Origin of the sequence: Massilia sp. IC2-278, assembly GCF_020708045.1 — a bacterium.
GTDB lineage: Bacteria > Pseudomonadota > Gammaproteobacteria > Burkholderiales > Burkholderiaceae_D > Telluria.
Genome location: NZ_JAJFES010000002.1, coordinates 453,595 through 510,809 on the forward strand (window position 1 = coordinate 453,595; position 57,215 = coordinate 510,809).

The following is a 57,215-nucleotide window of genomic DNA, read 5'->3' on the forward strand; positions in this document are numbered from 1 at the left end:
GATACGAACGCTCAACCAGGACATGCACAAATGAAACTACGCTCCGCCCTGCCCGCGCTGCTGTTCGCATCCGGCGTCTTTGCTTTCCCCGCTGCGGCCCAGGCCCCAACGGCGCCATCAAGCGCAGCCCCGGACAAAGTCCTGCGCATGTTCCTCTCCACCAGCGAAACCGGCCTCGACCCCGCCGCCGCCTCCGACATCGCCACGCTATCCCTGCTGGAAAACATCTTCGACCCCCTGCTGCGCTACGACTACCTCGCGCGCCCGGTGAAACTGCGCCCGAACACCACCACGCAGATGCCCGAAGTGAGCCCGGATGGCCGCACCTACACCTTCCACCTGCGCCCCGGCATCCATTTCACCGACGACCCCGCCTTCAAAGGCAACAAGCGCGAAATGACTGCGCAAGACTACGTCTACAGCATCAAGCGCCTGTACGACCCGACCCTGAAATCCCCGTGGTCCTATATGTTCGACGGCAAGATCGAAGGCGACGAAGCGCTCAAGAAAAATTTTGATATCGACACGCCGGTCAGCGGCCTGCAAGCTCCCGACCGCCACACCCTGCGTATCCGCCTGAAGGAACCCGACAACAACTTCCTGTTCTACATGGCCACGCCGGCCTCCGGCGTGGTGGCACGCGAAGTGATCGAAGCCTATCCCGGCCAGGCCGGCAACCACCCAATCGGCACCGGCCCCTTCCTGGTCAAGGAATGGAAACGCAGCGACCGCATCGTCCTGCAAGCCAACCCCTATTCGACCGCCGTCTTCCACGCCACCCCCGGCGCTGACCCCGAAGCACAGGCCATCGCAAAGAGCCTGGAAGGCAAGCGCCTGCCGCGCGTCGACCGCGTGGAGGTGAAAATCGCCGAGGAATTCCAGGGCCGCATGCTCGGCTTCCTGAACGGGGAATACGATTACCTCGAGCAGGTGCCCGAATCCATGACCGACATGGTGATCCGCGACGGCGCGCTGAAGCCGGAACTGCAGGCGCGCGGCATGCAGCTGTCGCGCTTCCCGGTACTGCAGACCTATTACATGTGGATGAACATGAACGATCCGGTGCTGGGCGGCTACACGAAAGACCGGATCGCCCTGCGCCGCGCCATTTCTCTGGCCTACAACAGCGCCGAAGACATCGCCCTGCTGAAAAAGGGTTTCGCGATCAAGGCCGAATCCCCGCTGCCGCCGAACGTGCTCGGCTACGACCCGGACTACCGCAGCCCCGTGCCCTACGACCCGGCGCTGGCCAATGCCCTGCTCGACCGCCACGGCTACGGCAAGCGCGACGCCGAGGGGTTCAGGACAGCGCCGGACGGCAAGCCGCTGACGCTCGCCATGCACAGCGAAGCCACGGTCGGCGGGCGCCTGCGCGACGAGTTGTGGCGCAAGTGCCTGAACGCCATCGGCCTGCGCGTGGTGTTCAAGTCGGACAAAAAAACCGAGATCATCAAGGCCTCGCGCCTGGGCAAGGTGACCATGTTCGAAAGTAACTGGATCGCCGACTTCCCCGATGGCGACAACTTCTACCAGCTGCTCTACGGCCCGAACGCCGGCCGCGCCAACTACGCGCGCTTCAATTTGCCGGCCTACAACGAACGCTACGAACAGGCGCGCGCACTGGCCGACGGTCCGGCGCGCCAGAAGCTCTACTTCGAGATGAACCAGCTGATCCACGCCTACAACCCCTGGGTGCCGTTGACCCATGTGCTGTCGGCGGATATCCGCCAGCCGTGGCTAAAAAACTACAAGCGCCACCCCGTCGAATTCACCAACTGGCGTTACCTGGACGTCGATGTTGCGCAAAGGGCACGCTCGTCAAGACAGCGCCCCTAGCACATAGTTGTTTTCCAACTATAAACATTCCTGGAAGTTATACTTCCCGGTGCTTATTTCATTGGCTCGTGCCAAATCATCAGGCTTACCCTCAAATCAAACATAACGTCTTGCCAAGTTGCTGCCGACCCGCAGTGCCTGGACAGGACGACGGAAAACAGCGATCGGCCGCTCGGCCCGTATCGTCCACACCCCTCAGGAGAGACGCGTGAAATTAAAAAAACTGGCCCATCTGATTGCCTTGATCGGCGTCGTCAGCCCGGCGGTCGCACAGCAGGTGCAGGCACCACCGATGGCACGCGTCGAGATCACCGGTTCCAGCATCAAGCGCATTGCCAAGGAAGGCGCGCTGCCGGTGCAGGTGATTACCTTCGACGACATCGAAAAGCAGGGCATCAACACGACCGAAGAGCTGGTGCGCACCATTTCCGCCAACGGTACCGGCGCCGACAACATGACCTCGGGTAACAACGTGTTCGGCGCCGATGCCGACCGGGTCAGCGGCGGCGCCTCGTTCGCCTCGCTGCGTGGCCTGGGCCCGAACAGCACCCTGGTGCTGCTCAACGGCCGCCGCATCGCCACCCACGGCGGCAGCGGCAAGGCGGTCGACCTGAACTCGATCCCGCTGGCGGCCATCGCACGCGTCGAGATCCTGAAGGACGGCGCCTCGGCCATCTACGGTACCGACGCCGTCGGCGGCGTGGTCAACTTCATCCTGAAGACGGATTACCAGGGCCTCGAGGCCAGCGCCAACGTGAACGCCACCGAAGCCGGCGGCGGCCTGACCCGCCGCGCCTCGCTCCTGGCCGGCACGGGCGATCTGGACAGCGACCGCTACAACATCATGGCCTCGCTGACGGTCGACAAGAACAACATGCTGCACTCGCACCAGCGCGACTTCGCGAACGGCTTCCAGCCCGCGCGCGGCCTGTCGCCGGACACCACCGGCACCCCGTTCGCAAACCAGCTGACCGGCGCCGGCACCGCCCTGGGCGCCAACTTCCAGATGCCGGGCGACGCCACGCGCTACCTGCAGGCCAGCCTGCTGAGCCTGCAAGGCAAGTGCGATTCGATCCCCTGGATGTCGCAATACCAGAGCCAGCTCTGGCCGGACGTCACCCCGGTGACCCGCAGCCGCTATTCCTGCGCCTACGACTACGGCGCCGACTACGTCATGTCGCCGCCGGTCGAGCGCGCGAATGCCCTGCTGCGCGGCGCCTTCCAGATCGCGCCGGGCCACCGCCTGTTCGTCGAAGGCCTGGCCTCGCGCTCGAAGGTGACCTCGATCCTGACGCCGATGCAGATCTCGACCTCGCTGGCCACGGCGAGCGCCTACCCGGTCGGCGGCGCCTATTACCAGGACCTGTCGCCCTACATCTCGAGCTTTAACAAGAATCTGCCGATCATCTACAAGTGGCGCGCCACCGACTTCGGCAACCGCGAGATGGACAACACCACCGACGGCGCGCGCCTGCTGGTGGGCCTGGAAGGCGCCTTCGGCAAGTACGACTACAAGCTGGGCCTGTCGCGTGCGATCAGCAAGACCCAGACCACGCTGACCGACGGCTATGCCTACACCACGCCGATGTACCAGGCACTGGGCACCGGCCTGATCAACCCGTGGCTGCAGCCTGGCCAGAGCCAGACGCCGGAAGCGATGGCGCTGATCGAGTCGACCAAGTTCCGCGGCGATTTGCAGCATGGCCGCACCACGCTGACCCAGCTCGACGGCTCGGTATCGGGCGAGATCTGGGACCTGCCGGCCGGCCCGCTGGCCGCCGCGGTCGGCTTCGACCTGCGCCGCGAGGGCTATGCCTACGGCCAGGACGCCGACGCCACCATCGTCTGGCAGGCGCCGGGCAATGCCGCCCTGAAAAAGGCCGAGCGCGACATCAAGGCCGTGTACGCCGAGCTGATCGTGCCGGTCGTCAAGGACCTGGAAGTGCAGCTGGCCCTGCGCCGCGACCACTACAGCGTGATCGGTTCCACCACCAATCCGAAGGTCGCCTTCCGCTACCAGCCGGCCAGCTGGCTGCTGTTCCGCGGTTCGGCGAATAAAGGCTTCCTGGCGCCGAGCTTCACCCAGCTGTATTCGGCTTCGCTCGACGGCGAACTGCCGAACGGCGTCATCGATCCGATCGGCTGCCCGCTGAACCCGGGCGACCCGGCCTACTGCGCGATCGCCCGCCTCGATTTCAAGGCCGGCGGCAATTCCTCGCTGAAGCCGGAAACCTCGAAGCAGGGCACGCTGGGCGTGGTGGTCGAGCCGTTCAAGGGCTTCTCGGCCTCGGTGGATTACTGGCTGATCAACACCAAGGACAAGATCCTGAACCGCACGCCGCAGATCATCCTGGCGAACCAGCCCGGCCTGGCCGCCAACGTGATCCGCAACAACGACGGCAACCCCGGCACCATCGACTACGTGCGCTCGGGCTGGATCAACGCCGGCGGCGTGAAGACCCGCGGCGCCGACCTCGGCCTGCGCGGCGACGGCAGGTTCGGCGACTTCAAGTGGAGCGCGGGCCTGGACGGCACCTGGACCCAGCACTTCCAGTTCGCCGAACTGGCTGGCCAGGCCTACAAGGAATACGTGGGCAACTTCTACACGCGTGACCTGTACCTGCGCTGGAAGCACAACGCCACCTTCACCGTCGCCCGTGGCGACTGGAGCGGCACGCTGAGCAACAACTTCGCCAGCGGCTACAACGACCAGGTGCCGAACAAGGGCATCGGCGCGCCGCCGCCGGGCTTCGACCCGACCGTGTCGAGCTACACGACCTGGGGCCTGTCGGCCAAGTACACCGGCATCCAGAACGCCTCGCTTACCTTCGGCATCCAGAATCTGTTCGACCGCGACCCGCCGTTCACCGCGCACAACGTCGACGAAGTCGTGGGCGCCGGCTGGGACCCGCGCGTGGCCAATCCGCGTGGCCGTTCGTTCTCGCTGTCGATGAAGTACAAGTTCTTCTGATTTGTCGCTTCGTTTGCGGCCCGCGCCTCCACGGCGCGGGCCGTTTTTCATTGAAACCGAACGCATGTCCAGCTTGAAGATCAGCCGGCGCGCCTTTGCCGCCTGGCTCGCCGCCGCAGCGACCCTCCCTCTCCACAGCGAAGCGGCGGCCCGGCCGCGCGCACGCAAGCCACCTTCCCGTATGAAACCCCTGATCAAACCGCCGCGCCTGCGCCGTGGCGACACCGTCGGCCTGATCGCGCCGGGCGGCTACACCAGCGAAAAATCGATCGCCAAGGCGCGCGCGAATATCGAGAGCCTGGGCCTGAAGGTGCGCGAGGGACAGTACCTGCGCGAAGTGAACGGGAATTACGCCGGCACCGTGGGGCAGCGCCTGTCGGACCTGCACGCCATGTTCGCCGACCCGGAAGTGACGATGCTGTGGCCGATCCGCGGCGGCTCGGGCTGCATCTCGCTGCTGAAGGAACTCGACTACGGCCTGATCCGCAGGCACCCGAAGATCCTGCTCGGCTACTCCGACATCACCGCCCTGCACCTGGCGATCCTGAAGGAAACCGGGCTGGTGACCTTCCACGGTCCGGTGGCCTCGTCGACGCTGTCGGACTATGCGCGCGAGCACATGCTGGCCGTGCTGGGCAATCCGCAGCCGACCTACACGATTCCGATGGCGCTGGAAAACAGCCGCCGCGCCGTATTGCAACCGCACTTCGGCATGCGCACCGTGCATGGCGGTAGTGCTACCGGCCCGCTGATCGGCGGGAACTTGAGCCTGGTGGCGGCGCTGGCCGGCACGCCGTATGCGGCCGACTTCCGCGATGCCATCCTGTTCCTGGAAGAAGTGAACGAAGCGCCCTACCGTATCGACCGCTGGATGACCCAGCTCGATCTGGCGGTTGGGTTCAGGAAAGCGGCGGCGCTGATGATCGGCATTTGCGAGGATTGCGGGCCCGAGCACGAAGACGTGTCGCTGACGCTGGACCAGACCTTCGATATCCACCTGCAGCCGCTGGCGATTCCGGCAGTGACCGGCTACTCGATCGGCCACATCCGCAACCAGTTCACGATCCCGATGGGCATCCAGGCCACCCTCGACGCCGAACGGCAGACGGTGACCTTGCTGGAGCCGGCGGTCGCCTGGCGGTGACCGGCAGCGAGCGCAGTCAGTCGTCGACGGTAAACATGAAGTTGACCGCGTAGACCATCTCGCACGGTTCGCCCCGGCAACGCGCCGGCTTGTATTGCTCAAGCATGTAGACGGTCGATAGCGCACGCACGATGGTCGCGGTGGGCGCGCCATAGGCTGTTACGCTGAGCGGCTTGCCATCCTTGCCGACCAATACGTAGACACCGAGGCTGCCCTTGACCACTCCAAAGGTGTGGTTCATGCGGGAAACCTTGTCGAACAGGCCGGCTTCGCCCTTGAGCGGGAACGGCGGCTCGTCTCCGGCTTCCAATGCCGGGTAGTTCCTGAGGAAGGCGTTTTTCTGCGCTGGCGTCAGATCGTTCCAGCTTGCTTGCATTGGCAGATAAGCAACGACCCCGCTGTCGCGATTCGGCCCCTCGCCTACTTCGCCATCGACGCCGTACCGACCCACGACGGCAGCCGCCTTGGGCAGACCGGCGATGCGGCCGTCCTGGAATAGGCCTTGGAACTTGTGGCCGGCGCCGGCGTAGACTACAGCGCCCTGTCCGTCGAAAACATCATCCTTCCAGCTACCGGTATAGCTACCGCCGGTGGCAAATGTCGCTGTTCCCTGGCCATGACGCTTGCCTTGTACCCAATCGCCCGTATAGCGCGAGCGGTCGATGTTCAGAAAGGTACCTTTGCCATGCGGCAGGCCATTGGCAACCTCGCCTTCGTACCAGCCGCGTCCCTCGAACTGGAAATACCCCTCGCCGTTCGGCACGCCATTCCTCATCGTACCGGCGTAAGTAAAGCGGGATGTCTTGAGTACCACTTCGCCGCTGGCTTCACCACGCACAAGCGTCGCTTCGAGCGTGACCTTGCTAACCGTCGGCACATTCCATGTAAGCATGCCCTTGCCACTGGCGTAGCCGTCGGCACAGCCGCCTGTCCAGCTGATTTCGCCCTTGTCGGGCGCGGGTTCGAGGGGGGCGATCCGGCAGTCCGCCTTGCCCAGGTAGGCCAGTCCTCGAGCCTGCACCGTGTCGGCAGCCGCGAGCGGCGTGCAAGCATACAGCGCCGTCATCAGCGCCAGGGATAGCGGGAGAGAAGAATCGATATGCATGAAGAAAGCTCATAATAATGCTTGGATGCATCATTATGAGCTTCTTTCATATTGCAAGTAAAGCAATGAAAGCCCGCATGGGCGTGCCGTACTCAGACCTTGGCTTCGGCGCCTGGCGTTTCCGAACGCACCAGGAAGGCTTGCGTAACTTGCGGCAGGTGTTCCAGCAGCCAGGCGGCCATTGCCTTTTCCTGGGCCAGGATCTGTTCGCAGGCAGCAGCGGTGGCGGTGTCGCCGACGGCCTTGGCGGCGCCGATCAGGGAGACGTAGCTGGCGATTTCCAGGTTCTCGAAAACGTAGCCGGCCATGGCACCCTTCACCACTTCGTCGCTGGTGGTCATGCCGCCGACTGCCTGGCCAAAGGCGGCCAGCTTGCCGCCCAGGTCCTTCAGCACCGAGTTGCTGATGCCGCGGCGGGTCATGATTTCGTCGAGCTGGCTTTGCTGCCAGCGGGTTTCCTCGATGTGCTGGACGATGCGCGCGCGCAGTTCCGGATAGTGTTCCAGGCGTTCCGCTTGCGCGTTCAGCATCTTGTCCGCTTGCTGTTCCATCGCGTGCGCATCGCGCAGCCAGTCGTTCAGGTGTTCGTTTGCCGTCGTCGTCATACGTCTCTCCATTCGGTAAAGTGTGTGAACTTGCAATGCAGGCGCCAGGATTGGCGGGCTGTGCAGCTTCAGCTACCTTCGCAGAGTTGACGCGCGATGTTTGTTAGGTAAGGCACACTTCCCGCACACTTGGGACGCACTTAAGCGTCGTTAAAGGAAAAAGCGGGAAAAAAGCTGCCTTATCGCTTCCCAACGGCAAGGCTCATACAGACGTCGCCATGTTGTTCGCAGTTCGTAGGGTGGACTCCCGAGTCCACGCGGTCGAACCTGCGTAAACCGTTACGTGTGCAACCAGCCTGTAGCGCATGCAAACCGTACTATGCATGACATATCGACATGCGCATGTCGTACAGCGTGGAGTAATGGAGGCCAGTGGCCTCCATTACGAGTCCACCCTACGAACATCAAAGGCTGTGGCTCATGAACACATAGCCGTGCTGCTCGCCGTCGATGCGGAACAGGTCGGGAATCTCGCCGGTCTGGATGAAGCCGCTGCGTGCGTACAGGCGGCGTGCGGGGAGGTTATTGGACAGCACTTCAAGGTCGACCCAGGCCAGGCCCTGCGCATCGGCCCAGGCCAGCGCGGTGTCGAGCAGGCGCGCGCCCAGCCCTTGGCCACGATAATCGCGGTGCACCCCCATGCCGAGCAGGCAGCGGTGCGCTGCCGTGCGTTCGGGCCGCGCGCGCAAGTCGATGTGGCCGCAGATGGCGCCATCGGCATCGATGGCGAGCCAGCCGCGTCGCCAGCCGGGCGCATCCAGCGCGGTGCCCAGGCCGAGCACGAAGCCGGCGCGCTTCTCGACCGGGAAAAAGGAGGCGGCGCGCGGCATCGGCTGGAACAGCGGCGTGCCGTTGCGGCCGTTGTCGCCCAGGTGGTCATCGAGGTAGACGAACAGCGCCGGCAAGTCCTGCTGGGTGAGCGGGATGATTGCCGGCGCCACCATCACAGCGCGCGCGCGATCAGGATTTTCTGGATGTCGCTCGTGCCTTCGTAGATCTGGCAGACGCGCACGTCGCGGTAGATGCGCTCGATCGGGAAGTCGGCCACGTAGCCGTAGCCGCCGAAGACTTGCATCGCATCCGATACCACGCGCTCGGCCATTTCGGAGGCAAACAGCTTGGCCATCGCCGCTTCCTTCAGGCAGGGCAAGCCGGCATCCTTCATCGAGGCCGCGTGCAGGATCAGCTGGCGCGCCGCCTCGATCTTCATCGCCATTTCCGACAGCTTGAACTGCACCGACTGGTGCTCGAAGATCGCCTTGCCGAAGCTGGTGCGTTCCTTGGCATACGCCAGCGCCGCTTCGAAAGCGGCGCGCGCCATGCCCACCGATTGCGAGGCGATGCCGATGCGCCCGCCCTCCAGGCCCGACAGGGCGATCTTGTAGCCCATGCCTTCTTCGCCGATCAGATTCGCGGCCGGGACGCGGCAGTTCTCGAACACGATCTGCGCCGTGTCCGAGGAGTGCTGGCCCATCTTGTGTTCCAGGCCGGCGACGATGTAGCCCGGGGTATTCGTCGGCACCCAGAAGGCGCTAATGCCCTTCTTGCCGGCGGCTTTATCGGTGACGGCCATGACGATGGCCACGTCGCCGTGCTTGCCGCTGGTGATGAACTGCTTGGTGCCGTTGATGACGTATTCGTCGCCGTCGCGCATGGCCGTGGTGCGCAGGGCGGCGGCGTCGCTGCCGGTGTGCGGCTCGGTCAGGGCGAATGCACCCAGCATCTCGCCTTGCGCCAGCGGCACCAGCCACTGCTGCTTCTGCTCTTCGCTGGCGTACATCATGGCGATCGAGCACACCGGGCAGTTGTTGACCGAGATGATGGTCGAGGTGCCGCCGTCGCCGGCCGCGATCTCTTCCAGCACCAGCGCCAGCGACACGTAGTCCAGGCCCGCGCCGCCGTACTGCTCGGGCACGGCCACGCCAAATGCGCCCAGTTGCGCCAGTTCCTTCAGTTCGGCTTTCGGAAAGTAGTGTTCCTTGTCCCAGCGGGCGGCCTGCGGGGCCAGGCGCTCCTGCGCATAGCTGCGTAGGGCGTCGCGGATCATCTGGTGTTCTTCGGTCAGGATCATGATGTCTCGTGTGTGTTTTTATCGTGGCGGCTTACCAGGGGATGGGGTCGCCGTCGTGGTTCAGGAAGCTGCCGTTGTCGGCGTTCGTCGCCTTGGCCAGGGTGGCGCGCAGATCGCGCACGCTGTGCTCGACGCTGATCGCCGCGCCCTCGCCGCCCATGTCGGTCTGGACCCAGCCGGGGTGGAAGGCGATGCAGGTGGCGCCTTGCGGGCCGTAGGTCAAGGCGGTGTCGGTCAGGACGGAATTCAGTGCAGCCTTGCTGGCGCGGTAGAGCGAGCCGCCGGGGCTTGTCCTCGAGCCGATCGAACCCATGCGCGAGGACAGTACGCCGAGCTTGCCGCGCGTGTTGGCCACCAGCGGGGCGACGATGGGCAGCAGGCGCATCGCGGCCAGCACGTTGGTGTGCATCACGGCGTCGAAGTCCTGTTGCGTCGGGAAGCCGTCGTGGCGCGGGCCGTAGAGGCCGGCGACCAGCCAGGCGGTGTCGATTTTTTCGTCGTCGAGTTTCCAGCCCAGGCCGGCGATGGCTTCGGGATCGGTAACGTCGAGCAGGTGCGGCTCGGCGCCGAGGCTGGCCAGTTCGTCGAGGTCCTGCTGCTTGCGGGCGGTGGCGATCACGCGCCAACCCTCAGCGCGGTATTGGCGTGCGAGTTCGTGGCCGATGCCGCGCGAGGCGCCGAGGATCAGAGCGGTTGGCATGGTGTGGTTCCTCCGGTGGGTTTTGCGGTTTGCGTAGGTACGACCGCGTGGACTCGGGAGTCCACCCTACAAAAGCGGGTTTCGTAGGGTGGACACCTGTGTCCACGCGGTACAACGTATCCAAACAACCATCGTAACCGAAGACCCGAATCGTCACCGATCCGGGTCATCGGTCACCAACATCACACCATCTCGATCGCCATCGCGGTGGCTTCACCACCACCAATGCACAGCGACGCCACGCCGCGCTTGCCGCCGGTCTTCTTCAGCGCGCCCAGCAGGGTGACGATGATGCGCGCGCCCGAGGCGCCGATCGGGTGGCCCAGGGCGCAGGCGCCGCCGTGGATGTTGACCTTCTCGTGCGGGATGTCGAGGTCGCGCATGGCGGCCATTGGCACGGCGGCAAAGGCTTCGTTGATCTCGAACAGGTCGACGTCGCCCGGCATCCAGCCGGTCTTCTTGAACAGCTTGTTCATCGCGCCGATCGGGGCGGTGGTGAACAGGTTCGGTTCCTGGGCGTGGGTGGCGTGGCCGATCACGCGTGCGATCGGGGTCAGGCCCAGTTCTTTGGCCTTCGATTCGCGCATCATCACCAGCGCGGCGGCGCCGTCGTTGATCGACGAGGACGAGGCGGCGGTGACGGTGCCTTCCTTCTTGAACGCAGGCTTCAGCGACGGGATCTTGTCGATCTTGGCCTTCATCGGGCCTTCGTCCTTTTCCACGATCAGTTCACCGGTGCGGGTGGCCAGCGTGACCGGGGCGATTTCCCAGGCAAACGAACCGTCGTTGTTGGCCGCTTGCGCGCGCTTCACGGACTCGATGGCGAAGTTGTCCTGGTCTTCGCGGGTGAACTGGTACGTGGCGACGCATTCCTCGGCAAAGGTGCCCATCGAGCGGCCTTCGCCGGTTTTTTCGTTGCGCGAGTAGGCATCTTCCAGGCCGTCGAGCATCATGTGGTCGAACATCGGCGCGTGGCCGATGCGGTAGCCGCCGCGTGCCTTCGGAATCAGGTAAGGGGCGTTGGTCATCGACTCCATGCCGCCGGCCACCACGATGTCGGCACTGCCGGCCACCAGCTGGTCGTGGGCGAAGATCGCGGCCTGCATGGCCGAGCCGCACATTTTCGACAGGGTCACGGCGCCGGTCGACAGCGGCAGGCCGGCCTTGATCAGGGCCTGGCGTGCAGGGGCCTGGCCCTGGCCCGCCATCAAGCAGTTGCCGAAGTAGACGTGTTCGACGGTTTGCGGATCGACGCCGGCGCGTTCGACTGCCGCCTGGATCGCCACCGCGCCGAGGTCGCTCGCCGACTTCGAGGAAAAATCGCCCTGGAAGCCACCCATCGGGGTACGGGCGGCGCCAACGATAACGACTGGATCATTCATTTTCTAAGGTCTCCAAAGAGGATGGCGCTGGGTGAGGTATTGGTTGCGCCAAAGGGGTGATGGTCTGGTGGAAGCGGATGTGCTGCGGGTAAGGAAAGACGTCTTCCACTTCGCCTTCCAGGATGCGGTCCTTGTGCGCCTGCCACCAGGCGCGCGTCAACAGGTCCGCGTGATACTGCATGAAATGGTGGCGGATCGTCGCGTTTCCAAGCAGGAAACGGCCGAATTGTTCGGGAAACACGTCGTGCTTGCCGATCGGGTACCAGGGCTCGGCCGACAGCTCGTCTTCCTCGTTGCGCGCCTGCGGGATGTCGCGGAACTGGCAATCGGTGAGGTATTCGATTTCGTCGTAGTCGTAGAACACGACCCGGCCCTGGCGCGTGACGCCGAAGTTCTTGTAGAGCATATCGCCGGGGAAGATGTTCGCCGCAACCAGGTCGCGGATGGCATTTCCGTATTCGACGATGCCGTGTTCGATCCGGCCGTCGTCGCCTGCCACTTGCGCATCGGCCAGGTACATATTCAGCGGCACCATGCGCCGCTCGATGTACAGGTGCTTGACGATCAGGCGCTCGCCCTCGATCTCGACCAGCGAGGGGCAGTGCTGTTGCAGCTCGGCCAGCAACTCCTCGCCGAAGCGGTTCAGTGGAAAAGCGACGTCCGAGTATTCGAGCGTGTCGGCCATGCGCCCGACGCGGTCGTGGTGCTTCACCAGCAGGTATTTTTCCTTTACCTGGGCGCGCGTGATCTCCTTTGGCGGCGGATACCAGTCCTTGATCACCTTGAACACGTAGGGAAAGGACGGCAGCTCGAACACCAGCATCACCAGGCCGCGGATGCCGGGCGCGATGCGGAATCGATCCGAACTGTGCTTCAGGTGTTGCAGGTAGTCGCGGTAGAACAGGGTCTTGCCCTGCTTTTGCAGGCCGAGCACGGTATAGATTTCGCTGCGCGGTTTACGCGGCAGCAGGCTGCGCAGGAACTGCACGGTAGCCGACGGCACTTCCATATCGACCTGGAAGTAGGCGCGCGTGAACGAGAACAGCAGGGCAACTTGGTCCGGGTCGGTGATGACCGTGTCGAGCACCAGTTCGCCCTGCTTGTCGTGCAGGACCGGGATCACGAAAGGATGTTCGCGCGCGCCGTTGATGGCGCGGCCGACGATGTAGGCGCCTTTGTTGCGGAAGAACAGGTTCGACAAGACGTGGAACTGCAGGTTCGGCTCGGCCTGGTCGAGACCGAATTCCGCAATCATGCGCGCTTCGACCAGGCCGGTATCGCGGTCGAGCGCGGCGAAGGGGCGTTCAAGCTGGAAGTTGCCGACGATGCGTTTCAGTGCGAAGCGCATGCCATCGGCCGCCGGGTAGTAGACGCGGTAGGTCGGCAGGAGTTCCTCGGTCTCGATGTACTCGGTCGAGACCACCGGGCGGACAAAAATGTAATCGTTATGGTAGTAGCGCCGGTGCAGGATCTGGCAGCTGACCGAGTTGAAGAAGGTTTCGGCCAGTTCCGGCTGCTTGTGATCGGACAGCAGGCCGATGTAGTGCAGCTTGACCTCGCGCCAGACGCTGTCGATCAGGTCGCCGGGCGGGTAGCGTTGTTCCAGCGCCTGCACGGCTTCCTGCACACGGCGGTCGTAGAAATCGATGCGTTCGCGCGCGGTTTGCTGGGCCGCGGGCCAGTCGGCCTGTTCAAACAGCCGGCGCGCCTGCTGGCTGGCTGCGCGGAACAGGCGGTAGTGCTTGTCGAAGCCGTCGACGATGCTGCGCGCGATGTCGAATGCGATCTGCGAAGACAGCAATCTGGGGAACGTCACCTGGGTCATCGTTCGGTTCGCGCGTGGGTCGGTTGAGCGGGTATTTTATTGCAATGCAATGTGGCGGTGTTGGCGAGGCAATATACCGTTAGCGTGGAATCTGGCTTGGGACCGCGACCGTAGGGTGGGCACCCCGTGCCCACGCGAAAAGCGATGCTGTGTTGGCTGCGTTTGGATGTCGCGGCTCGCCCTGGCACACGGTATCCAAATGCATGCAACGCGGCTCAAACAAGGCCAACATGATGCGACGTTCCGCGTGGGCACGGAGTGCCCACCCTACGGTTACGGCCAACGATGCTGCAAATTACGCCGTCTCACCAAACAATTCACGCCCAATCAGCATGCGGCGGATCTCGCTGGTACCAGCGCCGATTTCGTAGAGCTTCGCATCGCGCCAGAGACGACCGACCGGATACTCGTTGATGTAACCGTTGCCGCCCAGGGTCTGGATCGCTTCGCCCGCCATCCAGGTGGCCTTTTCGGCGCTGTACAGGATGGCGCCGGCGGCGTCCTTGCGCAGGGCGCGCACGGCAGCCGGGTTCTCGGCACGGTCGCAAGCCTGGCCCACCGCATACACATAGGCGCGGCAAGCCATCATGGTCGAATACATGTCGGCGATCTTGCCCTGCATGAGCTGGAACTCGCCGATGGCCTGGCCGAACTGCTTGCGCTCGTGAATGTACGGCACGACCACGTCCATGCAAGCCGACATGATGCCCAGCGGACCGCCCGACAGCACGGTACGCTCGAAGTCCAGGCCCGACATCAGCACGTTGACGCCCTTGCCCACGCCGCCCAGCACGTTCTCGACCGGCACTTCGCAATCCTCGAACACCAGTTCGCCTGTGTGCGAGCCGCGCATGCCTAGCTTGTCGAGCTTTTGCGCGATCGAGAAGCCTTTAAAACCTTTTTCGATCAGGAAGGCGGTCATGCCGCGCGGGCCGGCTTCGAGGTCGGTCTTGGCGTAGACCACCAGGGTGTCGGCGTCAGGGCCGTTGGTGATCCACATCTTGGTGCCGTTCAGTACATAACGGTCGCCCTTCAGCTCGGCGCGCAGCTTCATGCTCACCACGTCAGAACCGGCGTTCGGCTCGGACATCGCCAGTGCGCCCACGTGTTCGCCCGAGATCAGCTTCGGCAGGTATTTCTGTTTTTGTTCTTCCGTACCGTTGCGCTTGATCTGGTTGACGCACAGGTTCGAGTGGGCCCCGTAGGACAGGCCGACCGAGGCCGAGGCGCGCGAGATTTCTTCCATCGCCACGATGTGGGCCAGGTAGCCCATGTTGGCGCCGCCGTATTCCTCGCTCACGGTAATGCCCAGCAGCCCGAGTTCGCCCATCTTCTTCCACAGGTCCATCGGGAACTGGTCGGTGCGGTCGATCTCGGCCGCGCGCGGCGCGATTTCGCTGGCCGCAAATTGTTGCACTGCTTCGCGCAGCGCGGCGATGTCTTCGCCATGGTCAAAGGTCAAGCCTGGAAGATGCAGCATGTCGTCCTCTCGGTGAACGGTGTGATTAAGCTCTCGGCATCATACTCGCGTGTGACGTTAACGTAAACGTCAAGTAGCAGGCGCCGTTGCGCCTCGTTTGCGTGCCACTGCGGCGCAGTGAGTCAGGCTAGGTCGCTGGCGCTGTGTGCCTCGTTTTGCAGCACCTTTTTGGCCGCATCAGGCGAGTCTTCCTCGCCCAGCAAGCGGCGGCATTCCTCCTCGTGCGCGGAAATTTCTTCCAAAGCCATCTCGATGTCGGCACGCTGCTGTTCCAGGGTCTCGCGCTGGTGCGCCAGCACGCCGAGGAAGCGGTTGATCTGCGCCACCGTGTCCTTCGGCGACTCGTACATGTCGACGATACTCTTGATCTCCGACAACGTCAGGCCCAGGCGCTTGCCGCGCAGGGTCAGTTTCAGGCGCGTGCGCTCGCGCGGGGTGTACACGCGGTTGCGTCCGCCCACGCCTTCGCGTTTCGGGCTGAGCAGGCCCTGGTCTTCGTAGAAACGGATCGCGCGCGCGGTGATGTCGAATTCGCGCGCCAGTTCGGCGATGGTATAGGTGGTGGCCATGAAAAAAAGCAGATGCAGGTAAGAGCTGGGGGAAACGGCTAGAATCGGTATCCGGCATTGCCGTTTACGTTAACGTCACCCATTGTAGCGCGCCCGTCCTGCATGGAATACGAAAGATTGCTGAACATGAATCCGCTCGAAGCCCAGTTGACCTATCCCTTTGCCGACGAACTGCCTGCCCCTGGTACGGTGCACGAGGTGGCGCCCGGCATCGGCTGGCTGCGCATGCCGCTGCCGTTCGCGCTCGACCACATCAACCTGTGGGTGCTGCGGGACGAGCGCGAGGGCCGCAAGGGCTGGAGCGTGATCGATTGCGGCGTGGCCACCGACGCCACCCGCGCCGCCTGGGAACAGGTGCTGGCCGGGCCGCTGGAGAATCAGCCGGTCGTGCGCGTGATCGCCACCCATTGCCACCCCGACCACGTGGGCCTGTCGGGCTGGCTGTGCGAACGTTTCGGCGCGCCTTTCTGGCTGACCGCCGGCGAATACGGTTTTGCGCGCATGATGGCGGCCGCCCTGCCCGGCGTCGACGGCCCCTCGGCCATTCCCCACTTCGAGCGCCACGGCCTGGCCGACCAGGCCATGCTGGAGCAGATGCGCAGCCGCCGCAATTACTACCCCTCGCTGGTGCCGGGCGTGCCGGAAGCCTACACGCGCCTGCAGGATGGCCAGCATGTCACAATTGGCAATACGGCATGGCGCGTGATTACCGGCTTCGGCCACTCGCCGGAACACGCCTCGCTGTACTCGCAGGAACTGAACGTATTGGTCTCGGGCGACATGGTCTTGCCGCGCATTTCCACCAACGTCTCGGTGTTCGCGATCGAGCCGGAAGGCAACCCACTGCAGCAGTACCTCGACTCGCTCGACAAGTTCGCCGGCCTGCCCGACGACGTGCTGGTGCTGCCTTCGCACGGCAAGCCTTTCCGCGGTTTGCACACCCGGATCGCGCAGCTGCGCCAGCACCATGTGGAGCGCCTGGACGAGGTACTTGAAGCCTGCAAGCAAGCCCGTAGCGCGGTCGACATCGTACCGATCATGTTCCGGCGCCAGCTCGATGCCCACCAGCTCAGCTTTGCACTCGGTGAAGCACTCGCGCACCTGCACAAACTTTGGAATGATGGTATGTTGGAGCGTGTAACTGGCGCCGACGGGATCATTCGTTTCCGACTGATTCGAGCGGCCTGAGCCGGATTCTTGCGGGCTTCCCCAGCCCGCCCGGTTGCATTGACGTCAATTGACTAGACGTGCGTGGCATTCACGCGACAAAACATTTGCACGAATGTTATTCACAGTGAATATGTCGATTCTGCGCGGAAATTTTGTGGCATGATGTCACAAACTCTCACATTCTCACTTCACACTTCTTTGTTACTTGTCTGTTCGTAAACTGTCACAACTGGTCTGTACGGACAAGAGACTGACATTTATAGTCCAGCATGAAATAGTGCCATCATGAATTCCACGAATGAACGGGAGAGCTTCAGCGAGCGTCTCCAACAGGCGCTGAAGAACGCCCACTACTCACCAGACAGCCCGACTCGACTGGCACGTGAATTTAACATTCGCTTCGAGGGGCGACCCATTACTGTCCACGCCGCACGCAAGTGGCTGGTCGGCGAAGCCATTCCCACGCAGGAAAAGTTGCGCATGATTGCCCAATGGCTGGGCGTGCCTGCCGACTGGTTGCGTTTCGGCGGTCCTGAGGCGCCGGGTGAAGCAGTCGAGACCGGCAATGCCGCCCGTTTCGAATCGGCAGACGTCAAGCTGATTGCCGACCTGCAGCGCCTGGACGAGCACCACCGCCAGCTGGCGCGCGAATTCATTCGCATGCTGGTTCGCGTCAACCATCAGCCCACGTCCAAGTAAGCCTGGTCCTTCCTCGCTTGAGGTTTCCCGCTTACAAATTTTCTTCCAAATCGGGCAGTACAAACCGCTTCCACTGGCGCATAATCAAACTCGTCACAGCCGAGGATCGTGCCCGCCCATGAAAAGCAATTACGTGAACACTGCCCAGCTGAAGGAACTGATGACGGCGCCGCCGATGAGCGCGGCCCGTCACGCCGAGGTGATGCGCAAGCGCATCGCCCAGCGCAGGATGCTGGAGGAAGCAAGGGAGTTGAAGAAAGCCGGTGACAGCGGTTACGGCAGCAAACGCTAGCCGAGCGCGTCTGACAAAGCCTCCATGGCTGCGTTGCATCGTCTCGCCGTACGTTCGTACTGTCTTCGGCTCTGCCCCGGTAGGCCGTATCCCTTGCCCTGAAGGCTTTGTCAGACGCCTGGTTAAAGAGCTACGCGCCGCTGTCGGCACCGCGCATGCCGGGCCACCGTGCAGCCTGCGGGTTCTCGATGCCGAGCAGGTCGAGCACCCGGTCCAGGGTGTGGTCGACCATCTCCTCGATGCTCGCCGGCCGGTGGTAAAAGCTCGGCAAGGGCGGAAACACGATGCCGCCCATTTCGGTCACGGCCGTCATATTGCGCAGGTGCGCCAGGTTGAGCGGCGTTTCGCGCACCATCAGGATCAGGCGCCGGCGTTCCTTCAGGACCACGTCGGCCGCGCGCGCGGCCAGGTTGTCCGCCAGGCCATGGGCCACGGCCGCCAGGGTCTTCATCGAACAGGGAGCGATCACCATGCCGTCGGTCTGGAACGAGCCGCTGGCGATCGTCGCACCGATCTCGCGGTTCTTGTGCACGACATGGGCCAGGGATTCGACGTCGCGCCGTTGCAGGCCGACTTCCTGGTGCAGGGTAAGCGAGGCGGCGTCGGACATCACCAGGTGGGTCTCGACGCCGGGCACGCTGCCCAGGCGCCCGAGCAGGCGCACGCCGTAGACCGCGCCGGTCGCGCCGGTGATGGCGACGATGATGCGGCGGCCGGCGACCCGGCGTGGTCTGGATGGGTTCACTTACTTCTTGAACATCGCTTGCAGTTCGCCCGAATCGAACATCTCGTTCATGATGTCGGAGCCGCCGATGAACTCGCCGTTCACGTACAGCTGCGGGATGGTCGGCCAGTTCGAGTAGTCCTTGATGCCCTGGCGGACTTCCGGATCTTCCAGCACGTTGACGGTGGCGATGTTATCGACGCCGCAGGCTTTCAGGATCTGGATGGCGCGGCCCGAGAAGCCGCATTGCGGAAACTGCGCGGTGCCCTTCATGAACAGCACGACCGGGGTGTTGGTCACGGTGTCTTTGATCCAGGTTTGTACGTCGCTCATGTGATTCTGCCTTCGGAAAGAAATGGGTGAGATGGCGACATTCTATAAGAATTCCACTGTCGCGGTGCGGGCCGGGGCCGGGTTTGGCGGCGCCTGTTCCGATGCCGCGACAGCTTCGGGTATCATCGGCCGGATTTCACTTCTTCCTTCATGCACATGCAACAACAACGTCCCTCCGCCGGGCCTTCGGCAGGCTTCAATTTCGTGCTGGCCGTGGTGCTCGGCTTCATCGGCATATTCGACCTCGTCAGCGGCGTGCGCGGCGATGGCCTGGGTGTGTTCCTGACCGGGCTGGCACTCGCGATCTATGCCGCCGTGCTGCTGCGCGACGCGCTGCACATCAAGAAGACCGGGGTGCCGGCCATGACGCGGCGGCGCATGAATTACATCGGCATGGGCTGCCTGGCGCTGTACTTCGTGGGGGTGATGGTCAAGCGCGTGCCGGAACTGGCGCAGTTCTTTGGGGGATGAATCGGCGGCCGGCGCCTGTCGTAGGGTGGGTTCTCGAACCCACCATTCACGGTTCGCGTTCTTGCGGCGTGGTGTCGATCATTGACGTGGTATCTGGTGGGTTCGAGAACCCATCCTACCGAACTACGACGATATGGACGCACTTGTAGGGTGGACACCTGTGTCCACGCGGTACTACGCTTGAGTAGTCGAAACAGCGCCGCCGAATAGCAAAGGGTGAAACAGCGTGGGCACAAGAACCCACCCTACAGCACCTTGCCGAGGCAAACGGCATCCTCGCGCCCGACATACTTGCCGTAATTCGGTATGACCCGGTACCCGTGCCGTTCGTAGAACGCCACCGCCCTGCCATTCACCTTGCGCGTCTCCAGCCAGACTTCGCGGTAACCGAACTGTAAGGCGCGCCTTTCCAGCTCGCCCAGCAGCCGCACACCCGCCCCGCTCCCGGGTCGCGCATACATCCGCTTCACTTCCGCCACATCGCCCTCAAGCGGCCGCAGCGCGCCGCAGCCGACAGCAACGCCAGACATATCGTTCGCCACCAGGAACACCGACCTCGGCCCGCGCACATCGTTCGCATCGAACGACTGCGCGCCGCTGTCGCCGCAGATCGCCGCCAGTGCCGCGTCGAGTTCCGCGATCAGCCCGCGCGCCGCATCGCAATCCGGGTCGACAGGCGCGCAAGCCACTATCGCTTACTTCTTCAGCTTGGCGAACGCCGCCGCCATCGCATTGTTGCCGGCTGCCGGCGCTGCGCGTTCCTGGCGGTTCTGGTGCTGGGCCACGCGCTTGCGGTCGTCGCGGTCGCCGCGCTGCTGCGGCTGCGAACCGGCTTGCGGCGCGCTGTCCAACAGGCGCATGGTCAGCGCAATGCGCTTCCTCTTCGGATCGACTTCCAGCACCTTCACCTTCACCACCTGCCCGGCCTTGACCACCGTGTGCGGGTCCTTCACGAAGGTGTTCGACAGCGCCGAGATGTGCACCAGCCCGTCCTGGTGCACGCCGATGTCGACAAAGGCGCCGAACGCCGCCACGTTGGTGACCACGCCTTCCAGGATCATGTCCGGCCGCAGGTCGGAAATCTCTTCCACGCCTTCCTTGAAGGTGGCGGTGGTGAATTCCGGACGCGGGTCGCGGCCTGGCTTTTCGAGTTCCTTGAGGATGTCGGTCACGGTCGGCACGCCGAACTTCTCGTCGGCATACTTCGCCGGATTCAGGGTCTTGATCAGCGAGGTATCGCCGATCACCGCCTTCATCTCGCGCCCGACGTCGCCCAAAATCTTCTGCACCACCGGATAGGATTCCGGGTGCACCGCCGACGCGTCCAGCGGATTGTCGCCGCCCATCACGCGCAGGAAGCCCGCCGCCTGCTCGAAGGTCTTTTCGCCCAGACGCGGCACTTTCTTGAGCGCCGCGCGCGAGGCAAACGCGCCCTGCATGTCGCGGTAGCTGACGATGCTCTGCGCCACGCTCGACGACAGGCCCGACACGCGCGCCAGCAGCGGCGCCGAAGCCGTGTTCACGTCCACGCCGACCGCGTTCACGCAATCCTCGACCACGGCGTCCAGCGAGCGCGCCAGCTGGGTCTGCGAGACGTCGTGCTGGTACTGGCCGACGCCGATCGATTTCGGGTCGATCTTCACCAGTTCGGCCAGCGGGTCCTGCAGGCGGCGCGCAATCGACACCGCGCCGCGGATCGACACGTCCAGGTCCGGCAGTTCGCGCGAGGCGAATTCCGAGGCCGAGTACACCGAGGCGCCCGCTTCCGACACCACGATCTTGGTCAGCTTCAGTTCTGGACGCTGCTTGATTAAGTCCTGCGCCAGCTTGTCGGTCTCGCGCGAGGCGGTACCGTTGCCGATCGAGACCAGCGACACGTTGTGCTTGGCCGCGAGCTGGCCCAGCACGTGCAGCGAACCGTCCCAGTCGTTGCGCGGCTGGTGCGGGTAGATGGTGGCGGTGTCGACCACCTTGCCGGTGGCGTCGACCACGGCGACCTTGACGCCGGTGCGCAGGCCCGGGTCCAGGCCCATGGTGGCGCGCTGGCCGGCGGGCGCGGCCAGCAGCAGCGCCTTCAAATTGCGTGCAAAGACGCCGATCGCATCCTGCTCGGCCTTCTCGCGCAGGGCGCCCATCAGTTCCGTCTCGATGTACATGAAGCTTTTCACGCGCCAGGTCCAGCGCGCGGTGTCGAGCAGCCACTTGTCGGCCGGGCGGCCCTGGCCCTTGATGCCGAAGCGCGCGGCGATGCGGCTTTCGCAGGGGTTGTGCGGCGCATCCCACTTCGGTTTTTCAAGCTCGGTATCCAGGCGCAGGGTGACGTCGAGGATGCCTTCGCGGCGCCCGCGCATCAGGGCCAGCGCGCGGTGCGACGGCACATTCGCCAGCGGCTCGGAATAATCGAAGTAATCCGCGAACTTCTCGCCTTCGTCCTGCTTGCCGTCGACCACCTTGGAATCGACCACGCCGTGTTCCTGCACGTATTCGCGCAGCGATTGCACCAGGGTCGCGTCTTCGGCGAAGCGCTCCATCAGGATCTGGCGTGCGCCGTCCAGGGCCGCCCTGGTATCGGGCACACCCGGGTTGTTCACGCCGTCGGCATTGCTGAAGGCCTCGCGCAGGTATTGCGCTGCCACTTCTTCCGGGTTCAACGAAGGATCGGCCAGCAACGAATCGGCCAGCGGCGCCAGGCCGGCTTCCACCGCGATCTGGGCCTTGGTGCGGCGCTTCTGCTTGTATGGCAAATACAGGTCTTCGAGGCGGGTCTTGTCCTCGGCCAGCGCGATCGCTTCCAACAGCGCCGGCGTCATCTTGTTCTGTTCGGTGATCGATTCGATGATCGCCGCGCGCCGGTCTTCCAGCTCGCGCAGGTAGCGCAGGCGCTCTTCCAGCAGGCGCAGCTGGATATCGTCGAGGCCGCCGGTGGCTTCCTTGCGGTAGCGCGCGATGAAGGGAACGGTCGCGCCCTCGTCGAGCAGGGCGATGGCGGCGGCAACCTGGGCCGGCTTGGCGGCAAGTTCAATGGCGAGACGTTGTTCGATAGAAGGCAGCATGGTGCGGGAATCCGTGGGTCAAGCGGGAATGATACCTAAGTCCAAAGCCGGGGTCAGGTCTGACATTTGGACACGGCCTCATCCGTAGTACGCGCCTGCCATGGGAACAAGATTGAAAAACACGCAAAATAGAAGATTACGGCAGAGCTCGTGTCCGAATGTCAGACCTGACCCCCGCTGTTTTTGTTGGAATAAAGATTCTTAAAATTTCATACTGTAAAGATTTCCCGACTACGTGCGATTCCGAACAAAACTGAACCGTCCGTATGAGAGATAATGTCGTTTGTTGTTCTTTTTCACACACCATCCAGAGACCCATGCACACAGTTGATTACCCACGCGAACACGCAAGCGACGCCCCCGCGCCGCGTGCGACGCCGGCACGCGCGCCCGCCTTGCCGGCACCCGTGACAACCTGGCTGCAAAGGGTCGAGGCAGCCGCCCATCCGCAACCGAAGTTGACAGTCGAGCTCGCCGATCCGAAGGCAGTCCAGTACAAGTTTGTCTACGTCATGGCCCCGACCAGCGGCGGCCGCCACGTGGCTGTCTGCCTGTGCAAGGCGCGCCTGCGTCCGAACGGCGACGTCGCCGCCGCCAGCCCGGTGAACGAGGTGTTCTCCCTGCTGTCGGCCCCGCCGACCTATCTCGAGGGCGAGGACGAAGACCTGGTGCGCTTCTTCATCGCCATGCGCAGCGGCGCGTCGCAGAGCACCAGCGCTACCGAGCCCAAGGGCAAGGTCGGCGCCATCCTGCTCGACATGCTGCTGAAACAGGGCAAACTGCTGTGGGCCAATTCCTGGCAAGACATGTCGAACGGCCTGGTGTATCCGCTGCAAGCCGGTCCGACCCGGCAAGCGAACCTGGCCTGGCGCGACGAAGGCCGTGCGGCCAAGCTGGGCTGGTCGGTGGAACCGGCCAACGGCGCCACCCACCCAGGCGCCGACCTGATCGACTACATGCTGCCGACCGATCCGCCGTGGTACATCGACAATTTGTCCTGCGGTCCATTGGAACTGAACCGTGGTGGCGTGGACATTTCGCTGGCCGAGCTGCAAGCCCTGGTGGCCCAGGCGCCCATCCTCACCGGCAACGATAAAAAACGCGTGTCGCAACTGCTGCTGGCCCATGGCTTGCAAACCTTGATGCCGCTGCCGCAGCCGCTGACCCAGCGCCTGCGCACCGACGTCGCGCCGCAACCCTTCCTGCTGCTCGACTCCGTGGCTCTGGCCGATACCGGCACCCAGCGCTGGCAGGATTTCGCCGTGCTCTCCTTCGACTATGATGGCCAGCGCGTTTCCTTCGATCCGGCCCAGCGCGTGGTGCGCCAGATCGGCGACGTCACCGAAATCATCGAGCGCAATCTTGGCGCCGAAGCGGCGGCCCTGGATAAATTGACCGAGCTCGGCTTCCGCAAGCCCGCCACTACCCCGCTGTCGGGCGTGGCCGGCGCGCTGCAGCTCGATAGCCAGGCGCACTGGCTGCGCTTTGCCGAGAACGATCTCGACGCCCTGTCCGATGCCGGCTGGCACCTGCAAAAATCCAACAAATACCGCTACGACGTGGTCGCGGTGGAAGACTGGTACGCCGAGATCGACGAGCCGGAAGAAGCGGGTAAAGCCTGGTTCGAGCTGGAACTAGGCATCGTGGTCAACCGCAAGCGCGTGCCGCTGCTGCCGGTGCTGGTGCAACTCATTCGCAATGCGCCGATGGACTTCGATCCGGCGGTGCTGGCCGCCCATGGCGAAGCTGACCAGATGCTGGCCACCCTGCCCGAAGGCGTGCGCGTCGCCCTGCCCTGGAACCGCGTCAAGCCCATCCTGTCCACGCTCGGCGAGCTCTACTTCAACGACAAGATCAAGGGGCGCGTGCGCCTGTCGACGCTCGATGCCAGCCGCCTGGAAGAGCTGGCGCGCGGCCTGGAGCTGCGCTGGTTCGGTGGCGAGCAGCTGCGCGAAACCGGCCGCAAGCTCAGCCAGTTCGGCGCCGTGAAAAAGGTCGCCGCTCCGGCCGGCCTGCAAGCCACGCTGCGTGACTACCAGCTCGACGGTTTATCGTGGATGCAGTTCCTGCGCGAATACGACCTGGCCGGCATCCTGGCCGACGACATGGGCCTCGGCAAGACGGTGCAGACCCTGGCCCACATCCTCACCGAAAAGGAAGCCGGCCGCCTGACCCGCCCGGCCCTGGTGATCGCGCCGACTAGCCTGATGACCAACTGGCAGGAAGAAGCCGCGCGCTTCGCCCCGAGCCTGAAAGTGCTGCTGCTGCAAGGTAAGGAACGCATGGACATGTTCGACCAGATCGAGCAGGCCGACATCGTGCTGACCACCTACGCCCTGCTGCCGCGCGACGAGGAAAAGCTGCGCGAGCACGAATACCATCTGGTAATCCTGGACGAATCGCACTACATCAAGAACACGCGCTCGAAGGCAGCGCAGACGGCCGGTTCGCTGAATGCCCGCCACCGCCTGTGCCTGACCGGCACCCCGCTGGAAAACCACCTGGGCGAACTGTGGTCGCAATTCCACTTCCTGCTGCCGGGCCTGCTGGGCGAGGAAAAGACTTTCAATACCCAGTTCCGCCACCCGATCGAGCGCCAGGACGACCCGGTGCGCCGCGCCCTGCTGAATCGCCGCATCCGTCCCTTCCTGCTGCGCCGTACCAAGGACAATGTGGCCAAGGAATTGCCGGAAAAGACCGAAGTGGTGCGCCGCATCGAACTGTCCGGCCCGCAGCGCGACCTCTACGAGACCGTGCGCCTGGCGATGGACAAGAAGGTGCGCGAGGAAATCGACCGCAAGGGCGTGGCGCGCAGCCAGATCGTGATCCTGGAGGCGCTGCTGAAGCTGCGCCAGGTCTGCTGCGACCCGCGCCTGGTGAAAGCCATGCCGTCGAAGAAGAACACGGCTGCCGTGTCCGCCAAACTGACCGACCTGATGCAGATGGTCGACGACTTGCTGGAAGAAGGCCGCAAGATCCTGGTGTTCTCGCAGTTCACCAGCATGCTCGGTCTGATCGAGGAAGAACTGGCGGCGCGCGGCATCCGCTACGCTATCCTCACCGGCGAAACGCGCGACCGCTCGGCCCAGGTGGCGGCCTTCCAGCAAGGCGCGGTGCCGATCTTCCTGATCAGCCTCAAGGCTGGCGGCGTCGGCCTGAACCTGACCGCGGCTGATACCGTCATCCACTACGACCCATGGTGGAACCCGGCGGCCGAGGCCCAGGCCACCGACCGCGCCTGGCGTATCGGGCAGGACAAGCCGGTGTTCGTGTACAAGCTGATCGCCAAGGGCACGCTGGAAGAAAAGATCCAGCAACTGCAGCAGAAGAAGTCGGAGCTGGCGCAGTCGATCCTGGCCGAAGGCGAATCGCAGAAGATGGCATTGACGCAGGAAGACCTGCAAGCGATCTTCGCGCCGCTCGACGAACAGTAAGCAACCAGAAGTATATGAAAACGCCCGCTGCCAGCGGGCGTTTTCACTGGAAGCCGCGTGTTTGCATGATTCAGGCAGGTAAATCTATGCAAATCGAATAGGATTCGGTGACAGCGGCTCTTGATTTAACAATGTTTAACCAATTTACAAAATCGGCAATTTTAGTTAAACGCTAGCGCTACAACGCTTACCTATACAAACAAGTAGTTGCAGCGATATACTCGCTCGCGGGCTTGATATTGCCCTCGTGCATGACTCTATGAATGGATGGTATGGAATGAATTGCAGTGCCAGCCTTGACTGTTCCGGCGCGGCCGGTGCGGAACTGGCCGAGCAGTTCCGTGTCATCGCCGAGATCGGCGGCGACATCGCGTTCAGCATCGATTGCGCCAGCGGCGCCCTGCGCTACCTCAGCCCCGCAATCGAGCAATTGCTGGGATACAGCCCTGCCGACATCGCCGCCCAGCTCGGCGACCCGGGCAGTGCGCTGGCCGCCCTGTGCGCCGGGATGCCCGAGCGGATCCGGCGCATGCGCGGCGGCGACCGCAGCCGCCTGCGCCTGGTGCGCGAAACCGAACTGCGCGGCGCGCACGGCTACATGGTGCCGGTCGAGGTCATCTCGGCCCTGCTCTGCGACGCCGCAGGCGAACCGGTGACGCTGGTGGGCCAGGTGCGCGATCTGTCGCCACGGCGCCAGCGCGAAGCCGAGCGCAAGCGTTTTGCCAGCATGCTGAACCATGAATTCCGCACGCCGCTGTCGACCATCGACGGCGCCGTGCAGCGCCTGGAAGCGACCTGCCAGGATGCCGACGAACCGACGCGCCAGCGCTACCGCAAGATTGCCTTGGCCACCGACCGCCTGATCGCCATGCTCGACGACTATCTGTCGCCGGATCGCATGGCCGAGATCGGCGGCGAGCGCAAGCCGACCTCGGTGGCGCCGCGCGAACTGCTGGACGAAGCGGCGGCGCAGGTGCGCGCCGCCGGCCGCGTCGCTAGCGTCGAGGTGGGCGAATTGCCCGACGCCCTGCGCTGCGAACCGGACGGCATGCGCCTGGCGCTGAAGATCCTGGTCGACAACGCCATCGCGTTTTCGCCCGAGGCCACGCCCATCCTGCTGCGCGGGCGCCTGGCGGCCAGCGGCATCGAGCTGGCGGTGCGCGACCATGGCGCCGGCGTGCCGCTGGACGAGCAGGCGCGCATCTTCGACAAGTTCTTCCGCGGCCGGAATGCCGACGGCCTGCCCGGCAGCGGCCTGGGTCTGTACATGGCGCGCGCGATCGTGGAAGTCCATGGCGGCGTGCTGAACCTGGTATCGCCGGCCCCCGGCGGCGCCGAATTCCGCATCTGGCTGCCGCTCGCCGGCGCCGGCAAAACGCCCGCCCGGCCGGCCGCCAGTAGCGAACCTCTCCCGCAGTCCGCGGGGGACGCCCCTGCCGCGACAGGCAGGCACAAGTAAAACAAAGAACGTGGCCCACCCATGACCCAGATACTGATTGTTGAAGACAACGGCGACTACGCCGGCGACATGGCCGATTTCCTGCGCGAACTCGACCACGACGTGACGGTGGCCACCTCCGCCAGCGAGATGTGGGCCGCGCTCACGCGCACCCCGGCCGCCGTGGTGGTGCTCGACCTGGGCCTGCCCGACGAAGACGGCTTTACCGTCATCCCGCGCATGCGCCAGCTGTATCCCGAGATCGGGCTGCTGGTGCTGACCGGACGCGTCGCCTTCGACAACCGCATCCTCGGCCTGCAGCTGGGGGCCGACCACTATCTGACCAAGCCGATCAAGTTCCCGGAACTGGCCGCCCACATCGAAGCCCTGGGCCGCCGCGTGCGCCCGAGCGAACCGGCGCCGCTGCCGAGCAAATGGACCCTGCGTGTCAGCGCCCGCCAGCTGGAGCTGGGCGGCAAGGTGATCGATCTGACCGAGAAGGAATTCAATTTCCTGCACCTGTTGACGATCAACACCCGGCCGGTGCCGCGCGCGACCATCGTTGCCGGCATGGGGGGCGACGACCCGGATGCGAGCCGGCGCGTGGACATGCTGGTGTACCGCCTGCGCAAGAAGGCGCGTACCGGGCTGGGACAGGATTTGCCGCTGCGCAGTGCTTACGGTGAAGGCTACAGCCTTTCCGCCGGATTTACCCTAGCCTGATGGTAGGGTGGGTTCTTGAACCCACCGGAATGGCGTATGCAGTTGTAGGGTGGACTCCTGAGTCCACGCGGTGCAATGGCTCCCTGTCGAAAATCCGTTTCGACCGGTACACGTTGTACCGCGTGGACACAGGTGTCCACCCTACAAAAGCCCATGCGTTCTGTTGTCGCAACGGTTTCGACCCGCACGTGACGCACGGTGGGTACGAGTACCCACCCTACGGGACAGAGTCAATCCGATTTTTGCAGCTTGGCTTGATAAATAGGGACAGAGCAATGGCAGGGCGCTAGAATACGCTATCCGAACCGCTCCCTGCCCTCACCATGGCCCGCCAGCCCCGCCTCATCCTCCCCAAGCAACCCCACCACATCCTCCAGCGCGCCAACGACCCGCAGCTGATCTTCCGCGCCGACGAAGACTACGCGCAATTCCTCGTCTGGCTGAAGGAAGCGTCGCGCTTCTACAAGGTGGCAATTCACGCCTACGCCCTGCTCCCGACCCACCTGCACCTGCTCGCCACCCCGCCCGACGAAGACAGCCTGGCCGCCATGATGCAAAAGATCGGCCGTCTCTACGTTCCCTGGTATAACGCCAGATACGCCCGCGCCGGCGGTTTGTTCGAGGGACGTTTCCGCACCGCCGTGGTCGATACCGACCGCCATTTCCTGATGTGCAGCCGCTTCATCGAACTGGCGCCGGTGCGCGAAGGCCAGGCCATGGAACCCGGCCGCTATGCCTGGTCCAGCTATCCTCACCACGCCGGCCTGCGCCCCGATCCGGCGATCACCGACCACGCCCTGTTCTGGGCACTCGGCAATACGCCCTTCCAGCGCGAAGCCGCTTATACCGAGCTGGTCGGGCAAGGCATCGCGCCTGACGAGCTGGCGCTGATCGCCAACAGCGTCCAGAAAGGCCAGCCCTTAGGCACGCAAGCCTTCAAGATCGGGCTCGAACAGAAGAGCGGGCGCCGCATCCTGCCGGCCAAGCGGGGCCGTCCCGCCAAGCAGGTTGCACCGGTTTCAGCGGACTGATCAGAAAAACGGCATTCGCAATTTCCTGCCGCAAGAAAGCCAGCCGTTCAAATAAAGATCGTCCAAAAAGCGCCTGACGACTACTAGACAAACCTGTCCCCAATTAAAATTTGAGCGCATAAGTCATCAGTTAATTCGACTCCGACCCTAATTGTTCTGCTTGATGCGTCTGCTGCATTGCACTATTCTCGGCCTTCACCCCCTGAAAAAGCTGTGGAGAGCCGAGTATGATTGCCCAAGGTCTGTACGATCCCGCCAATGAACACGATGCCTGCGGCGTCGGTTTCATCGCCCATATCAAGGGCAACAAGAGCCATTCCATCATCGACCAGGGCTTGATGATCCTGAAGAACCTGGACCACCGCGGTGCGGTCGGCGCCGATGCGCTGATGGGCGATGGCGCCGGCATCCTGATCCAGATTCCCGACCAGTATTTCCGCGACGAGATGGCGAAGCAGGGCGTCGAACTGCCGCCGCCCGGCGAATACGGCGTCGGCATGGTCTTCCTGCCGAAGGAACACGCCTCGCGCATCGCCTGCGAACAGGAAATCGAGCGCGCCGTGCGCATCGAAGGGCAGGTCGTGCTGGGCTGGCGCAATGTCCCGGTCGACGACAGCATGCCGATGTCGCCCACCGTGCGCGCCAAGGAACCGGTGATCCGCCAGATCTTCATCGGCCGCGGTCCGGACATCATGGTCACCGACGCGCTCGAGCGCAAACTGTACGTGATCCGCAAGTCGTCCGGCCACGCCATCCAGGCCTTGAAACTCTTGCACGGCAAGGAATTCTTCGTGCCGTCGATGTCGGCGCGCACGATCGTCTATAAAGGCCTGCTGCTGGCCGACCAGGTCGGCGTCTACTTCAAGGACCTGCAAGACCCGCGCTGCGTCTCGGCACTGGCCCTCGTGCACCAGCGCTTCTCGACGAACACTTTCCCGGAATGGCCGCTGGCCCACCCGTACCGCCTGATTGCGCATAACGGCGAGATCAACACCGTGAAGGGCAACTTCAACTGGACCCGTGCGCGCGAAGGCATGATGAAGTCGGCCGTGCTGGGCGAGGACCTGAACAAGCTGTTCCCGCTGATCTACGAAGGCCAGTCCGATACCGCCTGCTTCGACAACGCGCTGGAACTGCTGGTGATGGCCGGCTACCCGATCGCCCAGGCGATGATGATGATGATCCCCGAGGCCTGGGAAAACCATACCTCGATGGACGACAACCGCAAGGCCTTCTACGAATACCACGCGGCCATGATGGAGCCCTGGGACGGCCCGGCGGCGATGGCCTTCACCGACGGCCGCCACATCGGCGGCACCCTGGATCGCAACGGCCTGCGCCCGGCGCGCTATGTCGTGACTGAGGACGACTTGGTCGTCATGGCTTCGGAGTCCGGCGTGCTGCCGATTCCGGAATCGCGCATCGTCAAGAAATGGCGCCTGCAGCCGGGCAAGATGTTCCTGATCGATCTGGAAGCAGGGCGCATCATCGACGACAAGGAATTGAAGGACACCTACTCGAACGCCAAGCCGTATAAAGCCTGGATCAAGTCGGTGCGCATCAAGCTGAACGAAATCAAGCTGAGCGAATCGCAGCTGGCGCAACACCGCGTCAAGGACACGCCGGCACAAGGCGAAAAAGCCGCGATCACGCTGCTGGACCGCCAGCAAGCCTTCGGCTATACCCAGGAAGACCTGAAATTCCTGATGGCGCCGATGGCCGTGCTGGCCGAGGAAGCGACCGGTTCCATGGGCAACGACTCGCCGCTGGCGGTGATGTCGAACAAGCTCAAACCTTTGTACAATTATTTCAAACAATTGTTTGCGCAAGTGACCAATCCGCCGATCGACCCGATCCGCGAAAGCATGGTCATGTCGCTGGTGTCTTTCATTGGTCCGAAGCCGAACCTGCTCGACACCAACAACGTGAATCCGCCGATGCGCCTGGAAGTGTCGCAGCCTGTACTCGGCTTCAACGACATGGCGCGCCTGCGCAACATCAGCCTGCACACCGGCGGCAAGTTCAAGTCGTATGAACTGAACATCTGCTATCCGGTCGCCTGGGGCAAGGAGGGCATCGAAGCCTCGCTGGCCTCGCTGTGCGCGGAAGCAGTGGACGCCGTTAAATCCGGCCACAACATCCTGGTGGTGTCGGACCGCGCGCTGTCCGGCGACATGGTCGCGATTCCAGCCCTGCTGGCCACCTCCACCATCCACCAGCACCTGGTGATGCGCGGCCTGCGCGCTTCGACCGGCCTGGTGGTGGAAACCGGCTCGGCCCGCGAAACCCACCACTTCGCCTTGCTGGCAGGCTATGGCGCGGAAGCCGTCCACCCCTACCTGGCGCTGGAAACCCTGGCCGACCTGGCCCAGCACCTGCCGCATGAAATGGCGCCGGAAACAGCCATGACCAACTACACCAAGGCCATCGGCAAGGGCTTGCTGAAGGTGATGTCGAAGATGGGCATCTCCACCTACATGTCCTACTGCGGCGCGCAGATTTTCGAAGCCGTGGGCCTGAACAAGTCGCTCGTCGACAAGTATTTCCGCGGCACCTCGTCGACCGTGGAGGGCATCGGCCTGTTCGAAGTAGCCGAGGAAGCGCTGCGCCTGCACAACCTGGCCTTTGGCGCCGATCCGCTGCTGGCGAATGCGTTAGATACTGGCGGCGAATACGCCTTCCGCGTGCGCGGCGAAGACCACATGTGGACGCCGGATGCGATTGCCAAGCTGCAGCACTCGACCCGCGCCAACAGTTTCAGCACCTATAAAGAGTACGCCCAACTGATCAACGAGCAGACGCGCCGCCATCTCACTTTGCGCGGCCTGTTCGAGTTCAAGATCGATCCAAGCAAGGCCATTGCCATCGACGAAGTCGAGCCGGCCAAGGAGATCGTCAAGCGCTTCGTCACCGGCGCCATGTCGCTCGGCTCGATCTCGACCGAAGCGCACGCGACCCTGGCGATTGCCATGAACCGCATCGGCGGCAAGAGCAACACCGGCGAGGGCGGCGAAGACCCGCGCCGCTACGCCAATGAATTCAAGGGCATCAAGATCAGCAAGGGCGAAACGCTCGCTTCGGTGCTGGGTTCGGACCGTGTGGCTGCCGACATCCCGCTCGAAGACGGCGACTCGCTGCGCTCGAAGATCAAGCAGGTGGCTTCGGGCCGCTTCGGCGTCAGCGCCGAATACCTGAATTCGGCCGACCAGATCCAGATCAAGATGGCGCAGGGCGCCAAGCCGGGCGAGGGCGGTCAGCTGCCTGGCCACAAGGTCACGGAATACATTGCCTCCCTGCGCGTCTCGGTGCCGGGCGTGGGTCTGATCTCGCCGCCGCCGCACCACGACATCTATTCGATCGAAGATTTGGCGCAACTCATCCACGATTTGAAGAACACCAACCCGAACGCCTCGATCTCGGTGAAGCTGGTGTCGGAAGTGGGCATCGGCACCGTGGCTGCCGGCGTCTCGAAAGCCAAGGCCGACCACGTGGTCGTGGCCGGCCACGATGGCGGCACCGGCGCCTCGCCGCTGTCGTCGGTGAAGCATGCCGGCACACCGTGGGAACTGGGCCTGGCTGAAACGCAGCAAACTTTGGTGCTGAACGGCTTGCGCAGCCGCATCCGTGTGCAGGCCGACGGCCAGATGAAGACCGGCCGCGACGTGGTAATCGCCGCCATGCTTGGCGCCGACGAGATCGGCTTTGCCACGGCGCCGCTGGTGGTCGAAGGCTGCATCATGATGCGCAAATGCCACCTGAACACCTGCCCGGTCGGCGTCGCGACGCAAGACCCGGTGCTGCGCGCAAAGTTCCAGGGTAAGCCGGAACACGTGGTGAATTACTTCTTCTTCGTGGCCGAAGAAGCGCGCCAGTTGATGGCCCAGCTCGGCATCCGCACTTACGACGAACTGATCGGCCGCGCCGACCTGCTCGACAAATCGAAAGCGGTGTCGCACTGGAAGGCGCAGGGCCTGGACTTCAGCAACATCTTCTACCAGCCGAAGACCGATGACCGATGTAACCTGTTCCACACCGGTGGCCAGGACCACGGCCTGGACCGCGCGCTCGACCACAAGCTGATCGCCCAGGCCAAGCAGGCGCTGGAGAAGGGTGAGCGCGTCTCCTTCATCTCGCCGGTGAAGAATGTCAATCGCACGGTCGGTGCCATGCTCTCGGGCGAGGTTGCCAAGCGCTACGGCCATGCCGGGCTGCCGGACGACACCATCCACATCCAGTTGCAGGGCACGGCCGGCCAATCCGCCGCCGCCTTCCTGGCCGCCGGCATCACGATCGACCTGGTGGGCGAGGGCAACGACTACGTCGGCAAGGGCCTGTCGGGCGGTCGCATCATCGTGCGTCCGAACACCGAGTTCCGCGGCTGGGCGGTCGACAACATCATCGTCGGCAACACGGTCCTGTACGGCGCGATTGCCGGCGAAGCCTTCTTCAACGGCGTGGCCGGCGAACGCTTCGCGGTCCGTAACTCGGGCGCCGTCGCCGTGGTGGAAGGCCTGGGCGACCACGGCTGCGAATACATGACCGGCGGTACCGTCGTGGTGCTGGGCGACACCGGCCGCAACTTCGCCGCCGGCATGTCGGGCGGCGTGGCCTATGTCTACGATCCGAAGAACGAATTCGAAACCCGCTGCAACACGACCATGGTGAACCTGGAACGCGTGGTGTCGACGAAAGAGCAGGGCGACGTGGCCGGCTGGCACAGCCAGACCCGCGGCGGCGAGCGCGAGTCGGACGAAGTCATCCTGCGCCGCCTGATCGAGCGTCACTTCAAGCACACGGGTTCCACGCGCGCGCGCAACCTGCTCGACGACTGGGCCAACAGCCGCGCCAAGTTCGTGAAGGTCTTCCCGACCGACTACAAGCGCGCGCTCGAAGAAATGCACAACAGCAGCATGGAAGAAGCCAACGACAAGATCGAACTCGCGGCATAAGAGCGAACAACCGTAGGGTGGACGGCGTTGCCGTCCACGCGTTCAACTAACGCTAGCGCAGCCGCGCAGTCAACCGGAACGTGAATCCGGCAAAGAACAAAGGAACAGCAACATGGGCAAAATCACCGGCTTCATGGAATTTCAACGGCAGGAAGAGCAATACCTCGATCCCGCCACCCGCATCAAGAACTACAAGGAATTTGTCCTCACCCTGACCGACCCGCAAGCCAAGGTGCAGGGCGCACGCTGCATGGATTGCGGCATCCCGTTCTGCAACACCGGCTGCCCGGTCAACAACCAGATCCCCGACTGGAACGACCTGGTCTATCACAACAACTACCGCGGCGCGATCGACAACCTGCACTCGACGAACAACTTCCCCGAGGTCACCGGCCGCATCTGCCCGGCCCCTTGCGAAGCCTCGTGCACGCTGAACATCAACAACGATCCGGTCGGCATCAAGTCGATCGAGCGCAAGATCGCCGACACCGCTTGGGAACACGGCTGGGTCGTGCCGCAGCCGCCTGCACATAAAACCGGCAAGAAGGTCGCCGTGGTCGGCTCCGGCCCCGCCGGCCTGGCCGCCGCCCAGCAACTGGCGCGCGCCGGCCACGACGTCACCGTCTTCGAGAAAAGCGACCGCATCGGCGGCCTGCTGCGCTACGGCATTCCCGACTTCAAGATGGAAAAGACGCTGATCGACCGTCGCGTGGAACAGATGCAGGCGGAGGGCGTTACCTTCCGCACGGGCGTCCTGATCGGCAAGGACTTCCCGGCCACGGTCAGCAACATGGCGCGCGACACCATCTTCCCCGAAGACCTGGCCGCCGAATTCGACGCCGTGGTCATGGCCGGGGGCGCCGAGCAGCCGCGCGATTTGCCGGTGCCGGGCCGCGAGCTGAAGGGCGTGCATTTCGCCATGGACTTCCTGCCCCAGCAGAACCGCGTGAATGCCGGCGATAAGTTGAAAGACCAGATCAAGGCCACCGGCAAGCACGTGGTCGTGATCGGCGGCGGTGACACCGGTTCCGACTGTGTCGGCACCTCGAATCGCCACGGCGCCGAATCGATCACCCAGTTCGAACTGATGCCGATGCCGCCGGAACAGGAGAACAAACCGCTGGTTTGGCCTTACTGGCCGACCAAGCTGCGCACCTCGTCCTCGCACGAGGAAGGCTGCGAGCGCGATTTCGCGGTGGCCACCAAGCGCTTCGAAGGCAAGAACGGCAAGCTGGAAAAACTGGTCGCCTGCCATGTCGAGTGGAAAGACGGCAAGATGATCGAGGTGCCGGACTCGGAATTCGAACTGAAGGCCGACCTGGTCTTCCTGGCCATGGGTTTTGTCTCGCCGGTGCAGCAGGTGCTGGATGCTTTCGGCGTGCAGAAAGATGCGCGCGGCAATACCAAGGCAACGGTCGAGGGCGAGAACGCCTACCAGACCTCGGTGCCGAAGGTCTTTGTCGCCGGCGACATGCGCCGCGGCCAGTCGCTGGTGGTGTGGGCGATCCGCGAAGGGCGCCAGTGCGCGCGTGCGGTCGATGAGTTCCTGATGGGCTCGTCGGTACTGCCGCGTTAATGAGAAGAACCGGCGGGAAGGGTCAACTTCCCGCCAAAACGCCAGTCAAACCTCCTGCCTCCCCGCCGGTTTTTCGATCTCTTTCGAGCCGCAAACGATCGCTCTTGCTTTCCTTGAAAGCGGCCCCATCTTGTCATCCAGTTTCAGCGCTTCTCCAGAGTAATGTTTATATAAGACAATAAATTGAAATGTTGTCTTGTATGCATATCGTAGAAAAAACAATTACTTACAACATTAAATAGATGACTTTCGGGTTATTTGTGTTGTAATTGTGCGTCGTACAATGGGTGGAAACCGAGGGGCCTCAAGCAGCGGTTGCCGTTTCTGCACTACAATACGAGATTCCCCAAATCTAATTACCCCCTGTGTCTAACTTAGTAGAAATACGTGATCTTGAGTTCGGCTACGGCGACCGCAAGATCCTGTCGAATCTGCGCATGGACTTCCCGCGCGGCAAGCTTATTGCCGTCATGGGCGGGTCCGGCTGCGGCAAGACCACAGTGCTGCGTTTGATCGGCGGACAAATCCGTCCGCAGCGCGGCCAGGTGCGGGTCGGCGGCGAGGTCGTGCACGAGCTGCGCACCGACGGCTTGTACCGCCTGCGCCGCCGCATGGGCATGCTGTTCCAGTTCGGCGCCCTGTTTACCGACCTGTCCATCTTCGACAACGTTGCCTTCCCGCTGCGCGAACATACCGATCTGTCCGAAGAACTGATCCGCGATCTGGTGCTGATGAAGCTGAACGCCGTCGGCCTGCGCAATGCCCATAAGCTCAAGCCGGGCGAGATTTCCGGCGGCATGGCGCGCCGCGTGGCCGTCGCGCGCGCGATCGCGCTCGACCCCGAACTGATCATGTACGACGAGCCCTTTGCCGGCCTCGACCCGATTTCGATGGGCGTGACCGCCAACCTGATCCGCAATCTGAACGATGCGCTCGGCTCGACCTCGATCCTGGTCTCGCACGACGTCAAGGAAACCTTTGCCATCGCTGACTATGTCTACTTCATGTCGGCCGGTAAGATCGTGGCTGAAGGCACGCCGGAAGAACTGCGCGTCTCGACCGACCCTTACGTAAAGCAGTTCGTGAACGCCGAACCGGACGGTCCGGTGCCCTTCCATTACCCCGGCAAGTCGCTCGGCGACGACCTGGGCTTGGGAGCGAAGCGATGATCGTGCGTTTCCTGGAAGCGGCCGGCCGCACCGCGCGCGAAGGCGTCGAAGCCCTGGGCTTTGCCACGCGCGCGTTTTTCAATTTGCTGCGTTTTTCGCCGGGCGCCTTCCGCCGCCCGTCGCTGATTTCCGAGCAAGTCCATTTCATCGGTAACTATTCACTGGTCATCACCATCGTCTCCGGCCTGTTCGTCGGCCTGGTGTTGGGCCTGCAGTTCTACGTCAATCTGATCCAGTTCGGCGCCGAGGAAAAGCTCGGTTCGCTGACGGCCCTGTCGCTGATCCGCGAACTCGGCCCGGTGGTCACCGCGCTGCTGTTCGCGGGCCGCGCCGGCACCTCGCTCACGGCCGAGATCGGCCTGATGAAAGCGGGCGAGCAGCTGTCGGCCATGGAAATGATGGCAGTCAACCCAGTGCAGCGCGTCCTCGCGCCGCGTTTCTGGGGTGGCGTCATTGCCATGCCGGTGCTGGCAGCCGTGTTCTCGGCGGTCGGTATCGTCGGCAGCTACCTGGTGGCCGTGAAATTGCTCAGCCTCGACGAAGGCGCGTTCTGGTCGCAGATGCAGGCCGGCGTCGACGTCAACCGCGACGTGATGAGCAGCATTATCAAGAGCTTCGTGTTCGGTATCGCCGTGACCTTCACCGCGCTGTTCCAGGGTTACAACGCCAAGCCGACCCCGGCCGACGTGGCGCGCGCGACCACCCGCACCGTCGTGATCGCGTCGCTGCTGGTGCTGGGCCTGGATTTCGTGATGACCGCGCTGATGTTCACGCAGTAATCGACAAATAAACAACTCAACAAATCAGAACCGTTTCGTTTGGCCGCGCACAGATGGCCTGACTACTAGGAATTACTATGCACCGTAAAATCATCGACGTCTGGGTCGGCCTCTTCGTTCTGCTGGGCGCGGCCGCTGTCCTGTTCCTGGCTCTCCAGGCCGGTAACATGAGCTCGCTTTCCTTTACCGACACCTATGTCGTGACAGGGAAATTCGACAACATCGGTGGCTTGAAGCCGCAGGCGCCAGTCAAGAGCGCCGGTGTCGTGGTGGGTCGCGTTGGCGACATCAGCTTCGACGATAAAACGTTCCAGGCGAATGTGACCCTGGATCTGGACGAAAACTATCAGTTCCCGAAAGATTCGTCGCTCAAGATCCTGACCGCAGGTCTGCTTGGCGAGCAATACATTGGCATCGAACCGGGCGGCGACACCAAGAATCTCGTCGACGGCGATCGAATCAACCGTACGCAATCGGCCACCGTGCTGGAAGACCTGATCAACCAGTTCATCTACAGCAAGGCCGCCGAAGGAAAGGATGGCAGCGAATGAAAAGCAAGAAGATGACTACCCTGCCGCGACTGAGTGGCCTGGCCTTGGCAGTGGCCGCCTGCGCCGTGCTGTCGGGTTGCGCCACCTCGGCCAACCCGCAGGATCCGCTGGAAAAGTTTAACCGCGCAAGCTTCGCCTTCAACGACGCGGTCGACCGCACCGTCCTGAAGCCGGTGGCCACCGGCTACAAGAACGTGACCCCGGGCTTCGTCCAGACCGGCGTCGGCAATTTCTTCGGCAACTTGTCGGATGCCTGGAGCGCCGTCAACAACCTGCTGCAGGGCAAGGGCGAAGCCGGCATGACCGACGTTACCCGTGTGGCGCTGAACTCGACCTTCGGCATCCTGGGCCTGCTCGACATCGCGTCGGAAGCCGGCTTGCAGAAACACAACGAAGACTTTGGCCAGACCCTCGGTTATTGGGGTGTTCCTTCGGGTCCCTTCTTGATGTTGCCGCTGTTGGGCCCATCTACGATCCGTGACACCACCGCCTTGCCGGCGGACCGCTGGGGCGATCCATGGAAGTACAAGGACCCGCATAACTGGCGCAACATCGGCAGCGGTATTCGTGTGATCGACCAGCGCGCTTCGCTGCTGGATGCATCGAACCTGCTGGAAGAAGCCGCACTCGACCGTTACGAGTTCCTGCGCGACGGCTACCTGCAGCGCCGCCAGAGCCAGGTGTACGACGGCAATGTGCCGCGTGCGGCGGCCGAAGACGACGGCGACGATGCGCCGACCTCGAGCAGCCAGGTGGTGCCGCTGCCGGCATCGCCGGCGCCAGCCGAGCCTGCCGCGGCGGAAACGCCCGCGAAGACGCAGTAATGACTGCGCAGTAATCACTGCGCAGTCATTATCGAGTAAGTACCAGGGAACTGGCTGTCGCCCCGCTTGACGCGGCGCCCCAGCCGGAACCTACAACGAACAGAAAAGAGAGAGCCCATGAAACCCATCGCCCACCTCATCGCCACCGTTGCTTCCGTCGCCTTTGCCACCAGCGTCATCGCTGCGCCGGCGCCTGCCACCAACGAAGCGCCGGACGTCTTGGTCAAGCGCATCAGCGCCGAAGTCATCGACACCGTGAAGTCCGACAAGGACATCCAGGCCGGTAACCGCAACAAGATCATGGACCTGGTCAATTCGAAGATCCTGCCGTACGTGGATGCCGAGAAAATGACCGCTCAGGCAGCCGGCCGCTTCTGGCGCCAGGCCACCCCGGAACAGCAAAAGCGCCTGTCGGAAGAATTCCGCACGCTGCTGGTGTACACCTACTCGGGCGCACTGTCGACGATCAAGAATGAAACCGTCGAGTTCAAGCCGATGCGTTCGAGCCCGACCGACACCGACGTCGAAGTGCGTTCGCAGGTGAACGTCGCCCGTGGCGAGCCGATCACCTTGAACTACCGTCTGGCCAAGGGCGACGGCGGCTGGAAGATCTACGACATCAACGTGCTGGGCGCTTGGCTGGTGGAAACCTACAAGGGCACCTTCACCGCCGAGATCAACAAGTCCGGCATCGATGGCCTGATCAACCGCCTGGCCGAACGTAACAAGCAGCTGGCCAGCAAGCCGCTGAACACGCCGAAGAAATAATGGCCGAAGCAAATCCTATGTTGTCCCTTGACGCCCTGACCTTCGAGACCGCCGATGCGGCCCTGGAGCAGGGCATCGCCGCCATCCGCGCCGGCGAAACCGTGTTCGACCTCGGCGGCGTGCGCGCCGCCGATTCCTCGGGCGTGGCCCTGCTGCTGGCCTGGCAACGCCGCGCGCGCGATGCGGGGCAGAAGCTCACGTTCATCAATGTGCCGGCGAATATCGATGCGCTGGCCAATTTGTATGGGCTGGATGGGGTGCTGGAGCGGTCGTAAATGTGCCGCTGTAGCCATAACTGGCCGCAGGCGGTGAACACGTAGGGTGGGCACTCCGTGCCCACGCGTGAAGCGTGCGGGCCTGCGGCTCATCCCATGGGGGCGTTTCGATAGCGCCCATTTTGGCCCGATGCGTTATCGACTCTCTTCCGGAGCCTGATCGGCTTTCTCATTTCGCCTTTGCCGCAACGGCCGCCGATGACGCCGCCTTCCGCGTGGGCACGGGGTGCCCACCGTACGGTTGAGTTCGCCAATTCCTTCGGCACCTCCTATAAGCTGGCTTTGTTGGCTTCTCATTCCCCCAAGCTCTTGCATTTCCGATTTCCCCTATAATGGGTCGTTTCCCCGCTCGGCTCGCGCGCGTCCTGCGCCACGGCCACTCCCAAGAACAATGACAGCGATCCAGATTAGCAGCGTCGAGAAAAGCTACAAGGGCTTCAAGGCCCTCAAGGGCGTTTCCCTGAACATCGAGCAAGGCGAATTCTTCGGCCTGCTCGGCCCGAACGGCGCCGGCAAGACGACCCTGATTTCCACCATCGCCGGCCTGATCCGGCCCGACGTCGGCAGCGTGAAGATCCACGGCCACGACGTCGTCACCGACTTCCGCAATGCGCGCAAGAATCTCGGCGTGGTGCCCCAGGAACTGGTGTTCGATCCCTTCTTCACCGTGCGCGAAACCCTGCGCTTGCAGTCGGGCTACTTCGGCATCAAGAACAACGATGCCTGGATCGACGAGATCATGCACAACCTCGATCTCACGAACAAGGCCGACGTCAACATGCGCGCCCTGTCCGGCGGCATGAAGCGCCGGGTGCTGGTGGCGCAAGCCCTGGTGCACAAGCCGCCCGTCATCGTGCTGGACGAGCCGACCGCCGGCGTCGACGTCGAGCTGCGCCAGACCCTGTGGAAATTCATTTCGCGCCTGAACCGCGAAGGCCACACCGTCGTGCTGACCACCCACTACCTGGAAGAAGCCGAGGCCATGTGCCAGCGCGTGGCCATGCTGAAGCTCGGCGAGGTGGTGGCGCTCGACAGCATGCAGGGCCTGCTGCGCCGTGTGTCCGGCTCGCAACTCATCGTCCACCTGAAGGAAGGCACGCTGCCGGAAGGCCTGCGTCCGCTGGTCTCGCACGACGAACAGGAAAACGGCAAAGGCAACCGCTACAGCCTGCGCATCAACGCCCCGGGCGAAGTCGAGGCCATCCTGGCGCGCCTGCGCGAAAGCGGCGCCGTGGTCGACGAGATGCAGTTGCAGCAAGCCGACCTGGAAGACATCTTCCTGCAAATCATGGGCGATGCCAAAGCCGGAAAGGGTGCACTGTGAGTTTCGTTTCCGTGGGTTTCCGTACCCTGTTCTATAAAGAAATGCTGCGTTTCTGGAAAGTAGCGACGCAAACCATCGCCGCGCCGATCCTGACCGCCATGCTCTACCTGCTGATCTTCGGCCACGTGCTCGAAGGCCGGGTCGAAGTCTACCCGGGCGTCAGCTACACCGCCTTCCTGGTGCCGGGCCTGGTGATGATGAGCGTGCTGCAGAATGCCTTCGCCAATTCGTCGTCCTCGCTGATCCAGTCGAAGATCACCGGCAACCTGGTGTTCATCCTGCTGCCGCCGCTGTCGCACTGGGAAATCCTGCTGGCCTATGTGTCCGCTTCCGTGGTGCGCGGCCTGGTGGTCGGCGCCGGCGTGTTCGCGATTACCGCCTGGTTCGCCCACCTCAGCTTTGCGGCGCCGCTGTGGATCATCGTGTTCGCCGTATTGGGCGCGGCCATTCTCGGCACCCTGGGCGTGATCGCCGGTATCTGGGCCGACAAGTTCGACCAGCTCGCCGCATTCCAGAACTTCCTGATCATGCCCGCCACCTTCCTGGCCGGTGTGTTCTATTCGATCCACTCGCTCCCAGGCTTCTGGCAGGCGGTCTCGCATTTCAACCCGTTCTTTTATATGATTGACGGGTTCCGCCACGGCTTCTTCGGCACGTCCGATATTTCGCCCTGGACCAGCCTGGCCATCGTCTCCGTGTTCTTCGCGGTATTGGCGGCCATTGCGATCAATTTGCTCCGGCACGGCTACAAGCTGCGCCACTAATACATTATTTAGGATTTATCGTGTCGACCACCCCAGAACTGATCCACAGCTACATCGAAAAGGGCCTGCAGTGCACCCACCTGCAGGTCGAGGGCGATGGCCGGCACTTTTCGGCCCTGATCGTCTCGCCTGAATTCGCAGGCAAGCGCCCGATCCAGCGCCACCAGCTGGTGTACGCCGCGCTCGGCGACCGCATGCGCGAGGAAATCCACGCGCTGTCGATGAAGACCCTGACCCCGGACGAGTACCAAGGATAAGCATGGACAAGCTCCAGATTGTTGGCGGCAAGCGCCTGAACGGCGAGATCGCGGTATCCGGCGCCAAGAACGCGGCCCTGCCCATCCTGTGCGCCGGCCTGCTGACGGCAGGCGATGTCGAACTGACCAACGTGCCGCGCCTGCACGATGTGAAGACCATCCTCAAGCTGCTGGCCCAGACCGGCCTGACCGTGAACCAGGACGATGAAAACGTCACCCTGAACGGCGCCAACATCACCAGCCTGGAAGCACCGTACGAGCTGGTGAAGACCATGCGCGCGTCGATCCTGGTGCTCGGCCCGCTGCTGGCGCGCTTCGGCGAAGCCAAGGTCTCGCTGCCGGGCGGCTGCGCCATCGGTTCGCGTCCGGTCGACCAGCACATCAAGGGCCTGCGCGCGATGGGCGCCGAGATCACGATCGAAGGCGGCTACATCTACGCCAAAGCCAAAAAGCTCAAGGGCGCGCGCATCCTGACCGACATGATCACGGTCACCGGCACCGAGAACCTGCTGATGGCTGCTACCCTGGCCGAAGGCGAGACCGTGCTGGAAAACGCCGCGCGCGAGCCGGAAGTCACCGACCTGGCCAACCTGCTGGTGGCCATGGGCGCGAAGATCGAGGGCATCGGCACCGACCGCCTGGTGATCCAGGGCGTTTCGGAACTGCATGGCGCCAAGCACGCCGTGATCTCGGACCGTATCGAAGCCGCCACCTTCCTCTGTGCAGTCGCTGCCACCGGCGGCGACATCGTGCTGACGAATACCCGCACCGACATCTTCGATGTCGCGCTCGACAAGCTGCGCGAAGTCGGTTTGCAGATGGACGTGGGCAGCAACACCATCCGTGCGCGCATGGATGGCCGTCCGCAGCCGGTGTCCTTCCGCACCACCGAATACCCGGGCTTCCCGACCGATATGCAGGCCCAGTTCATGGCGGTGAACACGATTGCCGCCGGTCCGAGCCGCGTGACCGAGACCATTTTCGAGAACCGCTTCATGCACGTGCAGGAGATGAACCGCCTCGGCGCCTTCATTTCCACCGAGGGCAACACTGCCTTCATCAAGGGTGTCGACCGCCTGGTCGGCGCACCGGTGATGGCGACCGACCTGCGCGCCTCGGCCTCGCTGGTGATCGCCGGAATGGCCGCCGAAGGCACGACCCTGATCGACCGCATCTACCACCTCGACCGCGGCTACGACCGCATGGAAGTGAAGTTGTCGGCGGTTGGCGCCGACATCGTGCGGATCAAATAACGGGTTACGAAACTAAGTCATGAGCATTGCAACACAATCGACGGAGCCAGGCCTGATCCTGGCCCTGTCCAAGGGCCGCATCTTCGAGGACACGCTGCCTCTGCTGGAGGCGGCCGGCATCGTCGTCACCGAGAACCCGGAGACTTCGCGCAAGCTGATCCTGGCCACCAACGACCCGCTGGTGCGCGTGCTGATCGTGCGCGCTTCCGACGTGCCGACCTACGTGCAGTACGGCGCGGCCGACTTCGGCGTGGCCGGCAAGGACGTGCTGCTCGAGCATGGCGGCGAAGGCCTGTACCAGCCGGTGGATTTGAACATCGCCTGCTGCCGCATGTCGGTGGCGGTAAACGCCGGCTTCGACTACGAGACCGCCGTGCGCCAGGGCGCGCGCCTGCGCGTTGCCACCAAGTTCACGCACACCGCGCGCGAGCACTTCGCCAGCAAGGGCGTGCACGTCGACCTGATCAAGCTGTACGGCTCGATGGAGCTGGCGCCGCTGGTCGGCCTGTCCGACGCCATCGTCGACGTGGTCTCGACCGGCAACACCCTGCGCGCGAACAACCTGGTCGAAGTCGAGAAGATCATGGAGATCTCCTCGCGCCTGGTCGTGAACCAGGCCGCGCTCAAGCTCAAACGCGAGCGCCTGCAACCGATTATCGAAGCCTTCGACAAGGCATCCAGACTACAAGGCTGAACCATGGCAGTACAGATCCGCACCCTCGATTCCACCGACGCGAACTTCAAACAGCAACTGCATACGCTGTTGGCTTTCGAGGCCGCGACCGACGACGCAATCGAAACCGCGGTGGCGACCATCCTCGCCGACGTCAAGAAGCGCGGCGATGCGGCCGTGCTCGAATACACGAACCGTTTCGACCGCGTGAATGCGACGAGCATCAGCGCCTTCGACCTGACCCAGGACGAGCTGCAAGCGGCCCTGGCCGCACTGCCGGACGCCCAGCGCGCCGCATTGCAGACCGCGGCCGAGCGTATCCGCGTGTTCCACGAACGGCAAAAGCAGGAACTGAACGGCTTCACCTACACCGAGCCTGATGGCACCGTGCTGGGCCAGCGCGTCACGCCGCTGGACCGCGTCGGCATCTACGTCCCGGGCGGCAAGGCTGCCTATCCGTCGTCGGTGCTGATGAATGCGATCCCGGCGCAGGTAGCTGGCGTAAAAGAGATCGTCATGGTGGTCCCGACCCCGGACGGCGTGAAGAACCAGATGGTGCTGGCCGCCGCCGCGATTGCCGGCGTGACGCGCGTGATCACCATCGGCGGCGCCCAGGCTGTCGGCGCACTGGCCTATGGCACCGAGACCATTCCGGCCGTCGACAAGATCGTCGGCCCCGGCAACGCCTATGTGGCCGCCGCCAAGCGCCGCGTGTTCGGCGTGGTCGGTATCGACATGATCGCCGGTCCTTCCGAGATCCTGGTGCTGTGCGACGGCACCACCGACCCGGACTGGGTGGCGATGGACCTCTTCTCGCAGGCCGAGCACGACGAACTGGCGCAGGCGATCCTGCTGTGCCCGGACGCGGATTACATCAAGCAGGTGGAAGCGAGCATCCACAAGCTGCTGCCGACCATGCCGCGCGCCGAGACCATCACGACCTCGCTCACCGACCGTGGCGCCCTGGTAAAGGTGCGCGACATGGAAGAAGCCTGCGCGATCGCCAACGACATCGCCGCCGAGCACCTGGAAATCTCGGCCGAGAACCCGCAGCAATGGGCCGAGCAGATCCGCCATGCCGGCGCCATGTTCCTGGGCCGTTTCTCGTCGGAGTCGCTGGGCGACTACTGCTGCGGCCCGAACCACGTGCTGCCGACCTCGCGCACGGCGCGCTTCTCGTCGCCGCTGGGCGTGTACGATTTCCAGAAGCGCTCGTCGGTCATCCAGGTGAGCGAAGCCGGCGCCCAAACGCTGGGCCGTGTCGCGGCCGAACTGGCGTATGGCGAAGGACTGCAGGCGCACGCGCGCAGCGCCGAACTCCGACTCAAGCAAAAGTCATGACGGACTGGGTCAACCAGGTCTACTGCGAGGACGCGCTGGCAGGGCTGGCGCGCATCCCCGATGGTTCGGTTGACCTGATCCTGACCGACCCGCCCTATAACCTCGGCAAGGACTACGGCAACGCCTCGGACCAGCAAAGCGTCGAGGCCTATCTGGCCTGGACCGAGGAATGGGTGAACGCGGCGCTGCCCAAGCTGAAACCCAACGGCAGCCTGTACATCTTCCTGACCTGGCGCTTCGCGCCCGAGATCTTCGTCATGCTGAAAAAGCGCATGACGATGATGAACGAGATCATCTGGGACCGCCGCGTGCCCTCGATGGGCGGCAGCGTGCGCAGCTTCTCGTCGGTGCACGACACCATCGGCTTCTTCGTGAACCGCAAGGATTATTATTTTGATCTCGATGCGGTGCGCGTGCCCTACGACGAAGCGACCAAGAAGGCGCGCACGCGCTCGATTTTCGTCGGCGCCAAATGGCTGGAAGTCGGCTACAACCCGAAAGACCTGTGGAGCGTGTCGCGCCTGCACCGCGAGCATCCGGAGCGCGCCGACCACCCTACGCAAAAGCCGCTCGAGATCATCGAACGCATGATCAAGGCATCCTGCCCGCCGGGCGGCGTGGTGCTCGACCCCTTCATGGGCAGCGGCACCACGGCGATCGCGGCCAAGCGCCTGGGCCGCCAGTTCGCCGGCTTCGAGCTGAACCCGGCCTACTGCGAGATCATCGAAGCGCGCCTGGCCTCGCCCGACCCCGAACCCACCATCAAGCAACGCAAGAGTATCGCGCGCCGCGCACGCGCCGCCACCGTCACCGAGGAATGAGCATGCCCATCGAGAACCTGATCGCCAACGTCATCCGCGCGGACATCCGCGCCAATAGCGCCTATGTCGTGCCCGATGCGAGCGGCTACATCAAGCTGGACGCGATGGAAAACCCGTACGCGCTGCCGGACGACCTGCGCCAAGAACTGGCCACGCGCCTGGCCGATGCGGTGCTGAACCGCTACCCGGTGGCGTCCTACGCCACGCTGAAGGAAAAAGTGAGCGCCAAGCTGGGCATCCCGGACGGCTACGGCGTACTGCTCGGCAACGGCTCGGATGAACTGATCCAGATCGTCACCACCACGGTGGCCAGCACGGACCAGCGCGCCGTCGTGATGGCGCCGGTGCCGGCGTTCGTCATGTATTCGCGTTCGGCCCAGTTCGCGGGTGCCGATTTCGTCGGCGTGCCGTTGAAGGCCGACTTCACGCTCGACCTGCCGGCGATGCTGGCGGCGATTGAAGAACACCAGCCGGCCGTGGTCTTCCTGGCCTACCCGAACAACCCGACCGGCAACCTGTTCGCCACGGCAGACATCGAAGCCATCCTGCGCGCCCTGGGCGACAACGGCATCGCCGTGCTCGACGAAGCCTACCAACCCTTCGCGCGTAAAACCTTCATGGACCGCCTCGGCGAGTTCGACAACCTGGTCGTGATGCGCACCGTATCGAAGCTGGGCCTGGCCGGCATCCGCCTCGGCTACATGACCGCCGCGCCAGCCCTGCTGGCCGAGTTCGAGAAGGTGCGTCCGCCGTACAACGTGAACGTGCTGACCCAGGTGGCGGCCGAGTTCGTGCTGGATCACGTCGACGTGCTGGACGCCCAGGCCGCCTCGATCAACGCCGAGCGCGAGCGCCTGGCGGCCGAACTGGCGGCCCTGCCGGGAGTCGAAGTATTTCCGTCGGCGGCGAATTTCATTTCGCTGCGGGTAGCGGACGCCGCCGCTGTCTGCGCTAAACTCCTTGCCGAGAAGGTGCTGATCAAAAATTTGAGTAAAATGCACCCATCGCTGGCCAATTGCATTCGTGTGACGGTCAGCACGCCGGAAGAAAACTCCGCATTCCTGAACGGCCTGAAGGCGGCCCTCCCAGCAGCCTCCGCCTGAGCCAAACGAGCACCTTTTCATGACCCGCACCGCAGACATCACCCGCAACACCAACGAGACGCAGATCCGCGTCGCGCTCAATCTCGACGGCACCGGCCGCCAGAAACTGAACACCGGCGTGCCCTTCCTGGACCACATGCTGGACCAGATCGCCCGCCACGGCATGATCGACCTGGAAGTCGAGGCTGTGGGTGACCTGCACATCGACGCCCACCATACCGTCGAAGACACCGGCATCACGCTCGGCATGGCAATCGCCAAGGCCGTCGGCGACAAGAAGGGCATGACCCGCTACGGTCACTCCTACGTGCCGCTGGACGAGGCGCTGTCGCGCGTGGTGATCGACTTCTCCGGCCGCCCTGGCCTGGAAATGCACATCCCCTGGACGCGCGCCATGATCGGCACCTTCGACGTCGATCTCACCGGCGAATTCTTCCGCGGCTTCGTGAACCACGCCGGCGTGACCCTGCACATCGATAACCTGCGCGGTGTGAACGCCCACCACCAGTGCGAAACCGTCTTCAAGGCCTTCGGCCGCGCGCTGCGCATGGCGACCACGTTAGACGAGCGCGCCGCCGGCATCATCCCTTCGACCAAAGGCAGCCTGTAAACACCATGGCGAACAAGATCGTAGTGGTCGATGGCCTCGGCAACCTGCGCTCGGTAGCGCAGGCCCTGCGCGCCGCCGCGCCGGAAGCCGACATCCTGGTATCGAATAGCGCCGCCGACATCGACGCGGCCGACCGCATCGTGCTGCCGGGGCAGGGCGCCATGCGCGATTGCATGGACAGCTTGCGCGCCTCGGGCGCCGAGGATGCCCTGCGCCGCGCCGTCGCTACCCGCCCCGTGATGGGCGTGTGCGTGGGCGAGCAGATGCTGTTCGACGAGAGCGAAGAAAATGGCGGCACGCCCGGTCTGGGCCTGTTGCCGGGCAAGGTGGTGCGCTTCCAGTTGGACGGGAAAACCCAGGCCGACGGCTCGCGCTTCAAGGTCCCGCAAATGGGCTGGAACCGCGTGCAGCAGACCCGCGCCCACCCGCTGTGGGAAGGCGTGGCCGACGGCAGCTACTTCTATTTCGTGCACAGCTACTACGTCGCGCCGGACGAAGCGGGCGACACCATCGGCGAAACCGACTACGGCGGCCTGTACACCTGCGCCGTCGCCCGCGATAACCTCGTCGCCACCCAGTTCCACCCCGAGAAGAGCGCAGCCGCCGGCCTGCGCCTGTACCGCAATTTCATCCACTGGAATCCTTGAACATCCGTTCACTCTTCCGCTCACTTCCTCCGTTCCTTTACCGACCACGACCATGCTGCTGATCCCCGCCATCGACCTGAAAGACGGTCACTGCGTTCGCCTGAAACAAGGCGATATGGACCTCGCCACCGTCTTCTCCGAAGACCCCGCCGAAATGGCCCTGCATTGGCTTCAACGTGGCGCGCGCCGCCTGCACCTGGTCGATTTGAACGGCGCCTTTGCGGGTAAGCCAAAGAACGAACCGGCCATCAAGTCGATCCTGCAAGTTGTCCAGGAGTTCGCCGAAGAGAACGGCATCGAAGAGATTCCGGTGCAGCTGGGCGGCGGCATCCGCGACCTCGACACCATCGAGCGCTACCTCGACGACGGCATCAGCTACATCATCGTCGGCACCGCGGCCGTGAAGAACCCGGGCTTCCTGCACGACGCCTGCGGCGCCTTCCCCGGCTCGATCATCGTCGGCCTGGATGCGAAAGACGGTAAAGTAGCCACCGACGGCTGGAGCAAGATGTCCGGCCACGAAGTGATCGACCTGGCGCAGAAATTCGAAGGCTACGGCGTCGAGTCCATCATCTACACCGACATCGGCCGCGACGGCATGATGGGCGGCGTGAACATCGAAGCCACCGTGCGCCTGGCGCAGGCCGTGCGCATCCCGATCATCGCCTCCGGCGGCCTGCACAACCTGGCCGACGTCGAAGCGCTGTGCGCGGTGCAGGACGAAGGCATCGAAGGCGTGATCTGCGGCCGTTCGATCTACGAAGGCACGCTCGACCTGGAATCGGCCCAGGCGCGCGCCGACGAACTGACCGAGGGCGAAGAAGCTTAACCCCATGCTGGCAAAACGTATCATCCCCTGCCTGGACGTGACGGGTGGGCGCGTCGTCAAGGGCGTCAATTTCACTGAGCTGCGCGACGCCGGCGACCCCGTCGAAATCGCGCGCCGCTATGACGGACAAGGCGCCGACGAAATCACCTTCCTCGACATCACCGCGTCGAGCGACGGCCGCGATTTGATCCTGCCGATCATCGAAGCCGTTGCGTCGACCGTGTTCATTCCGCTCACCGTCGGTGGCGGCGTGCGCAAGGTCGAGGACGTGCGCCGCCTGCTGAACGCCGGCGCCGACAAGGTGAGCATGAACACCTCGGCCGTGCAGAATCCGCAGCTGGTGTTCGACGCCTCGCAAAAGCACGGTTCGCAGTGCATCGTGGTGGCGATCGACGCCAAGCAGACCGCGCCCGGCAAATGGGAAGTGTTTACTCACGGCGGCCGGAATGCCACCGGGATGGACGCGGTGGAGTGGGCGATCAAGCTGCAGGAACTGGGCGCCGGCGAACTGCTGCTGACCAGCATGGACCGCGACGGCACCAAGTCCGGCTTCGATCTCGGCCTGACGCGCGCGGTGTCGGATGCGGTCGGCATTCCGGTAATCGCCTCGGGCGGTGTCGGTGGGTTGAAAGACCTGGCCGACGGCGTGCTCGAAGGGCATGCCGATGCGGTGCTGGCGGCATCCATCTTCCACTACGGCCAGCACACGGTCGGCGAGGCCAAGCGCTACATGGCCGAACGCGGTATTCCAATGCGACTGGATTGAGCATGACGACAACGCCAATGACTGCCGCTTCCAACGCGAAGTGGCTGAAAAAAGTGCGCTGGGACGAGAACGGCCTGGTGCCGGTGATCGCCCAGGAAGCCGCCACGGGCGACATTTTGATGTTCGCCTGGATGAACCGCGACGCCCTGGCGCGCACGGTGGAGCTGGGCGAAGCCGTCTACTGGAGCCGCTCGCGCAAGAAGCTGTGGCACAAGGGCGAGGAATCCGGCCACACGCAGAAAGTGCTGGAAATGCGCCTCGATTGCGATGAGGACGTGATCCTTTTGAAGATCGAGCAGGCCGGCGGCATCGCCTGCCATACCGGCCGCCATTCCTGCTTCTTCCAGAAGTTCGATGGCGAAGACTGGCAGGCGGCCGATCCTGTGCTGCAGGACCCGGAAACGATTTACACGAATACGAAGAAGACCCCATGAGCGAGATCCTGGCCCGCGTGGCCGCGACCATCGAAGGCCGCAAGCCCGAGAACGGCGGCGACCCGGCAACGTCGTATGCCGCCAAACTGTTCGCCAAAGGCGACGACGCCATCCTGAAAAAGATTGGCGAAGAAGCCACCGAGACCGTGATGGCGGCGAAAGACGCGCGCGTCTCGGGCGACACGTCGAAAATCGTGTACGAAGTGGCCGACCTGTGGTTCCATTCGATGCTGCTGCTGGCAAAGTTCGATTTGAATCCGCAGCAGGTGCTGGACGAACTGGCAAGGCGCGAGGGCGTGTCCGGCCTGGAAGAAAAAGCGTCGCGCAAGGACATCTGAAAACGGTTTGCGCGTGATTCGTCATGGCGCCGTCATCGTTCCCCCTTACTATGCCCGGATTGCCGCACGGTGTATTGTTGCGGTGACCATCAGGAGACAACATGGATAACTGCATTTTCTGCAAGATCGTCGCCAAGCAGATTCCGGCGAACGTGGTGTACGAGGACGACGATGTGCTGGCCTTCAAGGACATCAACCCGGCCGCGCCCGTGCATTTGCTGGTGATCCCGAAGGTGCACGTGGCAACCCTGTCCGACGTGACCGACGACCACACCGCGGTGCTGGGCAAGATGCTGGCGCTGGCGCCACGGCTGGCGGCGGAGCAGGGCGTGGGCGTGACCACGGATGCCAACGGCCAGCGCAGCGGCGGCTTCAAGACCCTGATCAACAGCGGTCCGAACGGCGGGCAGGAGGTGTATCACCTGCACCTGCACATGTATGGCGGCGAACGGCCGTGGCGTGGTTTGGGTACGTAACAGGAAGATAACCGACGCCGAATGATTGCGGCCTGCGGCCGAAATCGTACGGTGGGCACTCCGTGCCCACGCGGTTACGTGTTCATGCTTGCACCCGTTGGCCGTGACTAATCGCTCGAAACATATGCGATGAAACCGGACGCATGCGTGGCCGGGTTTGAAGCCGGCGGGCGATGCATCACCGCCAGCGGCAACCGCACACGCACGTAACCGCGTGGGCACGGAGTGCCCACCGTACGATTAACGGCCGGGCCCATGGCGGCGTCGGTAGTCGGGGCCGCTGTGGTATTGGCCCTTGACAATATTCTTTTGGCCGGGTCAAGAAGGGCCGCATGGCTTATACTGGCACGGTACGCTTTACTGCACTGATATTTCGGGCGCATGCGCCCACGAAGGAGATAAACATGGGTTCGATGAGTATTTGGCACTGGGTAATCGTGCTGGTCGTGGTGGTGCTGCTGTTCGGTACCAAGAAACTGGGCAATGTTGGTTCGGACATCGGCAAGGCCGTCAAAGGCTTCAAGGATGGCGTGAAGGGCGAGGAAGAGAAATCCGCAGCCAATCCGGCCAACCCTGCCAGCCCGACGCAGCAGGTGGCGGACAAGTCGACGATCGACGTCGAAACCCGCGAAAAACACCGTTCGTAATTCGCTCGCCCCATGATCGACCTGGGACTGTCGAAGATCGCCATCATCGGTGTGGTGGCGCTGATCGTGATCGGCCCTGAAAAGCTGCCGAAGGTGGCGCGCATGGCCGGCACCCTGTACGGGCGCGCCCAGCGCTACCTGCAGGACGTGAAATCCGAGGTCAGCCGCGAGATCCAGCTCGACGAACTGCGCAACCTGCACAAGGAAGTGGCGGACAGCGCGGCCGAGTTCCAGTCCGACGTCGAGCACCATATGTCGGGCGCCGTGAACGACGTCAAGTCGGCCTGGCAGGGCGATATCCAGCCGACCATCGCCACCCCGGCGGCGCCATCGGCCACGCTCGACGACCTCGAACGCAAGGCGCGCGATTTCCGGCGCAAGAAGCTGGTGCGCTCGTCGGCCATCCCCGCCTGGTACAAGCACCGCCACGGCGGCAAGACCCGCGTGCTGTCGGGCGCCGCACGCGTGCGCAAGTTCCGCCCTGGCGTGAAATCCTCCAATAGTTCCTTTTTCTAGATGACGACCCAAGAAGCGCCAGTCGAAGAAACCTTCATCTCCCACCTCGTCGAGCTGCGCGACCGCCTGGTCAAGGCCATTATCGGCGTGGCGCTGGTCTGCATCGCGTTGATGATCTGGCCGGGGCCGAAGGAGGTCTACGATTTCCTCGCCGAGCCGATGCTGCAATCGCTGCCGCCGGGTGCGAAGATGATCGCCACTGGCGTCGTCTCGCCCTTCCTGGTGCCGATGAAGGTGACGCTGATGGTCGCCTTGATCATCGCGCTGCCCTGGGTGTTCTACCAGATCTGGGCCTTTGTCGCCCCCGGCCTGTACGCCCACGAAAAGCGCCTGGTGCTGCCGCTGGTGATCTCGTCCTCGCTGCTGTTCATCGGCGGCGTGGCTTTCTGCTACTTCCTGGTGTTCGGCCGCGTGTTCCACTTCATTGCCGAATTCGCGCCCTCGACGATCGCGGTGATGCCGGACATCGAGAACTACCTCGACTTCGTGATGTCGATGTGCCTGGCTTTCGGCGCGACCTTCGAGGTGCCGGTGGTGGTGGTGATCCTGGTGCGCATGGGGATTGTCAGCATCGAGAAGCTGAAGTCGATCCGCCCCTACATGATCGTCGGCGCCTTCGTGATCGCGGCGATCGTCACGCCGCCGGACGTGGTCAGCCAGCTGGCCCTGGCCATTCCGATGTGCCTGCTGTTCGAGCTGGGCCTGCTGGTGGCGCCGATGTTCGTGCGCATGACGCAGGCGCCGGAAGAGGCATAAGCGGGGGAAGCAGCCAACAAAAAACCGGAGCGCGCTCCGGTTTTTTTACGTCCCCCCGCTTATTTGCCCGGCTTCGCCTGTGCGCCGCCGCGAATATGCGCCAGCACCTCCTGCTCGCGCCCGGCCGCCACCAGTTGCGCCGGCGTCTGGCCGCCGAAGGCCTCCAATGGCGCATCCATCCAGGCGCTGGCCGCCTCGTCCTTGCCGAGTATCCCCTTCATCTCGTGCATGACCGCGTAATACACCTGCGCCTTGCGCGACTGCGCATCGAAGCGGGCGCGCAGGGCGTCCATGGCGTCGGTCGTGATCTGTCCGTCAGTGCTCATGCTGGTTGTCGTCCAATGAAACCCACATCATACCGCCTGTAAAAGCCGGGGTCAGGTCTGACATTCGGACACGGCCTCTGCTGTAGCTCCATGCTCGGCCTTTCATACGGCTGAGCTTGTGTCCGAATGTCAGACCTGACCCTCGTTGTAAAAATGCTTGACCCTGACGCGGCGTCAGGCTTTATCGTTATGTGCATTAGGACAACATTACGGAGAGCGCGATGCTGTTGAAGATCGGCCAACTGGCAAAGCAAACCGGCCTGACTGTGCGCACCTTGCACCATTACGATGCCATCGGTCTGCTGCGCCCGAGCGGACGCGCGGAGAATGGCTACCGCCAGTACAACCGCAACGACGTCGCGCGCCTGCACCAGATCCAGGCCCTGCGTCGCCTGGGACTCAGCCTGGAAGAGGCGGGGGCATTGCTGGCAGGCGAGAATGCGGATATCGGCGCTATCGTCGCCCAGCAGATCGCCCAGCTGAACAGCCAGATCGAGAACGCGACCCTGCTGCGCGACCGCCTGCAGCGCCTGCAGGAAGATTTCGTCACGGCGGCCGAGCCGGACTTGCAGGAATGGCTGACCACGCTGGAACTGATGGCGATCTTCGACAAGCACCTGACGCCGGAGGAAACCGCGCGTTGGCGCACCCATGCGCAGGCCAGCCGCGCCGACGAGGGACGCGCCTGGAAGGCGCTGGCCGAGCATATCCACGGCCTGATCCGCGCCAAGGTGCCGCCCGAGTCGGAGCAGGCTCAGGACAGCGCACGCCGCTGGATGGCGCTGGTCGACCCGCACCTGAAGCGCAGCCCGCAGCTGATGCTCAAAATGGATGCCCTCTACCGCGACCAGCCGGACCTGCAGGCCGCCGCCGGCATGGACCACCTGCTGTTCGAATATGTCGGCGAGGCCGCCGCCCACTACCGCCTCGCCTTGTACGCGCGCCACCTGACTCCGGCCCAGCTGGAAGGCATGCACGAACGCTTCCTACGCCACCCGAACGGCCTGTGGGTGGCGCTGTGCCGCGACCTGGGCGCGCTGATGGATACAGGCGCGGCACCGGCCGATTCAGCAGTGCAGGCGCTGTGCCTGCGCTGGCGCCAGCTGTTCGCCGAATGCTACGGCAGCGACCCCGAGGTCAAGGCGCGCATCCTGCACGCCCAGGCCAACGATCCGCAGCTGGTGCTGGGCAGCGTCTGGGACACGCCGCTGCGCGCCTACCTGGATGCCGGCCTGGCCCATCTCGAGGCGCAGGAAGCCAGCGCGCGGGAGACCAGCCATGTCTGAGCGCGATCCGAACCCGGGCGCCCTGTGGCGCAACACGAACTTCCGCTGGCTGTTCGGCGGCGGCGTCATCTCCCTGCTGGGCGACCAGTTCACGCTCATCGCCTTGCCCTGGCTGGTACTGAAACTGAGCGGCGACCCGCTGGCACTGGGCGGCGTGCTGGCCGCGATCGGCGCGCCGCGCGCCATCTTCATGCTGGTCGGCGGCGCCATCGTCGACCGCAGCTCGCCACGCCGCATCCTGCTGCTCACCAAGTACGCCAACGCCGTCCTGATCGGCCTGCTCGGCGCGCTAGTGCTGACTCAGCGCGTCGACATGGCGCTGGTGTATGTGCTGGCGGCGGCGATCGGCGTGTGCAGCGCCTTTGCCTACCCGGCCGGCAGCGCGCTGCTGCCCGGCGTGCTGGAACCGGCGCTGCTGGCGCCAGCGAACGGCATCCTGATGGGCATGCGCCAGGTCGCGATGCTGCTCGGCCCCTTGTTGGCGGGCGTGGTGATCGCCGCGGGTGGAGATGCGGGCGACGCCGGTGGCGGCATCGCCGATGCGCGCGGCCTCGGCATCGCCCTGCTGCTCGATGCGCTCAGCTACCTGCTGTCGGCCGCCACGCTGGCGCGCGTGCGTCCCTTGGCGCAGACGCCCCCGGCCGCGAACAAACCGCCGCTGCTGGCCAGCCTGAAAGCCGGCCTGCGCTACTGCTGGGACGACACCACGCTGCGCGCCTGCTTCCTCTACTGGAGCGCGATGGCGCTGTTCGTTTCCGGTCCGCTGCAGATCGCCATGCCGCTGCTGGCCGAGCGCCTGGGCGGAGCCGGCACCTATGGCAGCCTGATGGCCGCGCATGGCGCCGGCATGCTGGCCGGGATGCTGCTCTCAAACGTACGCCCGGGCCTGCGCATCGCCAACTTCGGCACCACACTGCTGGTGGCCGACGGCGTGGTCGGCCTGCTGTTCATCGCCATGGCCGGCGTGGCCGGCGTCTGGCAGGGCGTCGGCTTGCTGGTGGCGCTGGGTGTCGTCGGCGGCTACCTGCAAGTGGCGGTGATGTCCTGGCTGCAGCGGCGCATCAGCCTCGACATGCTGGGCCGCGCGATGGCCCTGCTGATGTTCCTGTTCATGGGGCTGGCGCCGCTGTCGGCGGCGCTGAGCGGCTGGCTGGTGGGCGTGGTCGGGCTGGGTGCGATCTTCGCCGGGGCGGGCGTGGCGATGCTGGTGGTAGTGGTGTGCGGGTATGTCGGCACGCCGATCAGGCACCTGAGCGAGACCTGATGGCAGTCCCGGTAGCGTGGATTGCGCTGCCGGGTTTATCCGCCTGGATCTCGTGAGCCCGGACATGTCCATTTTCCGGAACGGGGAAGGTACAGACCGGCAGATGGGATTTCAGGTAACCGGATTTCAGGTCCGCTGCTGCGGCTGATTGTCTGCGTGATCAATGTGCAGGCAAATTGCCCGCGTCATGCACCAGGACGACAATGGGCGCCTGAGCCGGTTGCATGACCTGCTTATCCACGCCGATGCGCTGTTCGTTATTCTTGCACTGCCGGTTCCGAGAACGTAGCGCCGCCGAGATGGCTGATATAGATGCGGCGTTGGCTCATCGATATCAGGACACGGTGATTGCGCAGGAAGTCGAGGCCGAGCACCATCATCTCGCCCGACAGGCTCATGTCGAAAACGCGCAGGCTGGCCTGCGGGACTTTGTAATTCCCGATCGACAGATCCGACACCGGCGCACGCCAGACTTTCATGCGTGTATCCCGCCAGCTGATGATCTCGCCGCTGGGCGCCACATCCGGTGCATCCGTACGGATACCCAGGCGTGCCGCCGTATGCAGGTCGAGGTAGGAATAGGGCGAGCCGGTGGCAATCGTCGCACTCACGTCGGTGCCATTGATGCGTACCTTGAACCAGGGCCGTAAATCCTTGAGCGACGGGTCGAGCTTGAAATCCACGGTATGTGCTTGCGGATCCCAGGATGCGAGGAACGCCTTGCGGCATCCGCTGGGGCGGCTGACGCGCATTTCCTTATTGGCCAGCCACAAGTCCAGGTCCTTGCGCAGGAAATGACTCATGCCGAGACTGCCTGCGGCATCGTCATCCGAATCG

54 protein-coding genes (1 of these 54 running past the window's edge) are annotated in these 57,215 nt (G+C 63.7%); 39 read left to right on the forward strand and 15 right to left on the reverse strand.

Features of this window, described 5'->3' with window-relative positions; genetic code table 11:
• Positions 1-30: 30 nt before the first annotated feature.
• From LK540_RS06990 to LK540_RS07000, 3 genes are all read left to right on the forward strand, one after another.
• On the forward strand, positions 31-1,836 hold the full coding sequence (locus LK540_RS06990; RefSeq protein WP_229436386.1) for an ABC transporter substrate-binding protein: 1,806 nt from the start codon (positions 31-33) through the stop codon (positions 1,834-1,836).
• Between the two features lie 208 nt (positions 1,837-2,044).
• Positions 2,045-4,807 carry a TonB-dependent receptor gene (locus LK540_RS06995; RefSeq protein WP_229436388.1) on the forward strand — a complete coding sequence of 921 codons (2,763 nt, stop codon included), beginning with the start codon at positions 2,045-2,047 and terminating at the stop codon, positions 4,805-4,807.
• A 64-nt stretch (positions 4,808-4,871) separates the two neighbouring features.
• Positions 4,872-5,951, forward strand: coding sequence for an LD-carboxypeptidase (locus LK540_RS07000; protein ID WP_229436389.1), 1,080 nt, complete (start codon positions 4,872-4,874; stop codon positions 5,949-5,951).
• Positions 5,952-5,967: 16 nt separating this feature from the next.
• Here LK540_RS07000 and LK540_RS07005 read toward each other — a convergent pair whose 3' ends face one another.
• The 9 genes from LK540_RS07005 to LK540_RS07045 all read right to left on the reverse strand — a co-directional run bounded on the left by LK540_RS07005 (position 5,968) and on the right by LK540_RS07045 (position 15,688).
• Complete coding sequence (locus tag LK540_RS07005; protein WP_229436390.1) at positions 5,968-7,056, reverse strand: MORN repeat-containing protein; 1,089 nt, start codon at positions 7,054-7,056, stop codon at positions 5,968-5,970.
• A gap of 92 nt (positions 7,057-7,148) precedes the next feature.
• On the reverse strand, positions 7,149-7,661 hold the full coding sequence (locus LK540_RS07010) for a ferritin-like domain-containing protein (RefSeq protein ID WP_229436391.1): 513 nt from the start codon (positions 7,659-7,661) through the stop codon (positions 7,149-7,151).
• Positions 7,662-8,065: 404 nt separating this feature from the next.
• Positions 8,066-8,605, reverse strand: a complete 540-nt coding sequence (locus tag LK540_RS07015) for a GNAT family N-acetyltransferase (RefSeq protein WP_229436392.1) — start codon at positions 8,603-8,605, stop codon at positions 8,066-8,068.
• Entirely contained in the window at positions 8,605-9,732 is a 1,128-nt protein-coding gene (locus LK540_RS07020; protein WP_229436393.1) for an acyl-CoA dehydrogenase family protein, read from the reverse strand. The genes LK540_RS07015 and LK540_RS07020 overlap by 1 nt, the downstream gene beginning before the upstream one ends.
• Before the next feature lie 31 nt (positions 9,733-9,763).
• Positions 9,764-10,432: an SDR family oxidoreductase gene (locus tag LK540_RS07025; RefSeq protein WP_229436394.1), complete on the reverse strand. Its 669-nt coding sequence runs from the start codon at positions 10,430-10,432 to the stop codon at positions 9,764-9,766.
• 182 nt (positions 10,433-10,614) lie between these two features.
• Complete coding sequence (locus LK540_RS07030) at positions 10,615-11,814, reverse strand: acetyl-CoA C-acyltransferase (protein WP_229436395.1); 1,200 nt, start codon at positions 11,812-11,814, stop codon at positions 10,615-10,617.
• On the reverse strand, positions 11,807-13,639 hold the full coding sequence (aceK, locus tag LK540_RS07035; RefSeq protein ID WP_229436396.1) for a bifunctional isocitrate dehydrogenase kinase/phosphatase: 1,833 nt from the start codon (positions 13,637-13,639) through the stop codon (positions 11,807-11,809). Before aceK ends, LK540_RS07030 begins: the two co-directional genes overlap by 8 nt.
• A 295-nt stretch (positions 13,640-13,934) precedes the next feature.
• Positions 13,935-15,119 (reverse strand): isovaleryl-CoA dehydrogenase, encoded by a 1,185-nt coding sequence (locus LK540_RS07040; RefSeq protein WP_229436397.1) that lies wholly within the window; start codon positions 15,117-15,119, stop codon positions 13,935-13,937.
• Positions 15,120-15,241: 122 nt separating this feature from the next.
• Entirely contained in the window at positions 15,242-15,688 is a 447-nt protein-coding gene (locus LK540_RS07045; RefSeq protein ID WP_229436398.1) for a MerR family DNA-binding transcriptional regulator, read from the reverse strand.
• 126 nt (positions 15,689-15,814) lie between these two features.
• Here LK540_RS07045 and LK540_RS07050 point away from each other — a divergent pair, with 126 nt between their 5' ends.
• The 3 genes from LK540_RS07050 to LK540_RS07060 all read left to right on the forward strand — a co-directional run bounded on the left by LK540_RS07050 (position 15,815) and on the right by LK540_RS07060 (position 17,849).
• A complete protein-coding gene (locus tag LK540_RS07050) occupies positions 15,815-16,876 on the forward strand; it encodes an MBL fold metallo-hydrolase (protein WP_229436399.1) in 1,062 nt (353 codons plus the stop codon).
• A gap of 267 nt (positions 16,877-17,143) precedes the next feature.
• Positions 17,144-17,557 (forward strand): hypothetical protein, encoded by a 414-nt coding sequence (locus tag LK540_RS07055; protein WP_229436400.1) that lies wholly within the window; start codon positions 17,144-17,146, stop codon positions 17,555-17,557.
• Between the two features lie 118 nt (positions 17,558-17,675).
• Positions 17,676-17,849, forward strand: a complete 174-nt coding sequence (locus tag LK540_RS07060; RefSeq protein ID WP_229436401.1) for a hypothetical protein — start codon at positions 17,676-17,678, stop codon at positions 17,847-17,849.
• A gap of 130 nt (positions 17,850-17,979) precedes the next feature.
• Here the strand turns inward: LK540_RS07060 and LK540_RS07065 are convergent, their stop codons facing one another.
• On the reverse strand, positions 17,980-18,594 hold the full coding sequence (locus LK540_RS07065; RefSeq protein ID WP_229436402.1) for a UbiX family flavin prenyltransferase: 615 nt from the start codon (positions 18,592-18,594) through the stop codon (positions 17,980-17,982).
• A complete protein-coding gene (gene grxD / locus LK540_RS07070; RefSeq protein ID WP_229436404.1) occupies positions 18,595-18,906 on the reverse strand; it encodes a Grx4 family monothiol glutaredoxin in 312 nt (103 codons plus the stop codon).
• Between the two features lie 156 nt (positions 18,907-19,062).
• On the opposite strand from grxD, the gene LK540_RS07075 reads away from it, so the two are divergent.
• Positions 19,063-19,377, forward strand: a complete 315-nt coding sequence (locus LK540_RS07075) for a hypothetical protein (protein WP_229436406.1) — start codon at positions 19,063-19,065, stop codon at positions 19,375-19,377.
• 245 nt (positions 19,378-19,622) lie between these two features.
• On the opposite strand, the gene LK540_RS07080 is transcribed toward LK540_RS07075, so the two are convergent.
• Positions 19,623-20,066, reverse strand: a complete 444-nt coding sequence (locus LK540_RS07080; RefSeq protein ID WP_229436408.1) for a GNAT family N-acetyltransferase — start codon at positions 20,064-20,066, stop codon at positions 19,623-19,625.
• 6 nt (positions 20,067-20,072) lie between these two features.
• Positions 20,073-22,430: a Tex family protein gene (locus LK540_RS07085; RefSeq protein ID WP_229436410.1), complete on the reverse strand. Its 2,358-nt coding sequence runs from the start codon at positions 22,428-22,430 to the stop codon at positions 20,073-20,075.
• Positions 22,431-22,747: 317 nt separating this feature from the next.
• Between LK540_RS07085 and LK540_RS07090 the strand changes: the two genes are divergently transcribed.
• The 30 genes from LK540_RS07090 to tatC all read left to right on the forward strand — a co-directional run bounded on the left by LK540_RS07090 (position 22,748) and on the right by tatC (position 53,502).
• Positions 22,748-25,864 (forward strand): DEAD/DEAH box helicase, encoded by a 3,117-nt coding sequence (locus tag LK540_RS07090; protein ID WP_229436412.1) that lies wholly within the window; start codon positions 22,748-22,750, stop codon positions 25,862-25,864.
• A 277-nt stretch (positions 25,865-26,141) separates the two neighbouring features.
• The gene (locus LK540_RS07095; protein WP_229436414.1) at positions 26,142-27,323 is read left to right on the forward strand and encodes a PAS domain-containing sensor histidine kinase; all 1,182 of its coding nucleotides are present in this window, start codon (positions 26,142-26,144) and stop codon (positions 27,321-27,323) included.
• 21 nt (positions 27,324-27,344) lie between these two features.
• Positions 27,345-28,025, forward strand: a complete 681-nt coding sequence (locus LK540_RS07100; RefSeq protein ID WP_229436415.1) for a response regulator transcription factor — start codon at positions 27,345-27,347, stop codon at positions 28,023-28,025.
• 323 nt (positions 28,026-28,348) lie between these two features.
• Positions 28,349-29,056, forward strand: a complete 708-nt coding sequence (locus LK540_RS07105) for a transposase (RefSeq protein WP_229436416.1) — start codon at positions 28,349-28,351, stop codon at positions 29,054-29,056.
• Between the two features lie 227 nt (positions 29,057-29,283).
• Complete coding sequence (locus tag LK540_RS07110) at positions 29,284-34,005, forward strand: glutamate synthase-related protein (RefSeq protein ID WP_229436417.1); 4,722 nt, start codon at positions 29,284-29,286, stop codon at positions 34,003-34,005.
• A gap of 112 nt (positions 34,006-34,117) precedes the next feature.
• Complete coding sequence (locus LK540_RS07115; RefSeq protein ID WP_229436418.1) at positions 34,118-35,581, forward strand: glutamate synthase subunit beta; 1,464 nt, start codon at positions 34,118-34,120, stop codon at positions 35,579-35,581.
• A 365-nt stretch (positions 35,582-35,946) separates the two neighbouring features.
• Positions 35,947-36,750, forward strand: coding sequence for an ABC transporter ATP-binding protein (locus LK540_RS07120; RefSeq protein ID WP_229436419.1), 804 nt, complete (start codon positions 35,947-35,949; stop codon positions 36,748-36,750).
• Positions 36,747-37,529 (forward strand): lipid asymmetry maintenance ABC transporter permease subunit MlaE, encoded by a 783-nt coding sequence (mlaE, locus tag LK540_RS07125; protein ID WP_229436420.1) that lies wholly within the window; start codon positions 36,747-36,749, stop codon positions 37,527-37,529. The genes LK540_RS07120 and mlaE overlap by 4 nt, the downstream gene beginning before the upstream one ends.
• 77 nt (positions 37,530-37,606) lie before the next feature.
• Positions 37,607-38,080: an outer membrane lipid asymmetry maintenance protein MlaD gene (gene mlaD / locus LK540_RS07130; protein ID WP_229436422.1), complete on the forward strand. Its 474-nt coding sequence runs from the start codon at positions 37,607-37,609 to the stop codon at positions 38,078-38,080.
• Complete coding sequence (locus LK540_RS07135; RefSeq protein WP_229436423.1) at positions 38,077-38,904, forward strand: VacJ family lipoprotein; 828 nt, start codon at positions 38,077-38,079, stop codon at positions 38,902-38,904. Before mlaD ends, LK540_RS07135 begins: the two co-directional genes overlap by 4 nt.
• A gap of 117 nt (positions 38,905-39,021) precedes the next feature.
• A complete protein-coding gene (locus LK540_RS07140; protein ID WP_229436425.1) occupies positions 39,022-39,672 on the forward strand; it encodes a phospholipid-binding protein MlaC in 651 nt (216 codons plus the stop codon).
• Between the two features lie 17 nt (positions 39,673-39,689).
• A complete protein-coding gene (locus LK540_RS07145; RefSeq protein ID WP_229436427.1) occupies positions 39,690-39,947 on the forward strand; it encodes a lipid asymmetry maintenance protein MlaB in 258 nt (85 codons plus the stop codon).
• A 391-nt stretch (positions 39,948-40,338) separates the two neighbouring features.
• Entirely contained in the window at positions 40,339-41,271 is a 933-nt protein-coding gene (locus LK540_RS07150) for an ABC transporter ATP-binding protein (RefSeq protein WP_229436429.1), read from the forward strand.
• Positions 41,268-42,035, forward strand: coding sequence for an ABC transporter permease (locus LK540_RS07155; RefSeq protein ID WP_374041331.1), 768 nt, complete (start codon positions 41,268-41,270; stop codon positions 42,033-42,035). Before LK540_RS07150 ends, LK540_RS07155 begins: the two co-directional genes overlap by 4 nt.
• A 20-nt stretch (positions 42,036-42,055) precedes the next feature.
• Positions 42,056-42,292 carry a BolA family protein gene (locus LK540_RS07160; RefSeq protein WP_229436430.1) on the forward strand — a complete coding sequence of 79 codons (237 nt, stop codon included), beginning with the start codon at positions 42,056-42,058 and terminating at the stop codon, positions 42,290-42,292.
• A 2-nt stretch (positions 42,293-42,294) separates the two neighbouring features.
• The gene (gene murA / locus LK540_RS07165; RefSeq protein ID WP_229436432.1) at positions 42,295-43,545 is read left to right on the forward strand and encodes a UDP-N-acetylglucosamine 1-carboxyvinyltransferase; all 1,251 of its coding nucleotides are present in this window, start codon (positions 42,295-42,297) and stop codon (positions 43,543-43,545) included.
• Between the two features lie 19 nt (positions 43,546-43,564).
• A complete protein-coding gene (gene hisG, locus LK540_RS07170; protein WP_229436434.1) occupies positions 43,565-44,239 on the forward strand; it encodes an ATP phosphoribosyltransferase in 675 nt (224 codons plus the stop codon).
• 3 nt (positions 44,240-44,242) lie between these two features.
• Positions 44,243-45,559 carry a histidinol dehydrogenase gene (gene hisD / locus LK540_RS07175; RefSeq protein WP_229436436.1) on the forward strand — a complete coding sequence of 439 codons (1,317 nt, stop codon included), beginning with the start codon at positions 44,243-44,245 and terminating at the stop codon, positions 45,557-45,559.
• Positions 45,556-46,380 carry a site-specific DNA-methyltransferase gene (locus LK540_RS07180; protein ID WP_229436438.1) on the forward strand — a complete coding sequence of 275 codons (825 nt, stop codon included), beginning with the start codon at positions 45,556-45,558 and terminating at the stop codon, positions 46,378-46,380. Before hisD ends, LK540_RS07180 begins: the two co-directional genes overlap by 4 nt.
• A gap of 2 nt (positions 46,381-46,382) precedes the next feature.
• Positions 46,383-47,483: a histidinol-phosphate transaminase gene (gene hisC, locus LK540_RS07185; RefSeq protein WP_374041332.1), complete on the forward strand. Its 1,101-nt coding sequence runs from the start codon at positions 46,383-46,385 to the stop codon at positions 47,481-47,483.
• Between the two features lie 19 nt (positions 47,484-47,502).
• Positions 47,503-48,093: an imidazoleglycerol-phosphate dehydratase HisB gene (gene hisB / locus LK540_RS07190; RefSeq protein ID WP_056341024.1), complete on the forward strand. Its 591-nt coding sequence runs from the start codon at positions 47,503-47,505 to the stop codon at positions 48,091-48,093.
• Between the two features lie 5 nt (positions 48,094-48,098).
• A complete protein-coding gene (hisH, locus tag LK540_RS07195; RefSeq protein WP_229436442.1) occupies positions 48,099-48,740 on the forward strand; it encodes an imidazole glycerol phosphate synthase subunit HisH in 642 nt (213 codons plus the stop codon).
• Positions 48,741-48,792: 52 nt separating this feature from the next.
• Entirely contained in the window at positions 48,793-49,569 is a 777-nt protein-coding gene (hisA, locus tag LK540_RS07200) for a 1-(5-phosphoribosyl)-5-[(5-phosphoribosylamino)methylideneamino]imidazole-4-carboxamide isomerase (protein ID WP_229436444.1), read from the forward strand.
• 4 nt (positions 49,570-49,573) lie between these two features.
• Positions 49,574-50,335, forward strand: a complete 762-nt coding sequence (gene hisF / locus LK540_RS07205; protein WP_229436445.1) for an imidazole glycerol phosphate synthase subunit HisF — start codon at positions 49,574-49,576, stop codon at positions 50,333-50,335.
• Positions 50,336-50,352: 17 nt separating this feature from the next.
• On the forward strand, positions 50,353-50,769 hold the full coding sequence (gene hisI, locus LK540_RS07210) for a phosphoribosyl-AMP cyclohydrolase (RefSeq protein ID WP_229436447.1): 417 nt from the start codon (positions 50,353-50,355) through the stop codon (positions 50,767-50,769).
• Positions 50,766-51,107, forward strand: a complete 342-nt coding sequence (locus tag LK540_RS07215; RefSeq protein WP_229436449.1) for a phosphoribosyl-ATP diphosphatase — start codon at positions 50,766-50,768, stop codon at positions 51,105-51,107. Before hisI ends, LK540_RS07215 begins: the two co-directional genes overlap by 4 nt.
• Positions 51,108-51,208: 101 nt before the next feature.
• Complete coding sequence (locus tag LK540_RS07220) at positions 51,209-51,583, forward strand: histidine triad nucleotide-binding protein (protein ID WP_229436450.1); 375 nt, start codon at positions 51,209-51,211, stop codon at positions 51,581-51,583.
• Between the two features lie 404 nt (positions 51,584-51,987).
• Entirely contained in the window at positions 51,988-52,230 is a 243-nt protein-coding gene (tatA, locus tag LK540_RS07225; RefSeq protein ID WP_229436451.1) for a Sec-independent protein translocase subunit TatA, read from the forward strand.
• A 12-nt stretch (positions 52,231-52,242) separates the two neighbouring features.
• Entirely contained in the window at positions 52,243-52,746 is a 504-nt protein-coding gene (gene tatB, locus LK540_RS07230) for a Sec-independent protein translocase protein TatB (RefSeq protein WP_229436452.1), read from the forward strand.
• Entirely contained in the window at positions 52,747-53,502 is a 756-nt protein-coding gene (tatC, locus tag LK540_RS07235; RefSeq protein WP_229436453.1) for a twin-arginine translocase subunit TatC, read from the forward strand.
• A 59-nt stretch (positions 53,503-53,561) separates the two neighbouring features.
• Here tatC and LK540_RS07240 read toward each other — a convergent pair whose 3' ends face one another.
• On the reverse strand, positions 53,562-53,828 hold the full coding sequence (locus LK540_RS07240; RefSeq protein WP_229436454.1) for an MbcA/ParS/Xre antitoxin family protein: 267 nt from the start codon (positions 53,826-53,828) through the stop codon (positions 53,562-53,564).
• A gap of 221 nt (positions 53,829-54,049) precedes the next feature.
• Here LK540_RS07240 and LK540_RS07245 point away from each other — a divergent pair, with 221 nt between their 5' ends.
• Together LK540_RS07245 and LK540_RS07250 are read left to right on the forward strand one after the other, a co-directional pair.
• Positions 54,050-55,114, forward strand: a complete 1,065-nt coding sequence (locus tag LK540_RS07245) for a MerR family transcriptional regulator (protein WP_229436456.1) — start codon at positions 54,050-54,052, stop codon at positions 55,112-55,114.
• Positions 55,107-56,378 carry an MFS transporter gene (locus LK540_RS07250; protein WP_229436458.1) on the forward strand — a complete coding sequence of 424 codons (1,272 nt, stop codon included), beginning with the start codon at positions 55,107-55,109 and terminating at the stop codon, positions 56,376-56,378. Before LK540_RS07245 ends, LK540_RS07250 begins: the two co-directional genes overlap by 8 nt.
• A 257-nt stretch (positions 56,379-56,635) precedes the next feature.
• On the opposite strand, the gene LK540_RS07255 is transcribed toward LK540_RS07250, so the two are convergent.
• Positions 56,636-57,215 carry the 3' portion of a retropepsin-like aspartic protease gene (locus LK540_RS07255; protein WP_229436460.1) on the reverse strand. It continues 428 nt past the right edge of the window, so only the last 580 of its 1,008 coding nucleotides appear in the window; its start codon lies off the right edge, out of view; it ends in the stop codon at positions 56,636-56,638.

Excerpts from the sequence above, each read along its gene's own strand:
- LK540_RS07015 (WP_229436392.1), bottom strand. The coding sequence starts at position 8,605 with ATGGTGGCGCCGGCAATCATCCCGCTCACCCAGCAGGACTTGCCGGCG.
- LK540_RS07220 (WP_229436450.1), top strand. The coding sequence starts at position 51,209 with ATGGATAACTGCATTTTCTGCAAGATCGTCGCCAAGCAGATTCCGGCG.
- LK540_RS07055 (WP_229436400.1), top strand. The coding sequence starts at position 17,144 with ATGAATTCCACGAATGAACGGGAGAGCTTCAGCGAGCGTCTCCAACAG.
- LK540_RS07050 (WP_229436399.1), top strand. The coding sequence starts at position 15,815 with ATGAATCCGCTCGAAGCCCAGTTGACCTATCCCTTTGCCGACGAACTG.
- mlaD (WP_229436422.1), top strand. The coding sequence starts at position 37,607 with ATGCACCGTAAAATCATCGACGTCTGGGTCGGCCTCTTCGTTCTGCTG.
- LK540_RS07100 (WP_229436415.1), top strand. The coding sequence starts at position 27,345 with ATGACCCAGATACTGATTGTTGAAGACAACGGCGACTACGCCGGCGAC.
- LK540_RS07000 (WP_229436389.1), top strand. The coding sequence starts at position 4,872 with ATGTCCAGCTTGAAGATCAGCCGGCGCGCCTTTGCCGCCTGGCTCGCC.
- LK540_RS07140 (WP_229436425.1), top strand. The coding sequence starts at position 39,022 with ATGAAACCCATCGCCCACCTCATCGCCACCGTTGCTTCCGTCGCCTTT.
- hisF (WP_229436445.1), top strand. The coding sequence starts at position 49,574 with ATGCTGGCAAAACGTATCATCCCCTGCCTGGACGTGACGGGTGGGCGC.
- mlaE (WP_229436420.1), top strand. The coding sequence starts at position 36,747 with ATGATCGTGCGTTTCCTGGAAGCGGCCGGCCGCACCGCGCGCGAAGGC.
- LK540_RS07180 (WP_229436438.1), top strand. The coding sequence starts at position 45,556 with ATGACGGACTGGGTCAACCAGGTCTACTGCGAGGACGCGCTGGCAGGG.
- hisB (WP_056341024.1), top strand. The coding sequence starts at position 47,503 with ATGACCCGCACCGCAGACATCACCCGCAACACCAACGAGACGCAGATC.
- LK540_RS07240 (WP_229436454.1), bottom strand. The coding sequence starts at position 53,828 with ATGAGCACTGACGGACAGATCACGACCGACGCCATGGACGCCCTGCGC.
- tatA (WP_229436451.1), top strand. The coding sequence starts at position 51,988 with ATGGGTTCGATGAGTATTTGGCACTGGGTAATCGTGCTGGTCGTGGTG.
- LK540_RS07020 (WP_229436393.1), bottom strand. The coding sequence starts at position 9,732 with ATGATCCTGACCGAAGAACACCAGATGATCCGCGACGCCCTACGCAGC.
- LK540_RS07030 (WP_229436395.1), bottom strand. The coding sequence starts at position 11,814 with ATGAATGATCCAGTCGTTATCGTTGGCGCCGCCCGTACCCCGATGGGT.
- LK540_RS07005 (WP_229436390.1), bottom strand. The coding sequence starts at position 7,056 with ATGCATATCGATTCTTCTCTCCCGCTATCCCTGGCGCTGATGACGGCG.
- LK540_RS07110 (WP_229436417.1), top strand. The coding sequence starts at position 29,284 with ATGATTGCCCAAGGTCTGTACGATCCCGCCAATGAACACGATGCCTGC.
- LK540_RS06990 (WP_229436386.1), top strand. The coding sequence starts at position 31 with ATGAAACTACGCTCCGCCCTGCCCGCGCTGCTGTTCGCATCCGGCGTC.
- LK540_RS07060 (WP_229436401.1), top strand. The coding sequence starts at position 17,676 with ATGAAAAGCAATTACGTGAACACTGCCCAGCTGAAGGAACTGATGACG.
- LK540_RS07250 (WP_229436458.1), top strand. The coding sequence starts at position 55,107 with ATGTCTGAGCGCGATCCGAACCCGGGCGCCCTGTGGCGCAACACGAAC.
- LK540_RS07045 (WP_229436398.1), bottom strand. The coding sequence starts at position 15,688 with ATGGCCACCACCTATACCATCGCCGAACTGGCGCGCGAATTCGACATC.
- hisI (WP_229436447.1), top strand. The coding sequence starts at position 50,353 with ATGACTGCCGCTTCCAACGCGAAGTGGCTGAAAAAAGTGCGCTGGGAC.
- LK540_RS07095 (WP_229436414.1), top strand. The coding sequence starts at position 26,142 with ATGAATTGCAGTGCCAGCCTTGACTGTTCCGGCGCGGCCGGTGCGGAA.
- LK540_RS07105 (WP_229436416.1), top strand. The coding sequence starts at position 28,349 with ATGGCCCGCCAGCCCCGCCTCATCCTCCCCAAGCAACCCCACCACATC.
- hisC (WP_374041332.1), top strand. The coding sequence starts at position 46,383 with ATGCCCATCGAGAACCTGATCGCCAACGTCATCCGCGCGGACATCCGC.
- LK540_RS07115 (WP_229436418.1), top strand. The coding sequence starts at position 34,118 with ATGGGCAAAATCACCGGCTTCATGGAATTTCAACGGCAGGAAGAGCAA.
- LK540_RS07090 (WP_229436412.1), top strand. The coding sequence starts at position 22,748 with ATGCACACAGTTGATTACCCACGCGAACACGCAAGCGACGCCCCCGCG.
- LK540_RS07075 (WP_229436406.1), top strand. The coding sequence starts at position 19,063 with ATGCAACAACAACGTCCCTCCGCCGGGCCTTCGGCAGGCTTCAATTTC.
- LK540_RS07025 (WP_229436394.1), bottom strand. The coding sequence starts at position 10,432 with ATGCCAACCGCTCTGATCCTCGGCGCCTCGCGCGGCATCGGCCACGAA.
- tatB (WP_229436452.1), top strand. The coding sequence starts at position 52,243 with ATGATCGACCTGGGACTGTCGAAGATCGCCATCATCGGTGTGGTGGCG.
- hisD (WP_229436436.1), top strand. The coding sequence starts at position 44,243 with ATGGCAGTACAGATCCGCACCCTCGATTCCACCGACGCGAACTTCAAA.
- LK540_RS07135 (WP_229436423.1), top strand. The coding sequence starts at position 38,077 with ATGAAAAGCAAGAAGATGACTACCCTGCCGCGACTGAGTGGCCTGGCC.
- grxD (WP_229436404.1), bottom strand. The coding sequence starts at position 18,906 with ATGAGCGACGTACAAACCTGGATCAAAGACACCGTGACCAACACCCCG.
- LK540_RS07215 (WP_229436449.1), top strand. The coding sequence starts at position 50,766 with ATGAGCGAGATCCTGGCCCGCGTGGCCGCGACCATCGAAGGCCGCAAG.
- LK540_RS07085 (WP_229436410.1), bottom strand. The coding sequence starts at position 22,430 with ATGCTGCCTTCTATCGAACAACGTCTCGCCATTGAACTTGCCGCCAAG.
- LK540_RS07010 (WP_229436391.1), bottom strand. The coding sequence starts at position 7,661 with ATGACGACGACGGCAAACGAACACCTGAACGACTGGCTGCGCGATGCG.
- LK540_RS07145 (WP_229436427.1), top strand. The coding sequence starts at position 39,690 with ATGTTGTCCCTTGACGCCCTGACCTTCGAGACCGCCGATGCGGCCCTG.
- hisA (WP_229436444.1), top strand. The coding sequence starts at position 48,793 with ATGCTGCTGATCCCCGCCATCGACCTGAAAGACGGTCACTGCGTTCGC.
- aceK (WP_229436396.1), bottom strand. The coding sequence starts at position 13,639 with ATGACCCAGGTGACGTTCCCCAGATTGCTGTCTTCGCAGATCGCATTC.
- hisG (WP_229436434.1), top strand. The coding sequence starts at position 43,565 with ATGAGCATTGCAACACAATCGACGGAGCCAGGCCTGATCCTGGCCCTG.
- LK540_RS07150 (WP_229436429.1), top strand. The coding sequence starts at position 40,339 with ATGACAGCGATCCAGATTAGCAGCGTCGAGAAAAGCTACAAGGGCTTC.
- hisH (WP_229436442.1), top strand. The coding sequence starts at position 48,099 with ATGGCGAACAAGATCGTAGTGGTCGATGGCCTCGGCAACCTGCGCTCG.
- LK540_RS07245 (WP_229436456.1), top strand. The coding sequence starts at position 54,050 with ATGCTGTTGAAGATCGGCCAACTGGCAAAGCAAACCGGCCTGACTGTG.
- murA (WP_229436432.1), top strand. The coding sequence starts at position 42,295 with ATGGACAAGCTCCAGATTGTTGGCGGCAAGCGCCTGAACGGCGAGATC.
- tatC (WP_229436453.1), top strand. The coding sequence starts at position 52,747 with ATGACGACCCAAGAAGCGCCAGTCGAAGAAACCTTCATCTCCCACCTC.
- LK540_RS07040 (WP_229436397.1), bottom strand. The coding sequence starts at position 15,119 with ATGCTGCATCTTCCAGGCTTGACCTTTGACCATGGCGAAGACATCGCC.